The sequence below is a fragment of the Pseudomonas khavaziana genome (assembly GCF_019145205.1).
Taxonomy (GTDB): domain Bacteria; phylum Pseudomonadota; class Gammaproteobacteria; order Pseudomonadales; family Pseudomonadaceae; genus Aquipseudomonas; species Aquipseudomonas khavaziana.
The window spans coordinates 57,672-115,342 of record NZ_JAHSTT010000015.1 but is presented as its reverse complement, the minus strand read 5'-3'; the positions used below and the strand labels follow the sequence as shown (position 1 = coordinate 115,342).

47 protein-coding genes, 2 tRNA genes and 1 other RNA gene (2 of these 50 cut by a window edge) are annotated in these 57,671 nt (G+C 57.6%); 20 read left to right on the top strand and 30 right to left on the bottom strand.

Translation table 11 applies throughout. The features are described from left to right. From KVH01_RS25790 to KVH01_RS25750, 9 genes are all read left to right on the top strand, one after another. Window positions 1-1,324 carry the 3' portion of a polynucleotide adenylyltransferase PcnB gene (locus KVH01_RS25790; protein ID WP_124379464.1) on the top strand. 80 nt of this gene lie to the left of the window's left edge, so 1,324 of the gene's 1,404 nt are visible here — the last part of the coding sequence; its start codon lies off the left edge, out of view; its stop codon occupies window positions 1,322-1,324. A gap of 2 nt (window positions 1,325-1,326) precedes the next feature. Then, window positions 1,327-1,809 carry a 2-amino-4-hydroxy-6-hydroxymethyldihydropteridine diphosphokinase gene (folK, locus tag KVH01_RS25785; RefSeq protein ID WP_217883366.1) on the top strand — a complete coding sequence of 161 codons (483 nt, stop codon included), beginning with the start codon at window positions 1,327-1,329 and terminating at the stop codon, window positions 1,807-1,809. Between the two features lie 322 nt (window positions 1,810-2,131). Then, complete coding sequence (gene panB, locus KVH01_RS25780) at window positions 2,132-2,932, top strand: 3-methyl-2-oxobutanoate hydroxymethyltransferase (RefSeq protein WP_043050611.1); 801 nt, start codon at window positions 2,132-2,134, stop codon at window positions 2,930-2,932. Further along, window positions 2,929-3,780, top strand: a complete 852-nt coding sequence (gene panC, locus KVH01_RS25775) for a pantoate--beta-alanine ligase (RefSeq protein WP_043050612.1) — start codon at window positions 2,929-2,931, stop codon at window positions 3,778-3,780. Before panB ends, panC begins: the two co-directional genes overlap by 4 nt. Window positions 3,781-4,005: 225 nt before the next feature. After that, complete coding sequence (gene pgi, locus KVH01_RS25770; protein ID WP_217883365.1) at window positions 4,006-5,670, top strand: glucose-6-phosphate isomerase; 1,665 nt, start codon at window positions 4,006-4,008, stop codon at window positions 5,668-5,670. Between the two features lie 103 nt (window positions 5,671-5,773). Continuing rightward, on the top strand, window positions 5,774-7,711 hold the full coding sequence (acs, locus tag KVH01_RS25765) for an acetate--CoA ligase (protein WP_217883364.1): 1,938 nt from the start codon (window positions 5,774-5,776) through the stop codon (window positions 7,709-7,711). 16 nt (window positions 7,712-7,727) lie between these two features. Next, a complete protein-coding gene (locus KVH01_RS25760) occupies window positions 7,728-8,597 on the top strand; it encodes an oxygenase MpaB family protein (RefSeq protein ID WP_217883363.1) in 870 nt (289 codons plus the stop codon). Between the two features lie 68 nt (window positions 8,598-8,665). Beyond that, window positions 8,666-9,682: a class I SAM-dependent rRNA methyltransferase gene (locus tag KVH01_RS25755; protein ID WP_217883362.1), complete on the top strand. Its 1,017-nt coding sequence runs from the start codon at window positions 8,666-8,668 to the stop codon at window positions 9,680-9,682. Between the two features lie 87 nt (window positions 9,683-9,769). Further along, complete coding sequence (locus KVH01_RS25750) at window positions 9,770-12,703, top strand: DUF748 domain-containing protein (protein WP_217883361.1); 2,934 nt, start codon at window positions 9,770-9,772, stop codon at window positions 12,701-12,703. A 387-nt stretch (window positions 12,704-13,090) separates the two neighbouring features. Here the strand turns inward: KVH01_RS25750 and KVH01_RS25745 are convergent, their stop codons facing one another. The 16 genes from KVH01_RS25745 to rlmE all read right to left on the bottom strand — a co-directional run bounded on the left by KVH01_RS25745 (window position 13,091) and on the right by rlmE (window position 29,308). Beyond that, complete coding sequence (locus tag KVH01_RS25745; RefSeq protein WP_043051762.1) at window positions 13,091-13,711, bottom strand: BON domain-containing protein; 621 nt, start codon at window positions 13,709-13,711, stop codon at window positions 13,091-13,093. A 295-nt stretch (window positions 13,712-14,006) separates the two neighbouring features. Beyond that, window positions 14,007-16,112: a polyribonucleotide nucleotidyltransferase gene (gene pnp / locus KVH01_RS25740; RefSeq protein ID WP_005791474.1), complete on the bottom strand. Its 2,106-nt coding sequence runs from the start codon at window positions 16,110-16,112 to the stop codon at window positions 14,007-14,009. A gap of 196 nt (window positions 16,113-16,308) precedes the next feature. Then, the gene (gene rpsO / locus KVH01_RS25735; RefSeq protein WP_003176135.1) at window positions 16,309-16,578 is read right to left on the bottom strand and encodes a 30S ribosomal protein S15; all 270 of its coding nucleotides are present in this window, start codon (window positions 16,576-16,578) and stop codon (window positions 16,309-16,311) included. Window positions 16,579-16,694: 116 nt separating this feature from the next. Further along, complete coding sequence (gene truB, locus KVH01_RS25730; protein ID WP_217883360.1) at window positions 16,695-17,612, bottom strand: tRNA pseudouridine(55) synthase TruB; 918 nt, start codon at window positions 17,610-17,612, stop codon at window positions 16,695-16,697. A 3-nt stretch (window positions 17,613-17,615) separates the two neighbouring features. After that, on the bottom strand, window positions 17,616-18,011 hold the full coding sequence (gene rbfA, locus KVH01_RS25725) for a 30S ribosome-binding factor RbfA (RefSeq protein ID WP_003176137.1): 396 nt from the start codon (window positions 18,009-18,011) through the stop codon (window positions 17,616-17,618). 159 nt (window positions 18,012-18,170) lie between these two features. Beyond that, window positions 18,171-20,687, bottom strand: a complete 2,517-nt coding sequence (infB, locus tag KVH01_RS25720) for a translation initiation factor IF-2 (RefSeq protein WP_217883359.1) — start codon at window positions 20,685-20,687, stop codon at window positions 18,171-18,173. Window positions 20,688-20,714: 27 nt separating this feature from the next. Continuing rightward, a complete protein-coding gene (gene nusA, locus KVH01_RS25715) occupies window positions 20,715-22,196 on the bottom strand; it encodes a transcription termination factor NusA (protein WP_043051766.1) in 1,482 nt (493 codons plus the stop codon). Window positions 22,197-22,243: 47 nt separating this feature from the next. Next, entirely contained in the window at window positions 22,244-22,702 is a 459-nt protein-coding gene (gene rimP / locus KVH01_RS25710) for a ribosome maturation factor RimP (RefSeq protein ID WP_197626733.1), read from the bottom strand. Between the two features lie 140 nt (window positions 22,703-22,842). Further along, window positions 22,843-22,919, bottom strand: a tRNA-Met gene (locus tag KVH01_RS25705). A gap of 96 nt (window positions 22,920-23,015) precedes the next feature. Further along, a tRNA-Leu gene (locus KVH01_RS25700) sits at window positions 23,016-23,101 on the bottom strand. Window positions 23,102-23,122: 21 nt separating this feature from the next. Beyond that, a complete protein-coding gene (gene secG, locus KVH01_RS25695) occupies window positions 23,123-23,506 on the bottom strand; it encodes a preprotein translocase subunit SecG (protein WP_003194191.1) in 384 nt (127 codons plus the stop codon). A 4-nt stretch (window positions 23,507-23,510) separates the two neighbouring features. Continuing rightward, the gene (gene tpiA, locus KVH01_RS25690; RefSeq protein WP_043051841.1) at window positions 23,511-24,266 is read right to left on the bottom strand and encodes a triose-phosphate isomerase; all 756 of its coding nucleotides are present in this window, start codon (window positions 24,264-24,266) and stop codon (window positions 23,511-23,513) included. Window positions 24,267-24,332: 66 nt separating this feature from the next. After that, window positions 24,333-25,670 carry a phosphoglucosamine mutase gene (gene glmM / locus KVH01_RS25685; RefSeq protein WP_043051840.1) on the bottom strand — a complete coding sequence of 446 codons (1,338 nt, stop codon included), beginning with the start codon at window positions 25,668-25,670 and terminating at the stop codon, window positions 24,333-24,335. A 16-nt stretch (window positions 25,671-25,686) separates the two neighbouring features. After that, window positions 25,687-26,538: a dihydropteroate synthase gene (gene folP, locus KVH01_RS25680; RefSeq protein WP_217883358.1), complete on the bottom strand. Its 852-nt coding sequence runs from the start codon at window positions 26,536-26,538 to the stop codon at window positions 25,687-25,689. An 8-nt stretch (window positions 26,539-26,546) separates the two neighbouring features. Further along, on the bottom strand, window positions 26,547-28,457 hold the full coding sequence (gene ftsH / locus KVH01_RS25675; RefSeq protein WP_046069552.1) for an ATP-dependent zinc metalloprotease FtsH: 1,911 nt from the start codon (window positions 28,455-28,457) through the stop codon (window positions 26,547-26,549). Between the two features lie 200 nt (window positions 28,458-28,657). After that, a complete protein-coding gene (gene rlmE / locus KVH01_RS25670) occupies window positions 28,658-29,308 on the bottom strand; it encodes a 23S rRNA (uridine(2552)-2'-O)-methyltransferase RlmE (RefSeq protein WP_034117848.1) in 651 nt (216 codons plus the stop codon). 106 nt (window positions 29,309-29,414) lie between these two features. On the opposite strand from rlmE, the gene yhbY reads away from it, so the two are divergent. Continuing rightward, window positions 29,415-29,723, top strand: coding sequence for a ribosome assembly RNA-binding protein YhbY (gene yhbY, locus KVH01_RS25665; RefSeq protein ID WP_043048386.1), 309 nt, complete (start codon window positions 29,415-29,417; stop codon window positions 29,721-29,723). 9 nt (window positions 29,724-29,732) lie between these two features. Here yhbY and KVH01_RS25660 read toward each other — a convergent pair whose 3' ends face one another. The 8 genes from KVH01_RS25660 to grpE all read right to left on the bottom strand — a co-directional run bounded on the left by KVH01_RS25660 (window position 29,733) and on the right by grpE (window position 40,206). Next, window positions 29,733-30,137, bottom strand: coding sequence for a hypothetical protein (locus KVH01_RS25660; RefSeq protein ID WP_043048387.1), 405 nt, complete (start codon window positions 30,135-30,137; stop codon window positions 29,733-29,735). 28 nt (window positions 30,138-30,165) lie between these two features. Further along, on the bottom strand, window positions 30,166-30,642 hold the full coding sequence (greA, locus tag KVH01_RS25655) for a transcription elongation factor GreA (RefSeq protein ID WP_043048492.1): 477 nt from the start codon (window positions 30,640-30,642) through the stop codon (window positions 30,166-30,168). A gap of 2 nt (window positions 30,643-30,644) precedes the next feature. Continuing rightward, window positions 30,645-33,866, bottom strand: a complete 3,222-nt coding sequence (carB, locus tag KVH01_RS25650; RefSeq protein ID WP_043048389.1) for a carbamoyl-phosphate synthase large subunit — start codon at window positions 33,864-33,866, stop codon at window positions 30,645-30,647. Between the two features lie 105 nt (window positions 33,867-33,971). Next, a complete protein-coding gene (gene carA / locus KVH01_RS25645; RefSeq protein ID WP_217883357.1) occupies window positions 33,972-35,108 on the bottom strand; it encodes a glutamine-hydrolyzing carbamoyl-phosphate synthase small subunit in 1,137 nt (378 codons plus the stop codon). Between the two features lie 259 nt (window positions 35,109-35,367). Continuing rightward, the gene (dapB, locus tag KVH01_RS25640; protein ID WP_217883356.1) at window positions 35,368-36,174 is read right to left on the bottom strand and encodes a 4-hydroxy-tetrahydrodipicolinate reductase; all 807 of its coding nucleotides are present in this window, start codon (window positions 36,172-36,174) and stop codon (window positions 35,368-35,370) included. A gap of 10 nt (window positions 36,175-36,184) precedes the next feature. Then, on the bottom strand, window positions 36,185-37,309 hold the full coding sequence (gene dnaJ / locus KVH01_RS25635; RefSeq protein ID WP_217883355.1) for a molecular chaperone DnaJ: 1,125 nt from the start codon (window positions 37,307-37,309) through the stop codon (window positions 36,185-36,187). A gap of 317 nt (window positions 37,310-37,626) precedes the next feature. Beyond that, entirely contained in the window at window positions 37,627-39,543 is a 1,917-nt protein-coding gene (dnaK, locus tag KVH01_RS25630) for a molecular chaperone DnaK (protein WP_043048392.1), read from the bottom strand. Window positions 39,544-39,645: 102 nt separating this feature from the next. Further along, complete coding sequence (gene grpE, locus KVH01_RS25625; RefSeq protein ID WP_043048393.1) at window positions 39,646-40,206, bottom strand: nucleotide exchange factor GrpE; 561 nt, start codon at window positions 40,204-40,206, stop codon at window positions 39,646-39,648. 254 nt (window positions 40,207-40,460) lie between these two features. Here grpE and recN point away from each other — a divergent pair, with 254 nt between their 5' ends. After that, window positions 40,461-42,134: a DNA repair protein RecN gene (recN, locus tag KVH01_RS25620; RefSeq protein WP_217883354.1), complete on the top strand. Its 1,674-nt coding sequence runs from the start codon at window positions 40,461-40,463 to the stop codon at window positions 42,132-42,134. 84 nt (window positions 42,135-42,218) lie between these two features. On the opposite strand, the gene fur is transcribed toward recN, so the two are convergent. After that, a complete protein-coding gene (gene fur / locus KVH01_RS25615; protein ID WP_003194220.1) occupies window positions 42,219-42,623 on the bottom strand; it encodes a ferric iron uptake transcriptional regulator in 405 nt (134 codons plus the stop codon). 98 nt (window positions 42,624-42,721) lie between these two features. Between fur and KVH01_RS25610 the strand changes: the two genes are divergently transcribed. Next, the gene (locus KVH01_RS25610; RefSeq protein WP_043048396.1) at window positions 42,722-43,249 is read left to right on the top strand and encodes an outer membrane protein assembly factor BamE; all 528 of its coding nucleotides are present in this window, start codon (window positions 42,722-42,724) and stop codon (window positions 43,247-43,249) included. Window positions 43,250-43,312: 63 nt separating this feature from the next. Here KVH01_RS25610 and KVH01_RS25605 read toward each other — a convergent pair whose 3' ends face one another. Both KVH01_RS25605 and KVH01_RS25600 read right to left on the bottom strand, forming a co-directional pair. Further along, on the bottom strand, window positions 43,313-43,615 hold the full coding sequence (locus tag KVH01_RS25605; RefSeq protein ID WP_217883353.1) for an RnfH family protein: 303 nt from the start codon (window positions 43,613-43,615) through the stop codon (window positions 43,313-43,315). Then, on the bottom strand, window positions 43,608-44,042 hold the full coding sequence (locus tag KVH01_RS25600) for a type II toxin-antitoxin system RatA family toxin (RefSeq protein ID WP_005791512.1): 435 nt from the start codon (window positions 44,040-44,042) through the stop codon (window positions 43,608-43,610). Before KVH01_RS25600 ends, KVH01_RS25605 begins: the two co-directional genes overlap by 8 nt. 168 nt (window positions 44,043-44,210) lie before the next feature. Between KVH01_RS25600 and smpB the strand changes: the two genes are divergently transcribed. Then, the gene (gene smpB / locus KVH01_RS25595; RefSeq protein ID WP_014719962.1) at window positions 44,211-44,693 is read left to right on the top strand and encodes an SsrA-binding protein SmpB; all 483 of its coding nucleotides are present in this window, start codon (window positions 44,211-44,213) and stop codon (window positions 44,691-44,693) included. Window positions 44,694-44,731: 38 nt separating this feature from the next. Here the strand turns inward: smpB and KVH01_RS25590 are convergent, their stop codons facing one another. Next, window positions 44,732-45,499: a GntR family transcriptional regulator gene (locus KVH01_RS25590; protein WP_034117836.1), complete on the bottom strand. Its 768-nt coding sequence runs from the start codon at window positions 45,497-45,499 to the stop codon at window positions 44,732-44,734. A 252-nt stretch (window positions 45,500-45,751) separates the two neighbouring features. Here KVH01_RS25590 and KVH01_RS25585 point away from each other — a divergent pair, with 252 nt between their 5' ends. The 5 genes from KVH01_RS25585 to KVH01_RS25565 all read left to right on the top strand — a co-directional run bounded on the left by KVH01_RS25585 (window position 45,752) and on the right by KVH01_RS25565 (window position 52,677). Beyond that, window positions 45,752-47,446, top strand: coding sequence for a lactate permease LctP family transporter (locus tag KVH01_RS25585; protein WP_217883352.1), 1,695 nt, complete (start codon window positions 45,752-45,754; stop codon window positions 47,444-47,446). A 70-nt stretch (window positions 47,447-47,516) separates the two neighbouring features. Continuing rightward, the gene (locus tag KVH01_RS25580; protein ID WP_217883351.1) at window positions 47,517-50,327 is read left to right on the top strand and encodes an FAD-binding and (Fe-S)-binding domain-containing protein; all 2,811 of its coding nucleotides are present in this window, start codon (window positions 47,517-47,519) and stop codon (window positions 50,325-50,327) included. A gap of 136 nt (window positions 50,328-50,463) precedes the next feature. Further along, window positions 50,464-50,745 carry a hypothetical protein gene (locus tag KVH01_RS25575; RefSeq protein WP_043048402.1) on the top strand — a complete coding sequence of 94 codons (282 nt, stop codon included), beginning with the start codon at window positions 50,464-50,466 and terminating at the stop codon, window positions 50,743-50,745. A 94-nt stretch (window positions 50,746-50,839) separates the two neighbouring features. Continuing rightward, window positions 50,840-51,237, top strand: a transfer-messenger RNA (tmRNA) gene (ssrA, locus tag KVH01_RS25570). Window positions 51,238-51,420: 183 nt separating this feature from the next. After that, entirely contained in the window at window positions 51,421-52,677 is a 1,257-nt protein-coding gene (locus tag KVH01_RS25565; protein ID WP_217883350.1) for an integrase domain-containing protein, read from the top strand. Between the two features lie 143 nt (window positions 52,678-52,820). Here KVH01_RS25565 and KVH01_RS25560 read toward each other — a convergent pair whose 3' ends face one another. Continuing rightward, window positions 52,821-53,672, bottom strand: coding sequence for an HNH endonuclease (locus KVH01_RS25560; protein ID WP_217883349.1), 852 nt, complete (start codon window positions 53,670-53,672; stop codon window positions 52,821-52,823). Window positions 53,673-53,675: 3 nt separating this feature from the next. Continuing rightward, complete coding sequence (locus KVH01_RS25555; protein ID WP_217883348.1) at window positions 53,676-55,238, bottom strand: AAA family ATPase; 1,563 nt, start codon at window positions 55,236-55,238, stop codon at window positions 53,676-53,678. Window positions 55,239-55,754: 516 nt separating this feature from the next. On the opposite strand from KVH01_RS25555, the gene KVH01_RS30500 reads away from it, so the two are divergent. Further along, complete coding sequence (locus KVH01_RS30500) at window positions 55,755-56,633, top strand: DUF2971 domain-containing protein (protein WP_217883347.1); 879 nt, start codon at window positions 55,755-55,757, stop codon at window positions 56,631-56,633. 387 nt (window positions 56,634-57,020) lie between these two features. Further along, window positions 57,021-57,671 carry the 5' portion of a hypothetical protein gene (locus KVH01_RS25545; RefSeq protein WP_217883346.1) on the top strand. It continues 288 nt past the right edge of the window, so the window shows 651 of its 939 coding nt (coding positions 1-651); it begins with the start codon at window positions 57,021-57,023; the stop codon falls past the right edge of the window.

Below are 57,671 nucleotides of genomic sequence, written 5' to 3'. Positions count from 1 at the left end.
TAGCAGCCAGCATTCACTGCAACGGGCTCAATTCAGCCGTTATGCGGTGAACATCGTCGAACGTTTGCAGAACGCCGGCTACCAGGCTTACCTGGTGGGTGGTTGCGTACGCGACATGCTGCTCAACATCACGCCCAAGGATTTCGACGTCGCCACCAGCGCCACGCCCGAACAAGTGCGTGCCGAGTTCCGTAATGCGCGGATTATCGGCCGGCGCTTCAAGTTGGTGCATATCCACTTTGGACGCGAAATCATTGAGGTGGCCACCTTCCGCGCCGGGCACCCGCAAAACGACGAAGAGGAAGACACCAACCAGTCTTCCCGCAACGAAAGCGGGCGCATCCTGCGCGACAATGTCTACGGCACCCTGGAGGAAGACGCGCAACGTCGCGACTTCACCATCAATGCCTTGTATTACGACCCGGTCAGCGAGCGCATCCTCGATTACGCCAATGGCGTACATGACATCCGCAATAACCTGATCCGTCTGATCGGCGACCCGACGCAGCGCTACCAGGAAGACCCGGTGCGCATGCTGCGTGCCGTGCGCTTCGCGGCCAAGCTCAACTTCGGCATCGAGAAACACACCGCTGCGCCGATTCGCGAGCTGGCGCCAATGCTGCGAGAGATCCCCTCGGCGCGCCTGTTCGAAGAAGTGCTCAAGCTGTTTCTCTCGGGCTATGCCGCCGACACCTTCGAAATGCTTGTCGACCTGCAGTTGTTCGATCCATTGTTCCCGGCCAGCGCCGAGGCCTTGGAATACAACCCGACGTACACCCACACATTGATCAGCGAAGCGTTGGTCAACACTGACCTGCGCATCAAGCAGAACAAACCGGTCACTCCGGCGTTCCTGTTTGCCGCCCTGTTGTGGCCAGCCCTGCCCAAGCGCGTTCTGCGCCTGCAGGACCGTGGTATGCCGCCGATCCCGGCCATGCAGGAAGCGGCACACGAGTTGATCGCCGAACAGTGCCAACGCATCGCCATCCCAAAACGCTTCACTATGCCGATCCGCGAGATCTGGGACATGCAGGAGCGCCTGCCGCGCCGCAGCGGCAAACGCGCCGACCTGTTGCTGGACAACCCGCGTTTCCGTGCCGGCTACGACTTCCTGCTGCTGCGCGAAAGCGCCGGCGAGCAGACCGATGGCCTGGGCGAATGGTGGACCGACTATCAGGACGCCAATGACAGCCAGCGCCGGGAAATGATCCGCGAGCTGGGTAGTAAAGGCGACAGTACCGGTGAAGGGCCGAAAAAGCGGCGCCGCAGCGGTAGCAAGCGTAAACGCAGCAGTGCCGATGCCTCGGGCGCCGCGGGCGAATAAAGGTGGAACGTATCTATATTGGCATGGGCAGCAACCTGGCTGCCCCGCAACAGCAATTGCGCAGCGCGATCAAAGCCCTGGCGCAGTTGCCAGACACCACCCTCTCCGGTGTTTCCGCGTTTTATCAAAGTGACTCCCTGCTCCCGGGCCAACCGCGCTACACCAACGCGGTTGCGGCCCTGGACAGCAGCCTGATGCCGTTGGACCTGCTCGATGCACTGCAAGCCATCGAGAATGATCAGGGCCGCGAACGTCTTGAACGCTGGGGCCCGCGCACACTGGATCTGGATATCCTGCTGTTCGGTGATCGCCTGATCGACGAGCCACGCCTCAAGGTGCCGCACTACCAGATGCATCTGCGGGCGTTTGTGCTTTACCCGCTGGCTGAGCTGGCGCCAGCCGACCTGCAGTTGCCTGACGGGCAAAGCCTCAGCGGCCTGCTTGAAGCCTGCCCATTTGTCGGCCTGGAACGCTTACCTTCGTAGGAGCGAGCTTGCTCGCGAAAATCGCCAACGTTAACGTGCACAACCTGCTTAAACGCGGTGCCCACGCGCTCTTCGCGAGCAAGCGCGCTCCTGCAATCGCGTCAGTAACAGCGGTAACACCGCCTTCGTAACAATGCGGTAACACATCCAATTGACTTCCCGTGTCCTCCTCACGACTATAGGCGTCCCGCTGCCGCCAACCCGGCGCTACAGGGCGCAATCCAGGCCTTATAAGCACTGCTTTCAAGACAGTGCGCCTGTATAAACGAAGACTCACGCGCGTTACTCGCTGTTTCCAAGCGCCTGAACGAGGACCCTTTTCATGCCAGACATTACCCTGACCACCTTGCAGAGCCTCAAACTCAAAGGTGAAAAAATCACCATGCTGACGTGCTATGACGCCACCTTCGCCAACGCCTGTTGCCAGGCCGGGGTTGAAGTGTTGTTGGTGGGCGACTCCCTGGGCATGGTTCTTCAAGGGAATGACAGCACCCTGCCCGTGACCACCGATGAACTTGCCTACCACACCGCCAGCGTCAAGCGTGGCAACGACGGCGCCTTGATCATCGCCGACCTGCCGTTCATGGGGTACGCCACGCTGGAGCAAACCTTCCAGAACGCCGGCAAGCTCATGCAGGCCGGCGCCCACATGATCAAGGTCGAGGGTGCAGTGTGGTTGGCCGAGTCGATCCGGCTGCTGGCTGAACGCGGCGTACCGGTATGCGCACACATGGGCCTGACACCACAGTCAGTGAACATCCTCGGCGGCTACAAGGTGCAGGGCCGCAATGAAGCCCAGGCGCGCCAGATGCGCGCCGACGCAATCGCCCTGGAACAAGCCGGTGCTGCGATGATTGTGCTGGAGTGCGTGCCCAGCGAATTGGCCGCAGAAATCACCCAGGCCGTCAAAGTGCCGGTGATCGGCATTGGCGCCGGTTCCGCCACTGATGGCCAGGTGCTGGTGCTGCATGACATGCTCGGCCTGTCGATGACCGGCCACGTGCCGAAGTTCGTGAAGAACTTCATGGCCGGCCAGGACAGTATCCATGCAGCCCTGAGCGCTTACGTTAGCGAGGTCAAAGCCGTCACCTTCCCGGGCATCGAACACGGGTTCTCGGCATGAACACCGTTAAAACCCTACGTGAACTGCGCGCCGCGGTTACCCACGCCCGCAGTGCCGGCAAACGCATCGGCTTTGTGCCCACCATGGGCAATCTGCACAGCGGCCACGCAACCCTGGTGACCAAAGCCGCGCAGCAAGCGGATTTCGTGGTGGCGAGCATCTTCGTCAACCCACTGCAATTCGGTGCCGGTGAAGACCTGGACAAATACCCGCGCACGCTGGCCGCCGATCAGGAAAAGCTCCTGCAAGCCGGCTGCAACCTGCTGTTCGCGCCCACCGTCGAGGAAATGTACCCAGGTGGCATGACCGGCCAGACCCGCGTCAGCGTTCCACAGCTGTCCGAAGGATTGTGTGGTGCCAGCCGCCCAGGGCATTTCGAAGGCGTGGCCACGGTGGTCAGCAAGTTGTTCAACATGGTCCAGCCGGACATCGCCGTATTTGGTCAGAAGGATTACCAACAACTGGCGGTGATCCGCGCCATGGTCCATGACCTGAACATGCCGATCCAGATCATCGGCGAGCCCACCGTACGCGCAGAGGACGGTCTCGCGCTGTCATCGCGCAATGGTTACCTCACCGCGGAGCAACGCGCCGTCGCGCCAGTGCTGTATCGCGCCCTCAACCAGATAGCTACGGCCATCAAAAGCGGTGAGCGTGATTTCGCCAAGCTGCGCGCCGAACAGATCCAGTACATTGAGAACGCCGGGTTGCGCATGGATTACCTGGAAGTACGCCAAGGTGTGCACCTGCGTCCGGCCACCGCGCAGGACCGTGATGTGGTGATTCTGGTCGCTGCTTATCTAGGCACGACACGCCTCATTGATAACTTGCACCTGAACCTCGCCTGACCCCTCTTTAATCCACTACCTGTTGCCCCGACCGCCGTGCCGGTATAAAAAAGTACCGGCCACAGCGCAGACAAAGCCAAGACATATCGACACGCTAGGTTTAATGTAATCGCCCTGCGCTACGGTTAGCGCTGTCTGGAACCCAGTGCTTGATATAAGACGGGATGTTCCGGGCTTTGAAGTGTCCTAAAGGCAGTCCCCGTAATAAAAAGGAAACCCGCAGCGATGGCGTACTACCGCACCCCTCATGACGTTACCGCGCTGCCCGCCTGGCAAGCGCTTACCCAACATCGCCAAGCCATGCAGGATTTCAGCATGCGCGACGCGTTCAATGCCGATCCCCAGCGTTTTTCCCAGTTCACCCTGAGCAGCTGCGGACTTTTCCTCGATTACTCGAAAAACCTGATCACCAGCGAAACCCGCGACCTGCTGGTGGGCCTGGCCAAGGAAGTGAACCTCAAAGGCGCGATCGACGCGTTGTACGCCGGTGAGCCGGTCAACTCCTCCGAAGGCCGCCCTGCCCTGCACACTGCCCTGCGCCGCCCGGTGGGCGACAAGCTGTCGGTCAACGGCGTGAACATCATGCCGGACGTGCACAAGGTGCTGAACCAGATCACCGACCTGGTCGGCCGCATACACGATGGCCTGTGGCGTGGCTACACCGAGAAGCCGATCACCGACGTGGTGAACATCGGTATCGGTGGCTCGTTCCTCGGCCCGGAGCTGGTCTCCGAGGCCCTGCTGTCCTACGCCCATAAAGGCGTGCGTTGCCACTACCTGGCGAACATCGACGGCAGCGAGTTTCATGAGCTGACCATGAAGCTGCGCGCCGAGACCACGCTGTTCATCGTTTCGTCGAAATCCTTCAACACCCTCGAAACCCTGAAAAACGCCCAGGCCGCTCGGGCCTGGTACCTGGCCCAGGGCGGCTCGGAAGCCGAGCTGTATCGCCACTTCATCGCCGTTTCCAGCAACAACGCTGCGGCCGTGGCCTTCGGGATTCGCGAAGAAAACATCTTCCCGATGTGGGACTGGGTCGGCGGGCGTTACTCGCTATGGTCCGCCATCGGCTTGCCAATTGCCCTGGCCATCGGCATGTCCAACTTCAAGGAATTGCTGTCCGGTGCCTACACCATGGACCAGCATTTCCAGAACGCCCCGTTCGAAGCCAACATGCCGGTACTACTGGGCTTGCTCGGCGTGTGGTACGGCAACTTCTGGGGTGCGCAGAGCCATGCGATCCTGCCGTACGACCATTACCTGCGTAACATCACCAAGCATTTGCAACAGCTGGACATGGAATCCAATGGCAAGAGCGTGCGCCAGGATGGCACGCCGGTGTCCACCGATACCGGCCCGGTGATCTGGGGCGGCGTAGGCTGCAACGGGCAGCACGCTTACCACCAGTTGCTGCACCAAGGGACCCAACTGATCCCGGCCGACTTCATCGTGCCGATCGTCAGCTTCAACCCGGTGTCAGACCACCATCAGTGGCTGTACGCCAACTGCCTGTCCCAGAGCCAGGCCCTGATGCTCGGTAAGACCCGCAGCGAAGCCGAAGCCGAGCTGCGCGAGAAGGGCCTGCCGGAAGCCGAGGTACAGAAGCTGGCACCGCACAAGGTGATCCCGGGCAACCGTCCGAGCAACACCATCGTGGTCGAACGCATCAGCCCTCGTCGCCTCGGCGCGCTGGTGGCGATGTATGAGCACAAGGTGTTCGTGCAGAGCGTTGTCTGGGGCATCAACGCCTTCGACCAATGGGGCGTGGAACTTGGCAAGGAGCTGGGCAAAGGCGTTTACAACCGTCTGACCGGCGCCGAAGAAACCTTGGCAGATGATGCCTCGACCCAGGGCCTGATCAACTACTTCCGCGGTCGCCACCGCGGCTGAAGCTGGCCTCAAGGCCAACGTGCGTTTGGACGTTGGCCTTGAACCCACCTGCCACAGGGTGCATCTTTATTACTTGTCGCAAAAACAAGAATAAGGATCACTCATGTTCGATATCAGCACGTTCCCCACCGCCGATGCCGTCCGCCGGGCTGCGCAGCTCAGTCAAGAGGACTACCAGCGCCTCTATCGCCAATCCATCGAACAGCCGGACACCTTCTGGGCCGAACAGGCCAAGGGCTTTCTCGACTGGATAACGCCTTGGCACAGCGTCCAGCAGTCAGACATCAAGACCGGCGCCGCCCAATGGTTTGCCGGCGGCCAACTGAATGTCAGCTACAACTGCATCGACCGTCACCTGGCAAAGCGCGCCGATCAGCCGGCCTTTATCTGGGAAGGCGATGATCCGACAAAGTCCTGCAAAATCACCTATCACCAACTTCATCAAAACGTCAGTCGCCTGGCCAATGTATTGAAAAGCCGTGGCGTGAAAAAAGGCGACCGCGTGTGCATCTACATGCCAATGATTCCGGAAGCGGCCTACGCCATGCTGGCCTGTACACGAATTGGCGCGGTGCACTCGGTGGTGTTTGGCGGCTTTTCACCTGACGCCCTGCGTGACCGTATTCTCGACGCCGATTGCCGTACCGTGATTACCGCCGACGAAGGCGTACGCGGCGGCAAGCCCGTGGCGTTGAAGCAGAACGTCGATAAAGCCCTGGCCAGTTGTCCGGATGTCAGTACCGTAGTGGTGGTGGAGCGCACCGGGGCGAGCGTGAACTGGAACGAGGGCCGCGACCTCAAGTATCAGGCCGCCCTGGAAGCCGCCAGCGACAACTGCCCGCCCGAGCCGATGGATGCCGAAGATCCGCTGTTCATCCTCTACACCTCCGGCAGCACCGGCAAACCCAAGGGCGTGCTGCACACCACCGGCGGCTACCTGCTACAAGCGGCGATGACCTTCAAGTACGTGCTCGATTACCAAGAGGGCGAAGTGTTCTGGTGCACCGCCGATGTCGGCTGGGTCACCGGCCACAGCTACATTGTCTATGGCCCGCTGGCCAATGGCGCGACCTCGCTGATGTTCGAAGGCGTGCCAAGTTACCCGGACAGCTCGCGGTTCTGGCAGGTGATCGACAAGCACAAAGTGAATATTTTCTACACCGCGCCCACCGCATTGCGCGCCCTGATGCGTGAGGGCCACGGCCCGTTGGAGAGTACTTCCCGAGCCAGCCTGCGCCTGCTCGGCAGCGTCGGTGAGCCCATCAACCCGGAAGCCTGGGACTGGTATTTCAACGCGGTCGGCGAACAACGCTGCCCGATTGTCGATACCTGGTGGCAGACCGAAACCGGCGGCATCATGCTCAGCCCGCTGGTCAGCGCCCAGCGCATCAAGCCGGGCTGCGCCACCCAGCCAATGTTCGGCGTACAGCCGGTGCTGCTGGATGAGCAGGGCAAGGAAATCAGCGGCGCCGGCAGTGGCGTGCTGGCGATCAAGGCCAGCTGGCCGGGGCAGATTCGCAGCGTCTACGGCGACCCGCAACGCATGATCGACACCTACTTCAAACCCTATCCCGGCTACTACTTCACCGGCGACGGCGCGCGGCGCGATGAGGACGGTGACTACTGGATCACCGGGCGGATCGACGATGTTATCAACGTATCGGGCCATCGCATCGGCACCGCCGAGGTGGAGAGCGCCTTGGTGCTGCATGACCAAATCGCCGAAGCCGCTGTGGTCGGCTACCCCCACGACGTCAAAGGTCAGGGCATCTATGCCTTTGTGACCCCAATGAACGGGGTCGAGCCCAGCGATGCGTTGAAAAAGCACCTGCTGGACCTGGTCAGCAAGGAAATCGGCAGCTTTGCCAAGCCAGAACTGATCCAATGGGCGCCTGCCCTGCCGAAAACCCGCTCCGGCAAGATCATGCGGCGCATCTTGCGCAAGATCGCCTGCAACGAACTGGACAGCTTGGGAGATACCTCGACCCTGGCCGACCCGAGCGTCGTAGACGGTTTGATCGACAAGCGCCTGAACCGATAGGAACCCCCGAGTCGCCATGGAATTTATCCGCAGCCGTATCGAAACCCAGTTGATGAGCCTGACCGGTTTGTCACTGGGCCAACTGGACCTGGAGAACCCCAAGGGCGATCCCGGACTGTTCGGGCCGGACTCGGTCAGTTGGCAAGTGCATGGCGACTTCAGCAGCATGCTGATCGGCGGCATCAGTGCGTTGATGCTGCAGGCCTTGCACCCACTGGCCCTGGCCGGCGTATGGGACCATTCGAACTTCCGCCAGGATATGCTCGGGCGTTTGCGACGAACCTCGCAGTTCATTTCCGGCACCACCTTCGGCTCACGCAAGGATGCAGAGTGGCTGATCGAAAAAGTGCGCACCATTCACCTGCAGGTGGTCGGCCACGCGCCGGATGGGCGACCTTATGCGGCCAGCGATCCAGAGCTGCTGACCTGGGTGCATGTGGCCGAGGTAAGCAACTTTCTCGCCGCTCACCTGCGTTATCGCAACCCCCGGCTTTCGGGTCGCGACCAGGATCGCTACTACAGCGAAATTGCCCTGGTCGCTGAACGCCTGGGCGCGCGGCATGTGCCGCGTTCACGCCAGGAAATTTCGGATTATCTGGTGCGTATCCGCCCGCAACTGCTGTGCGACGAGCGCAGCCGTGAGGTGCTGCGCCTGCTGCTCGAGGCCCCTGCCCCGAGCACTTTGGCCAAACCCTTCGGCAGCCTGATGATGCAGGCCGGGATCGACCTGCTGCCCGACTGGGCAAGCGCGATGCTCGACCAACAGCAGAGCCCGCTGCAACGCCAGATGATCCGCGCCGGGGCCAAGCGCAGTGCGCCACTGCTGCGCTGGGCGATGCGCAACGGTTCGGTGCAGCGCGCCCATCGGCGGATGGGGCTGATGTAGGTAGCGGCCCATAGCTGTTAAACTCCGCGCCCACAATGCCCTCATTTACCGCAAGCAAGGCCCGCTTCATGACTCCCTTGAATCAGGCGCTGCGCGCCGCCCTCGATTATCGCCAAGACCTGATCAACCAACTGCACGCCCAGGGTACGGACTGCTATCGGTTGTTTCACGGCAGCCAGGAAGGTGCCGGTGGCCTGACCATCGACCGCTACGGCCCGCAATTGCTGGTGCAGAGCTTCCACCAGTCCCTGGAAAGCGCAGACCTGCTGGACCTGCACCAGATGATCAACCAGCACATGGGCCTGGAATTGCTGCTGGTATACAACGACCGCGCCCGCGGTAACTCACGGATCGACCGCGAAGACACGGTGTACCGCGCAGAGCCTGCGGCATTGGAAGACCTGGTCGGCCACGAATGGGGCCTCAACTATCGTGTGCGTGGACGCCATGCCGGGCAAGACCCGCTACTGTTCCTCGACTTGCGTAACACCCGTGGCTGGGTCAAGGACCACAGTGCCGGTAAAAGCGTGCTGAACCTGTTCGCCTACACCTGTGGCGTAGGCTTAAGCGCGGCGGCAGGCGGGGCACGCGAGGTGTGCAACCTGGACTTTGCCGAAGGCAACCTGGCGGTTGGGCGTGAAAACGGCCTGCTCAACCCGCAGTTGCCAGCAATGGATTTTGTGCAGTCTGATTACTTCCCGGCGATTCGCCAACTGGCGGGCCTGCCGATCACCCAGCGTCGCGGCCAGAAACTGCCGAGTTATCCACGCTTGGAACAGCGCCAATATGACTTGGTACTCCTCGACCCTCCCGCCTGGGCCAAGAGCGCCTTCGGCACCGTCGACTTACTGCGCGACTATCAGAGCCTGCTCAAGCCCGCGCTGCTGGCCACCGCCGACAATGGCGTGCTGATTTGCTGCAACAACCTGGCGAAGGTCAGCATGGATGACTGGCGTGAGCAGGTGCTGCGTTGCGCAGAAAAAGCCGGCCGCCCTGTGCGTGACTGGCAAATCATGACACCGGGAGCCGACTTTCCATCCAGAGACCAGCAACCGCCATTGAAGACCTTGATCCTGCATCTGTAGGAACTTTCCCAGCACCCACGGTTCTTCGGAACCGAATTCCCGTGCCATACTCCAAGGCACTCTCGTTTGACATAGATGGCGTCACCCATGCCCAAAGGATTGATTCGCGCCGCAGGCGCCTTGTTGACCGCCCTTGCTTTGTACAGCTTGCTGGGCTTTCTGATCTTACCGGGCATTGCCCTTCGCATTGCCAACCAACAGTTGGCCAACTACGCCACGGTGCCAGCGCGAATCGAGCGCATCGAGCTCAACCCATTTAGCCTCGAACTGACATTGTGGGGCCTGAAGATCGGTGAGCCGGGCAAAGAACAAGTGGGTTTCGAGCGCTTCTACGCCAACCTGCAAGTGGACAGTCTCTGGACCCGCGCCCTGCACCTGGCCGATGTGCAATTGGACAAGCCCAAGACCGAACTGCTGTTCGACAAATCCGGCCAACTTAACCTGGCGCAGTTGTTCAAGCTGCCACCGAGCGAGCCGACCCCAGCCGATCCCGATGCCAAGCCGTTCCCACTGCGTATCGACAGCATCAAGCTGGCGGGCGGCAACCTGCACTTCCAGGACCTGCGCCCCAGCGAACCCATCGAATTCCTCTACGACAAACTCGACTTCGAGCTGAAAAATCTCAGCACCTTGCCCGAAGACAACGCCGATATGACCCTGGTCGCCGCGGGCCCTGACGGTGGGCAGATCGACTGGAAAGGTAATTTCAGCCTGGTACCGATCACATCCGAAGGCACCTTGAAAGTCACCGACGGCAAGATGAAAGCCTGGTGGCCCTATGTACGTGACGCCTTGCCCCTGGTGCTGGAAGACGGTGTGCTCAACTTCAGCACCGACTATAAATTCAGCCTGGCCAAAGAAACCGAACTGAACCTGACCAACACCGCCGCCAGCATCGCGCCCTTTGCAATCAAGGCGCCGGATGGCCGGCCATTGGCCCGCCTGGAGCGCCTGGACGTCAGCGAAACCACGGTAGACCTGGCCAAGCAGCAGGTGGTTGTCGGCAAGATTCGCAGCAACAAGCTGGAAACCTGGGCGGCCCGTGAAGCCGATGGGCAGTTGGATTGGCAGAAACAGTTTGCCAGCCAGCCGAGTAAACCAGCCACGGCACCGCAACCGGCCACTGCGCCGGCCACTGCCGATGCCCCTCAAGCGCAACCGGCAGCCCCGAGTAAACCCTGGCAAGTGCTGCTCAAGGACGTGCAACTGCGTAACTACCAGGTGCACCTGGCCGATCGCCAGGCCAAACCTGCGGTCGCGCTGGAGCTTGGCCCATTGAATGTCGATGTGCAGAACTTCGACAGCCTCAACCAGAGCCCCTTTACCTTGAAGGTCGACACCGGCCTGGGCAAGCAAGGCAAGATCCAGGCGACTGGCGAGGTTAACCTCAACCCCGTCAGCGCCAAACTGAAAGTGAATACCCAGGATATCGACCTGCGAGTTGCCCAGTCCTATATCAGCCCGTTTATTCGCCTGGAACTGCGCAGCGGCATGCTGGGCAGCAACCTGGACGTGAACCTCAAAAGCACCGAGCCGCTGGCCCTACAAGTCACCGGCCGCGCCCAGGTTGATCAGTTGCATACCCTGGACACCCTCAAGACCCGCGACTTCCTAAAGTGGCAGCGCCTGGTACTGGAGGGCGTGAACTACCAGCACGGCCAAAGCCTGTCGATCGACAAGGTCAACCTGCTGCAGCCATATGCGCGCTTCATGATCAACGACGATCGCACCACCAACATTGATGACCTGCTGGTTCCACAGCCGGCAGACAGTGGCAATAAGTCGGCCGCCAAACCCGCAGCCAGCAACGAGAAGCCCCTGGGCATTCATATCGGCCAGATCGCAATCAACGATGGTTCGGCCAACTTTGCCGACTTCAGCCTAACCCCCAACTTTGCTACCGCGATTCAACAGCTCAACGGCCAGATCGGTACCATCGACAGCCGCCAGGCCAAACCGGCCAGCGTCGACATAAAGGGCAAGGTGGACCGCTACGCGCCGGTGACCATCAAAGGCAGCGTGAACCCGTTTGATCCGATGGCGTCGCTGGATATCGCTACCAGCTTCAAGCGTGTCGAGTTGACCAACCTGACGCCTTACTCAGGCAAGTTCGCTGGTTTCCGTATCCGCAAGGGCCGCTTGAATCTCGACTTGCACTACGTGATCACCAAGGGCCAGTTGAAGGCTGAAAACAAAGTGGTGGTCGAACAACTGCAACTGGGTGAAAAAGTCGACAGCTCCGACGCGGTGGACTTGCCGATTCGCCTGGCGGTTGCCCTGCTCAAGGACTCCGATGGCAAGATCTCCATCGAACTGCCGGTGAGTGGCGACTTGAACAACCCACAATTCAGCGTAATGCCGATTGTGTGGCAGACCCTGCGTAACCTCGTAGTACGGGCAGCAACAGCGCCGTTCAAGTTTATCGGCGGGTTGGTGACCGGTGGCGGCTCGGAAGACCTGGGCAATGTGTCGTTCGACGCCGGCTCCAGTGAGCTGAACAAAGATGCCGAAGGCGCTTTGAACACCTTGGCCAAGGCGTTGAAAGAGCGCCCTACCCTGCGCCTGGAAATTGAAGGCACGGCTGCCGCAAGCAGCGACGGGCCGTTCCTGGCCGCAGAACGGCTGGAACGTGAATACCAATACAACTACTACAAGATCCTCCAGCGCCGTGGCGACAAAGTCCCGGCCCAGGCCTCATTGCTGGTGGTGCCAGAGAAGGAAAAGGCCCCACTGCTGGAAGGCATCTATCGCACCCGCTTGAAGCAGCAGCCACCGGCCGAATGGAAAGACTTGGGCAGCGATGAGCGCACGGCGAAGCTCAAGGACGGCGTGATCAAGTTCTGGAGCGCCAGTGATGTACTGTTACGCAAACTGGGCCAGGACCGCGCCAGCACGATCAAGGATTACCTGGTGGACAAGGGACAGCTGGAAGACGACCGGGTGTACTTCATTGATGCGCAGCTGGGGCAGGCCGAGAAAGATGGCCGTGTCATCACCCCAATGCATCTGGATGCTGAGTAACCTGAAGCTCGCGCAATTCTAAATGTGGGAAGGGTGAGCCCTCATGCCAGTCAGTTAAGGCTTTTTGTAGGAGCGAGCTTGCTCGCGAAAAGCTCAAAGGCACCGCGCTCATTCAGGATGCAGCGTTATCGTTGACGTTTTTCACGAGCAAGCTCGTTCCTACAGAGGGCGAAGTACGTTTAAATAATTGGGCCAGGCCTCCTCCCATATTCCTATGCTTCGCTTGACCAACAATTACCCCCCGGAAATAGAACAGGCCCCGACACAAGTGTCGGGGCCTGTAATGACCACATCCGTGTGGTCGGTCGCATGAACTCCAGAGGTGCATCGGGTGGATATCTGACTCACCCTAAGCCGCCGCCATCTAGTTCAGACGAAAAGGGCGCGTTACTCAGCTTTCAGGCCATCGGCCGATACAGCTTTAACGCCTTTGATTTTCTTGGCAATTGCGACTGCAGTTTCTTTCTGCGATGCAGTTACAGCAGTCGCGGAAGACAGGGAAACCACACCTTTGTTGGTCTCTACCTTGATATCGGTACCAGGAATACCTTTTTCGGTCACCAGGTCAGCCTTCACTTTAGTAGTGATCCAAGTGTCGCTGGTTGCGCCTTTGGCATCAGCAGCCGCACCTTTGGTTTTATCAATACCGTCAGCTTTAGTAGCGCCGCCAGCCAGCAGGCCGTCAGCAGAAACAGCAGTTACGCCTTTGATTTTCTTGGTAATGGCTACAGCGGTCGCTTTCTGCGAGTCGGAGATAGCTACGTCGGAGGAAAGGGAAACCACGCCTTTGTTGGTTTCTACCTTGATGTCCGAACCAGGAATGCCTTTCTCAGTCAGCAGATCAGCTTTTACTTTGGTAGTGATCCAGGTATCCGAGGTGGACTCTTTGGCCTTGGTCATTTCACCAGCCGCCAGAGTCATAGGGGCCTGGGAAGTCTGAGCAAAGGCCACGCTAGCACCCATGGCCAGTGTCAGAGCGGTAGCAGTAGCGAGAGCGAACTTCTTCATACGAGTAACTCCTGTTTTATTAAAAGTCTGCGGCGTGTGGACCTTGATGCTGCAGCGTTAACAGAGATATTGCAGACGGCGTGCCAAGTCAAAAACGCAGAATAAACTCTTATAAATCAATTAGTTAAAAAAATACCCAATTTTCGAAATCGTGCAACTTGCATGAAACTCGCTGCACCTGCATGCAAGTTGCGGTTTTTGGCGATGGGTTAAATGGCTGATTTTGCTTAATTTTCCAGCACCCATAAAAAAAGGACTCCGAAGAGTCCCTTTTTCCAGCCTGAACTACGGGTGATTAAACGCCCGAAGCCTTGGCTGCTGCTACGTCCTTGATGGACAGCTTGATACGGCCGCGGTTGTCCACGTCCAGTACCAGCACTTCGACTTCCTGGCCTTCTTTCAGAATGTCGGTCACTTTCTCAACGCGAGCGTCGCTCAACATGGAGATGTGAACCAGGCCGTCCTTGCCCGGCAGGATGTTGACGAATGCGCCGAAGTCGACGATGCGCTCAACCTTGCCGACGTAGATCTTGCCGATCTCGGCCTCAGCGGTGATACCCAAGACGCGCTGGCGTGCAGCTTCAGCCGCTTCCTTGGTTTCGCCGAAGATTTTGATCGAGCCGTCGTCTTCGATGTCGATCGAAGCCTTGGTCTCTTCACAGATCGCACGAATGGTCGCGCCGCCTTTACCGATAACATCACGGATTTTGTCGGTGTCGATTTTCATCGCGATCATGGTCGGAGCATTTTCCGACAGTTCGGTACGGGACTGACCAATGATCTGGTTCATCTGGCCGAGGATGTTCAGGCGCGCTTCCAGGGCTTGGCCCAGGGCGATTTCCATGATCTCTTCGGTGATGCCCTTGATCTTGATGTCCATCTGCAGCGCGGTAACACCTTTAGCGGTACCGGCTACTTTGAAGTCCATGTCGCCCAGGTGGTCTTCGTCACCCAGGATGTCGGTCAGGATGGCGAACTTCTCGCCTTCTTTAACCAGGCCCATGGCGATACCGGCAACCGGCGCCTTCATCGGCACGCCAGCGTCCATCAGTGCCAGGGAAGCACCGCAGACCGAAGCCATGGAGCTGGAACCGTTGGACTCGGTGATTTCCGATACCACACGAATGGTGTACGGGAACACATCGGCAGCAGGCAGCATCGCAGCAATCGAACGACGAGCCAGACGGCCGTGACCGATTTCACGACGACCGGCACCACCCATGCGACCACACTCGCCCACCGAGAATGGAGGGAAGTTGTAGTGCAGCATGAAGGGGTCTTTTTTCTCGCCTTCCAAGGTGTCCAGCAGCTGTGCGTCACGGGCAGTGCCCAGGGTTGCTACAACCAGTGCCTGGGTTTCACCACGGGTAAACAGCGCTGAACCATGAGTCTTCGGCAGAACGCCGACTTCGATGTTCAGCGGACGCACAGTGCGAGTGTCGCGACCGTCGATACGCGGCTTGCCGTTAACGATGTTTTCGCGAACGGTGCGGTATTCGATTTCACCGAATGCAGCTTTGACGTCGCTGGCGGAAGGCTGGCCTTCTTCACCGGACAGCTTGGCTACGACCTGATCCTTCAACTCACCCAGGCGAGCGTAACGGTCAGCTTTGACGGTGATGGTGTAGGCGTCGGAAATCGCAGCACCGAACTCGGAGCGGATAGCGCCCAGCAGGTCGGTGGCTTCCGGGGCAGCAGCCCAGGTCCAGGTCGGCTTGGCAGCTTCGGCAGCCAATTCCTTAACTGCGTTGATCACAACCTGGAACTCGTCGTGGGCAAACAGTACGGCGCCCAGCATCTGGTCTTCGGTCAGCTCTTTGGCTTCCGATTCAACCATCAGTACGGCTTCGGAAGTACCGGCAACGACCATGTCCAGGCTCGAAGCTTTCTGCTGTTCGTAAGACGGGTTCAACAGGTAACCAGTGCTCTCGTGGAAAGCAACGCGAGCGGCACCAATAGGACCATCGAACGGAATGCCCGAGATAGCCAGGGCTGCCGAGGTACCGATCATCGCAGCGATGTCCGGATCGGTTTTCTTGCTGGTGGAAACCACGGTGCAGACGACCTGCACTTCGTTCATGAAGCCTTCTGGGAACAGCGGACGGATCGGACGGTCGATCAGTCGGGAAGTCAGGGTTTCTTTCTCGGAAGGACGGCCTTCGCGCTTGAAGAAACCGCCAGGGATCTTACCGGCAGCGTAAGTCTTTTCCTGGTAGTGAACGGACAGAGGGAAGAAGCCTTTGCTCGGGTCAGCGGTCTTGGCGCCAACCACGGTCACCAGTACGGTAACGTCGTCGTCAACGGTAACCAGCACTGCGCCGGAGGCTTGACGGGCGATACGGCCTGTCTCGAGGGTAACGGTCGACTGACCGAACTGGAATTTTTTGATAACCGGGTTCACGGTGTCCTACCTTCTTTGTGGCTCTTGGGGGAACTTGTCTTCTTGCGAAATTCTTGGGCAATGTCGGGAATCGGCCCAACCCTTGTCCAGGGGTAAAACGTGTATCCAGATAAAACTTGAGGCTGGGAGCCTACCATGGGCCAGCGGGAATCCCACTGACACACGGCAGACAACCAACCTCTAGCGCAATCGCTGATTAGCGACGCAGACCCAGGCGACCGATCAGAGCCTGATAGCGACCCAGATCCTTGCCTTTCAGGTAGTCCAGCAGCTTACGGCGCTGGTTTACCATGCGGATCAGACCACGACGGGAGTGGTGATCTTTACCGTTGGCCTTGAAGTGACCTTGCAGCTTGTTGATGTTGTGGGTCAGCAGTGCAACTTGCACTTCTGGCGAACCAGTGTCACCAACAGCTTGCTGATAGTCAGCTACGATTTGTGCTTTTTCTTGAACGTCGAGAGCCATGAGGCAATCCTTTTTTTCAGGAAACCACCCAAAGGGTGATCTCAATAGGCCGAGGGCATACCCCCGTATCTATAAATGAGAAGTGACCATGCCTATTAACAGCCACCCTCGTTCGGTCATTCTGACCGAATCAGTCGACGTGGCGCGATGCGCCCGTCTTCGCTCACTTCACCGATACCGATAAAGCGACCGTTATGATCCTGTACCCGCACCATGCCGAACTTCGGGGCATCCGGGGCGCGTACCGGCTGGCCGTTGAGCCAGTAGAACGCGCTGTGCTCCGAGAAGTGCAGCAATGGCCAATCGAGCAAACCGCTGTCCGCTGGCATCAGGAAGCGATCAACTGCTTCGTTGCCGCCTTCGGCATGCACGGCTTCCAACTCTTCCAGCGTCACCGTCTGGGCCAGGCTGAAAGGGCCGGCTTGGGTGCGTCGCAGTTCTGCAACGTACGCACCGCAGCCGAGCTTTTCACCAATATCTTCCACCAGGGTACGGATATAGGTGCCCTTGCTGCAGTCCACGGCCAAGCGGGCAGTGTCGCCTTCACAGGCGAGCAATTCCAAGCGCGCAATAGTAACAGAACGCGGTTCGCGCTCCACTACTTCGCCCGCACGTGCCAGCTTATAAAGTGGTTGTCCGTCGCGCTTGAGCGCCGAGTACATCGGCGGTATCTGACTGATTTCCCCGCGAAAAGCCGGTAAAGCAGCTTCGATATCAGCACGACCAACGGTCACCTCGCGAACCTGCAGAACATCACCTTCGGCGTCGGCCGTGGTGGTGGTCTTGCCCAATTGCATCAGGGTTTCATAACCCTTGTCGGAATCGAGCAGGTATTGCGAGAACTTGGTGGCCTCGCCAAAGCACAACGGCAACACGCCGGTGGCCAGTGGATCAAGGCTGCCGGTGTGCCCTGCCTTCTCGGCATTGAGCAACCAGCGGACCTTCTGCAGTGCGGCATTGGAGGTAAAGCCAATGGGCTTGTCGAGCAGAATGATGCCGCTGACATTGCGACGGATACGTTTGACCTGAGCCACCGATTACTCCTTGGCGTCTTCAGGTGTGGACGGATGCTGGCTGTCTTCAGCCACGGCGCGTTCGATCAGGGCCGACAGGTGCGCGCCACGCACGACGCTTTCGTCGTAGTGGAAGTGCAACTGTGGAACGCTGCGCAGCTTCATTTCACGGGCCAACTGCATGCGCAGGAAACCCGCGGCCGAGTTGAGCACCTTGATGCTTTGTGCGATTTCTTCGCTGTTGTCCTGCCCCATCACGGTGATGAAGATCTTGGCGTGACCTACGTCACGGCTCACCTCGACAGCGGTGATGGTGACCAGGCCAACGCGGGGGTCTTTGACTTCGCGACGGATCAGTTGGGCCAGCTCACGCTGCATCTGATCGCCGATACGCTGGGTACGGCTGTATTCTTTTGCCATGTCTTGTTACCTGTTACTGCCACACGGTGAAACCCGTGGGGTCTGAAAGCGGCAAACGCCCGGCCTGACAAAAGCCAGACCGGGCGTTGCGTTTAGAGTCCTGACACTGCGCGGGGCATTTGCATGCCCACACGCTGCGTGGCTCCTGAAGTGCGCGAGTTAGAGGCTGCGAGCAACCTGAACCTTCTCGAAGACTTCGATCTTGTCGCCAACCTTGACGTCGTTGTAGCTCTTGACGCCGATACCGCACTCCATGCCGGCACGCACTTCGGCAGCGTCATCCTTGAAGCGGCGCAGGGATTCCAGCTCGCCTTCGAAGATAACGATGTCTTCACGCAGTACACGGATTGGACGGTTACGGTACACGGTGCCTTCGACAACCATGCAACCGGCAATCGCGCCGAACTTCGGCGAGCGGAACACGTCACGCACCTCGGCGATACCCAGGATGTTCTCCCGGACGTCGCTGCCAAGCATACCGGTAAGGGCTTTCTTGACGTCTTCGATGATGTCGTAGATGACGTTGTAGTAACGCATGTCCAGGCCTTCCTGCTCGACGATCTTGCGAGCGCCAGCATCGGCACGCACGTTGAAGCCGAACAGTACAGCGTTGGAAGCCAGTGCCAGGTTGGCGTCGGATTCGGTGATACCACCGACACCGCCACCGACAACGCGCACTTGCACTTCGTCATTACCCAGGCCATTCAAGGCGCCGTTCAACGCTTCGAGGGAACCACGGACATCAGATTTGAGGACGATGTTAAGCGTCTTCTTCTCTTCCTGACCCATGTTCTCGAAGATGTTTTCCAGCTTGCCGGCGTGAGCACGGGCCAGCTTGACCTCACGGAACTTGCCTTGACGGAACAGAGCCACTTCACGGGCTTTCTTCTCGTCGGCAACTACACTCATCTCGTCGCCAGCGTCCGGGGTACCGTCCAGGCCGAGGATCTCGACCGGGATAGCCGGACCGGCTTCCTTGATTGGCTTGCCGTTCTCGTCGAGCATGGCACGTACACGGCCGTAGTTCGAACCGACCAGTACCATGTCGCCTTGACGCAGGGTACCGTCTTGGACCAGCACGGTTGCAACCGGGCCACGGCCCTTGTCGAGGCGGGATTCAACCACGACACCACGGCCAGGAGCCGATGGAGTAGCAGTCAATTCCAGGACTTCGGCTTGCAACAGAACAGCTTCGAGCAGTTCGTCAACGCCGGTACCCATCTTCGCCGAGACCGATACGAATGGAGTCTCGCCACCCCACTCCTCGGACGTTACGCCGTGTACCGACAGTTCGCTACGAATGCGATCGAGATCAGCGCCCGGCTTGTCGATTTTGTTCACAGCAACGACCAAGGGAACACCGGCAGCCTTCGCGTGCTGGACCGCTTCAATGGTCTGCGGCATTACGCCGTCGTCCGCTGCAACGACCAGGATCACGATGTCGGTCGCCTTGGCACCACGGGCACGCATTGCGGTAAACGCGGCGTGACCTGGGGTGTCGAGGAAGGTGACCATGCCGCGTTCGGTTTCAACGTGGTACGCACCGATGTGCTGGGTGATACCACCGGCTTCGCCAGCGGCTACCTTGGCACGACGGATGTAGTCGAGCAGGGAAGTCTTACCGTGGTCAACGTGGCCCATTACGGTCACGACTGGCGCACGGGAGACTGCCTCACCTTCAAACTTCAGGGACTCGGCCAGGGAATCTTCCAGGGCGGTGTCGCTGACCAGGGTCACTTTGTGGCCCAATTCCTCAGCCACAAGCTGGGCAGTTTCCTGGTCCAGTACCTGGTTGATGGTGGCCGGAGTGCCCAGCTTGAACATGAACTTGATGATTTCAGCTGCCTTGACCGACATCTGCTGGGCCAGATCGCCCACAGTGATGGTCTCGCCGATCTTCACTTCGCGCACGACAGGGCCGGTTGGGCTCTGGAAACCGTGGGCGTTGCGTTTTTTCAGCTTGGCCTTGCCGCGACCACCACGACGGAAGCCATCGCTTTCTTCGTCGGTAGTACGTGGGGCAACGCGTGGAGCAGGCGCCTTCTCTTTAACCGAAGCACGATGCGGAGCGTTTTTGCGCTCGCCATCGCCACCACCACCGCGACGATTGTTATCGTCGGCACGGGGTTTGTCTGGACGACGTGGTTCGTCGCGCTTGCGGGCATCTGCTGCAGGAGCAGGTGCAGCGGCAACCGGGGCGGCCTCACGCACAGCTTCAGCAGGAGCAGCGACTGCTTCAGTGGAAGCAGGTTGCGCAGCAGCAGGCTGGCGACGCGCTTCTTCTTCGGCGCGACGCTTGGCTTCTTCTTCAGCCTTCTGACGAGCAGCATTTTCTACTGCGCGACGTTCTTCCAGTTCGCGTTTGCGCTCGGCTTCAATTTCTTCCGGGCTGCGCTGTACGAAGACTTTCTTCTTGCGCACTTCAACGCTGATGCTCTTGCTACCCGCAACACGCAGGGTGCTGGTGGTTTTGCGCTGCAATGTAATCTTGCGCGGTTCTTCCACTTTCGCCTTGTGGCTGCTCTTCAAGTGAGTCAGCAAAGACTGCTTCTCACTATCGCTCACACCTTCATCGGCGGCGGTGTGCGGCAGACCTGCCTCACGCATCTGCTGCAACAGGCGCTCTACCGGTGTTTTGACCTCATCGGCCAGTTGTTTCACCGTGACTTGCGTCATGCACTTCTCTCCTCAGGCCGCGCCTAATTACTCGAACCAATGGGCTCGGGCGGCCATGATCAACTTGCCGGCACGATCATCGTCAATGCCGTCGATGTCGAGCAGATCGTCAATAGACTGCTCGGCCAGGTCTTCGCGGGTAATTACGCCGCGCACCGCCAGTTCCATCGCCAAATCCTTGTCCATACCCTCAAGCGAGAGCAGGTCTTCGGCCGGATGGGCGTCTGCCAGCTTTTCCTCAGTAGCGATGGCTTTAGTCAACAAACGATCCTTGGCCCGAGCGCGAAGCTCGTTGACGGTGTCTTCGTCAAAGCCGTCGATGTTGAGCATTTCTTCCAACGGTACGTAGGCAATCTCTTCCAGGCTGGTGAAGCCTTCATCTACCAGCACCTGCGCCAGGTCTTCATCGACTTCCAGCTCTTCGATGAAGTTGCGCAGGATGTCACCGGTTTCAGCTTGCTGCTTAGCCTGGATGTCCGATTCGGTCATCACGTTCAGGGTCCAACCGGTCAGTTGGCTGGCCAGACGCACGTTCTGACCACCACGACCAATGGCCTGAGCCAGATTGTCTGCGCCAACGGCGATGTCCATTGCATGGGCATCCTCGTCAACGATAATTGCCGCCACTTCAGCCGGCGACATCGCATTGATCACAAACTGCGCAGGGTTATCGTCCCACAGGACGATGTCGACACGCTCGCCGCCCAATTCGCCCGACACTGCCTGGACGCGCGAACCGCGCATACCGATGCAGGCGCCTTGCGGATCAATGCGCTTGTCCTTGGAGCGGACCGCAATCTTGGCACGCGAACCCGGGTCCCGGGATGCAGCCATGACTTCGATCAGACCTTCGGCGATTTCCGGCACTTCGATACGGAACAGCTCGATCAGCATTTCCGGCGCAGTACGCGACAGGATCAACTGAGGGCCGCGGTTCTCAGTGCGGATTTCCTTGAGCAGCGCACGCAGACGCACGCCAACACGGAAGGTTTCGCGAGAGATGATGTCTTCACGGGCCAGCAACGCTTCCGCATTGTTACCCAGGTCGACGATCACGTTATCGCGGGTGACTTTTTTCACGGTGCCGGAGATGATTTCCCCCAACCGCTCGCGATAGGCGTCAACGACTTGAGCGCGCTCGGCTTCGCGAACCTTTTGCACAATGACCTGCTTGGCGGTCTGTGCAGCAATACGGCCGAACTCGATCGATTCGATCTTTTCTTCGACGACATCACCAACCTGGGCACCAGGGTGCGTTTGCGCAACCTTGCTTGGCCAGGTTTCGATGGCCGGATCATCAAGATCGGCTTCTTCGACAACCGTCCAGCGACGGAAGGTCTCATAGGCACCGGTGTGGCGGTTGATTTCCACACGCAGATCAACTTCATCTTCAAAACGCTTTTTGGTAGCAGTGGCCAGGGCCAGCTCCAGCGCTTCAAAAATCACGTTTGCCGGTACGCCCTTTTCATTGGATACCGACTCAACAACCAGCAGTACTTCTTTGCTCATCGTACGCCTCGCCTTTCGCAAGCCATTGGATCCGCGGGATCCGCGTCTCAGTCAAAACTGGGAATAATGTTGGCCTTGTCGATCATATCGATCGGCAACAGGAACTCATGGTCGTCTACCTGCACCACGACATCCTGTTCTTCTACACCGCGCAGAAGGCCCTGAAAGTTGCGTCGTCCTTCGAAGGGCGAACGCAGCTTGATCTTCACTTGTTCACCGGCAAATTTTGCAAACTGATCAATAGTGAACAGTGGGCGTTCCATGCCTGGCGAGGAAACTTCAAGGGTGTATTCAACGGAAATCGGATCTTCAACATCCAGCACACCGCTGATCTGACGGCTGACAATGGCACAATCGTCCACCAGCACGCCGCCCTCTTTATCGATATAAACGCGCAACATTGAGTGGCGACCTTGAGCCGAAAACTCAATACCCCAGCATTCATAGCCTAGGGCCACGACCACCGGGGCCAGCAAGGCCTGCAACTCTTCTAGCTTGCTCGACACCTGAACCCCCTCGTGCATGTATGTGCATGCTGTGCAAAATAAAAAAATGGGCGAAACGCCCATCCTTGAAACGCCGTCGAACAGCGGCGTCGAAAGTGTCCAGCTAACAAAAAGCCCCTTAAAAGGGGCTCCGCTAAAACTGGTTGCGGGGGCCGGATTTGAACCGACGACCTTCGGGTTATGAGCCCGACGAGCTACCAGACTGCTCCACCCCGCGACAAAGCTGGGGCGGAAGTATACGACCGATCCCTTACAGGGTCAATGTAACCTTCCACCTACAAGAAAGCCCGCAACAGCGGGCTCTCCTGATAATTGGTACCGAGAAGGGGACTCGAACCCCTACACCCTATGGGCACAACCACCTCAAGGTTGCGTGTCTACCAATTCCACCACCTCGGCAATACAGCGTTTACAACCTTCTTACTTCTGCTCTTGAGCTGGAGGCACGTCAGTCGCTGGAGTAGCCGACTTTTGCTCTTGAAGCACCGGGACATCATCAGAAGCCGGTTTTGCTTTTGGTACTTCCAACACTGCTGGGTTTGGGAGACCTACCTGAGTCAGCACATGAGCCTTCTCTTTAGCAAAGTAACCTAACCCCAAGCTGGTTATGAAGAAACCGGCGGCAAGTATAGCAGTAAACTTACTAAGAAAGGTAGAGGAACCTTGGCTTCCGAACACAGTATTTGAAGCACCTGCACCGAAAGACGCACCAGCATCCGCACCTTTACCCTGTTGCAACAAAACCAGAGCAACTACGCTCAGGGCAGCCAACAGATGAAAAACGACTACGACTGTTTCCAGCATTTTTTCAGTTTCCCGCGGCGCGACAGATCGCACCGAACTCATCTGCATTCAGGGAGGCTCCACCAATGAGCCCCCCATCGATATCCGGCATGCCGAACAGTTCGACCGCATTGGCCGCCTTCACGCTGCCGCCGTATAGAAGCCGCACACCTTGTGCGACTTCAGAATTTTCTGCCGCCAACTGCGCGCGAATGGCTGCATGCACATCCTGCGCTTGTTGCGGTGTAGCAGTCAGCCCGGTGCCAATGGCCCAGACCGGCTCGTAAGCAATGACCGCCTTTGCAAACGCACCAACACCCAGCTCCTCGATGATGCTGCCCAGCTGACGCGAGACAACTTCAAGAGTCTTGCCCGATTCGCGCTGCTCCAGGGTCTCCCCTATGCATAGCACCGGAATCAAGCCACAAGCCTGTGCTGCGGCGAACTTGCGATTGAGTGTCCCATCACGCTCGCCCATCATCTGACGACGCTCGGAGTGCCCGACAAGCACATAGGAACAACCCGCATCAACCAACTGACTTGGCGAAATCTCGCCAGTCAATGCACCTTGCATGGGCTCCACCGCAGAGTTCTGCGCGCCGACCTGAATCGACTTGCCTTTCAAGCCATCAACCACTTGGTTGATATGCAAGCAAGGCGGGAACACCGCGACATCAACACCGCCAGGCAAGGCCAAGTGACGAAGGCCGTTGATCAGCTCAGCGACACTGGCGCGGGTACCGTGCATCTTCCAGTTACCAGCTACCATAGTGCGACGCATGCTGTACCTCGTCGGTCAAAGTGGGCGCAGATGTTACCCAACCACATCATCACTGGCAAGCCGAATTCAGGCGCAAACTTCAGTTACCAGTTTCGCCAGGTCTTCGGCATGGCCGCGAACCTGGGTTTCGTCCTCGCCTTCGACCATGACGCGCACCAGAGGCTCTGTGCCGGACTTGCGCAATAACACACGCCCACGCCCCGCCATTGCCTGGGTCACACGCTCGCAAGCCTCTTTGACTGCCGGGTGCTCGATCGGGTTTTCGCCACCGGCGAAGCGCACATTGAGGAGCACTTGCGGGCATTTGCGCAGGGCTTGGCGCGCCTGTGCCAGGCTCTCTTCACGACGACGCAAAGCCAGCAACACCTGCAGCGCGGCGATGATCGCGTCGCCTGTAGTGGTGTGCTGGAAGCAGACGACGTGCCCGGAGTTCTCACCGCCGACCAGCCAGTTACGCTCCAGCAACTCGGCGATCACATAACGGTCACCAACATTGGCACGAATAAAGGGGATACCCAGTTCTGCCAGCGCCAGTTCAAGCCCAAGGTTACTCATCAAGGTACCCACGACGCCACCGTGCAGCTTGTTACGCTCATGCAGGTCACGAGCAATGATGAACAGCAGATCATCACCATCCACGATCATGCCGGTGTGATCCACCATCAGGACCCGGTCCCCATCGCCGTCGAAAGCAATACCCAGGTCTGCGTGCTCGGCCAGGACAGCCGCCTGCAGCTGCTCCATGTGGGTGGAGCCACAATTATCGTTGATGTTCAAGCCATTAGGCTGTGCAGACAGTACTGTGACCTGCGCGCCCAGCTCCTTGAAGACGCTCGGCGCTACCTTATAGGTCGCACCATGGGCGCAATCGACGACGATCTTCAACCCGGCAAAATTGGTGCTGCTTGGAACGCTACTTTTGCAGAATTCGATATAACGGCCGGATGCGTCATTAATACGCGACACCTTGCCTAGCTTGCTGGATTCAACCACCGTCATCGGCGCATCCAGCAGTTCTTCGATCATCAGCTCGATCTCGTCAGGCAATTTGGTGCCCTGCCCGGAAAAGAACTTGATGCCATTGTCATCATGAGGGTTATGGGAGGCACTGATCACAATCCCAGCCTCAGCGTGGAATGTACGTGTCAGGTATGCGATCGCCGGTGTGGGCATAGGCCCCAGCAGCATCACATCGGCGCCGGCGGCCGACAAACCAGCCTCCAACGCTGACTCAAACATGTAACCCGAGATACGGGTATCTTTACCTACCAGGATGCGACAAGCGCCCATGCTGCGGAACGCCATGCCTGCCGCCCAACCCAACTTGAGCATGAAATCAGGAGTAATCGGAAATTCGCCGACCCGACCACGAATGCCGTCGGTGCCAAAATATTTTTTAGTCATAAGTGCTCCATCATTCTTATTCGGCTGATTCTACAGCCGCGAGCATGCGCACCACGTCGACTGTTTCGGCGACATCATGTACACGCAAAATACGTGCGCCCTTGGTTAGGGCAAGCGCCGCAAGCGCCAGGCCGCCATACAAACGCTCACCCACCGGGCGATTCAAGGCGAGCCCGATCATGCTCTTGCGCGAGACGCCGACCAACAGCGGGCGACCAAGGGCATGTAGAGCATCCATGTGTTTGAACAGGCTCAAATTGTGCTCCAAGGTCTTGGCGAAGCCAAATCCCGGATCAAGGATGATCTTCTCAGGTGCAATTCCCACAGCCACGCACTGGGCCATCCTGTCAGCAAGAAACCCACTTACTTCGCCGACCAGGTCGTTGTAGTGCGGATTATCCTGCATATTGCCGGGCTCACCCAGCATATGCATCAGACAGACAGGCAGGCCGGTCGCTGCGGCGGCATCAAGGGCACCATCACGTCGCAACGAACGTACGTCATTGATAAGTCCAGCCCCCAGACGAGCAGTTTCGCGCATCACCGCCGGAGTGGAAGTGTCCACCGAGATAATCACATCCAGCTCGCGGGCGATGCGCTCGACAACCGGCGCCACTCGCTCCAACTCTTCCAATGGCGAAACAACACGAGCGCCAGGCCGGGTCGATTCACCACCCACATCAATCAAAGTCGCGCCAGCAGCCACCATCGCCTCGGCGTGGCGCAACGCAGCGTCGACCTGGCTGAAACGGCCGCCATCGGAAAAGGAATCAGGGGTTACATTGAGAATGCCCATGACATGTGCATGGGCCAAATCAAGAACCCGGTTGCCGCAAGGCAACCAGGTAGAAGACAACGCAGAAGTCATTTCAAACCTTAATGGTCAGCCGCCGGGCCACCGATTGGGGCTTCAGGGAGTTCATTCTGAACTACGGGCGGCGTGCCCGAGGTACCCGAACCACCTTCCCAATCACGAGGCTCACGCGGCGTACGGCCAGCCATGATGTCGTCGATCTGGTCGGCGTCGATGGTCTCATACTTCATCAGCGCATCAGCCATGGCGTCAAGTTTGTCGCGATTATCAGTCAGGATCTGCTTGGCCGTACCGTAGCACTGGTCAATGATGCTGCGAACCTCGGAGTCGATCAGCTTGGCTGTCTCACCCGAGAAGCTGGCGCTCTGACCGCCACCACCACGCCCCAGGAACACTTCACCCTCTTCCTCGGCATACATCAAAGGACCCAGCTTCTCCGACAAGCCCCACTTGGTCACCATGTTCCGGGCAATCTGACTGGCACGCATGATGTCGTTGGACGCGCCGGTGGTCACACCGTCGAAACCAAGGGTCATTTCTTCCGCAATCCGGCCGCCGTACAGCGAACAGATCTGGCTGATCAGCGCCCGCTTGGAGAGGCTATAGCGATCCTCCTCCGGCAGGAACATGGTCACACCCAGGGCCCGACCGCGTGGGATGATCGACACTTTGTAGACCGGGTCATGCTCAGGCACAACGCGACCGACAATAGCGTGACCCGCCTCGTGATAAGCGGTGTTCTGCTTCTCCTTCTCGGACATGACCATGGATTTGCGCTCGGCGCCCATCATGATCTTGTCTTTGGCCAGCTCAAACTCTTTCATTTCAACAATGCGCTTGCCGGTACGGGCAGCGAACAAGGAAGCCTCGTTGACCAGGTTAGCCAGGTCAGCACCGGAGAAACCAGGCGTACCACGAGCAATCACAGCCGGTGCTACGTCGTCACCCATTGGCACTTTGCGCATGTGTACTTTCAGGATCTGCTCACGACCACGGATATCCGGCAGGCCAACCACGACCTGACGGTCGAAACGGCCTGGACGCAGCAGCGCAGGGTCCAGCACGTCCGGACGGTTGGTCGCAGCGATGACGATAATGCCGTCATTCATCTCGAAACCATCCATCTCGACCAACAACTGGTTGAGGGTCTGCTCACGCTCATCGTGACCACCACCCATGCCGGCACCACGATGGCGACCAACGGCATCGATTTCGTCGATGAAAATGATGCACGGAGCATGTTTCTTTGCCTGTTCGAACATGTCTCGAACACGGCTGGCACCCACGCCGACGAACATCTCGACGAAGTCGGAGCCGGAAATCGTGAAGAAAGGCACCTTGGCCTCCCCGGCAATCGCTTTGGCCAACAAGGTTTTACCGGTACCCGGAGGACCCACCATCAGCACGCCGCGAGGAATACGACCACCCAGACGCTGGAACTTGCCCGGATCGCGCAGAAACTCTACCAGTTCGCCGACTTCTTCCTTGGCTTCATCGCAACCGGCAACGTCAGCCAGGGTCGTCTTTACCTGATCTTCGGAGAGCAGGCGCGCCTTGCTCTTGCCGAAGCTCATCGGCCCGCCCTTGCCTCCCGCACCGCCCTGCATCTGGCGCATGAAGAACATGAACACGGCGATAATCACCAGGATCGGGAAGCTGGCTACCAGGAGCTGTGTCCAGATACTCTGCTGCTCCGGCTGCTTGCCTTCCACGACGACCTTGTTATCCACCAAGTCGCCGATCAGCCCATTATCCTGAATTGCCGGACGAATGGTCTTGAAGCTGTCGCCATCAATGCGCTTACCGGTAATCACGTAGCCATCAACCGCTACGCGCTCGACCTTGCCATCCTTGACTTGCTGGATGAAGTCGGAATAGTTGAGGGTCTGCGGCTCGTTAGGGCTGGAGAAGTTGTTCATCACCGTCACCAGGACAGCCGCAATGATCAACCACAGGATCAGATTCTTTGCCATATCGTTCAATTAACTACCCTCTGAAGCAAGCTCCGCTACTGGCGCGCGCTTCGCATGATATTCACCGGCCTAACTTACTACATTACCTACATCTCTGGCAGGCGCCGTCTGTAACCCTTTGTGAAACTTTGACTACACAATATTCGTAAAGCCTCATGACAAAAGCGATATAAAAAAACCTATCGCCTTCCTCGAAATTCTCAAAAACGCTCCTCGCTCGCCGCGCCTTCGACGCCGCGGAAGCCGCGGCATAACAGGTATTGTTCCCTGGACCTGTCCCGGGAGGAGTCCGGCTTACGCGTCTGTACCTTGTCGAACAACTTGCGGATGTTCTTGTGGTACTCGTCGAAACCTTCGCCCTGGAACACTTTCACCAGGAAATCACCACCCGGACGCAATACGCGACCCGCCAGATCCAGTGCCAATTCGCACAGGAACATGGCTCGCGGCATATCAACAGCCGGTAATCCACTCATATTGGGGGCCATGTCGGAAATCACAAGGTCTACCTGCGAATTTCCTACAGCTTCCAAAATCTCGGCCAACACCGCGTCCTGGGTGAAGTCACCGTGTACGAAGGTGACATCGGGGATGCTGTCCATCTCAAGGATGTCGGAAGCGATCAGTCGACCTTGCCCACCAATCAGACGACTGGTCACCTGGGACCAGCCACCGGGGGCCGCACCAAGGTCGATGACGCTCATGCCTGGACGAATCAACTTGTCCTTGTCCTGGATCTCCAGCAGCTTGTAGCTGGCCCGGGAGCGATACCCATCCTTCTGCGCCTTTTTGACGTAAGGATCGTTGAAATGTTCTTGCAGCCACTTAAGGCTAGTTTTGGAACGGGCCACGGGCCACCTCGAAAAATAAAACGGGTCGTGATTAACTGGGCGGTCCCGGACTCGCTCGGGTAAACTGGCCGCCGCTTTTTACAAGATCAGACGCAGGGGTCAGATTATGCCGCTCACTCAAGAGCAGAAGAAACAGTACAAATCCATTGGCCACCATCTGAAACCAGTTCTGATTGTGGCAGACAACGGGTTGACTGAAGGTGTGTTAGCCGAATTTGAACGCGCACTGAACGATCACGAGTTGATCAAGATCAAGGTCAATATCCTTGATCGCGAAGCGCGCCTGGCTGCCGTTGCAGAACTGTGCAAGGCGGGCAAGGCGGATCTGGTCCAGGTCATCGGCAAGATGGCGCTGCTGTATCGCAAGAACTTCAGCGTCAACAAGCAACTGTCGAACGTACACCGTTTCAAGTAACAAAAAGGGTCACGGGCGTGCTTCGCGCGCCCTGCCACTCCATCCCGGCACCGGCTGCATCACCAGCACCAGGCCGGAGAACCCTAGCACAAGATAGCTGAACAGCCGCCAGCGCAACGCTTCCGGCAGCCACACATGCACCACGCAAAACATCGCGCAGGCATACAGCGCCATCAACAGCAGTTGCCCACGAATATCTCGCCACAAACTCCCCAAGCCTTCAGCCTTGATCAGCACTAACGCCTGAAGCATTACGCACGCCGCCGCAAAACCTACCAGCAGCGCACTCAACAATCCGTCGACTTCGTCGATCAGCAGCGGTGCCAGGCCAATCAAGCCCAGCGCCGGTAACACGCCAATATGTAGCAGCCACAGGCCACCGACCCAAAGCATCTGGGAGAGCTGCCAAAGCATGGCGCCCGCACGAAGCGGGCGCCGTTTCTCAGATGTGACGAACTTCGACAATCTCGTACTCAATCACGCCACTCGGCGTCTTCACAGCGACCACGTCGCCCTCTTCCTTGGCAATCAAGGCACGAGCGATCGGCGAACCGACGGAGATCTTGCCTTTTTTGAAGTCAGCCTCATCTTCTCCCACGATCTGGTAGGTCACGCTCTCATCGGTCTCGACGTTGGCGATTTCCACCGTGGTGCCAAAGATCACCTTGCCAGTATGCGGGATGGTCGTGACATCGATAATCACCGCATTCTGCATGCGGCCCTCGATATCACGAATCCGCGCCTCGACCATACCCTGCTGCTCACGGGCAGCGTGGTATTCGGCGTTTTCCTTCAAGTCACCCAGCTCGCGGGCCGTACCGATGTCCTGGCTCAGCTTTGGACGTACGACCTTGGTCAGATGGGCATGCTCCTCTTCCAGGGCCTTGGCACCCTGAACGGTCATTGGGTATTTGGTTATGCTCATGCCTTCAATCCCGCATGTAAATCCTGCAAGCGACGCACGGTCTTTTCCGGACCGAACTTGAGCGCTTCGCAGATGGCTTCGCCAGCAGCAATAGTGGTGGTGCAGTAGATCTTGTGCTGCAAGGCATTACGACGAATGGAGTAGGAATCCGCGATCGACTGGCGACCTTCGGTGGTGTTGATGATCAGGGTGACTTCGTCATTCTTGATCATGTCGACCACATGCGGACGGCCTTCCGTCACCTTGTTCACGCGACGTACTTTCAGGCCGGCAGCTTCGATCAGCTTGGCGGTCCCGGCGGTAGCCACGACTTCAAAGCCCAAGTTGATCAGATCACGGGCAACCCCTGCAACCAGTGGCTTGTCGTCATCACGCACGCTGATAAACGCAGTACCGCCGGTCGGAAGCACTTCACTGGCCCCCATCTGGGCCTTGGCGAATGCTTCACCGAAGGTATCGCCCACGCCCATCACTTCACCCGTGGACTTCATCTCCGGGCCCAGGATCGGGTCCACACCAGGGAATTTGGCGAACGGGAATACCGCCTCTTTCACGCTGTAGAAGTTTGGAATGATTTCCTTGGTGAAACCGATTTCCTTCAAGGTCTTACCGGCCATCACACGGGCCGCGATCATGGCCAGGGACACACCGATGCACTTGGAAACAAACGGCACGGTACGCGAAGCCCGCGGGTTGACTTCGATGACGTAGATGTCTTCGCCTTGCAGCGCCAACTGTACGTTCATCAGGCCGACCACACCCAGCTCCAGCGCCATTTTCTTGACCTGCTCGCGCATCTCGTCCTGGATGTGCGCCGGCAACGAGTACGGCGGCAGCGAGCATGCGGAGTCACCGGAGTGAACGCCCGCCTGTTCGATATGCTGCATGATTGCGCCGATCACCACGTCAGTACCGTCACAAACCGCATCCACGTCCATTTCGATGGCGCAGTTGAGGAAGTGGTCCAGCAGCACCGGGCTGTCGTTGGACACTTTCACTGCATCACGCAGGTAACGCTTGAGTTCGTCTTCTTCATAGACAATTTCCATCGCGCGGCCGCCCAGCACGTAGGATGGACGTACCACCAACGGGTAGCCGATCTTGCTGGCTGCACGGATGGCTTCGTCTTCGCTGCGCACGGTAGCGTTTGGCGGCTGACGCAGGTTAAGGCGCTCAACCATCTGCTGGAAGCGCTCACGATCTTCGGCACGGTCGATAGCGTCCGGGCTGGTGCCGATGATCGGCACACCGGCGGCTTCGAGGGCACGCGCCAGCTTCAGCGGAGTCTGGCCGCCGTACTGGACGATTACACCTTTGGGCTTCTCGACGCGACAGATTTCCAGTACGTCTTCCAGGGTTACCGGCTCGAAGTACAGACGATCGGACGTGTCGTAGTCAGTGGAAACAGTTTCCGGGTTGCAGTTGACCATGATGGTCTCGTACCCGTCTTCGCGCAGCGCAAGGGCGGCGTGTACACAGCAATAGTCGAACTCGATGCCCTGGCCGATACGGTTCGGACCACCACCCAGGATGATGATCTTGTCGCGATCCGACGGCGCAGCTTCGCACTCTTCCTCGTAGGTGGAGTACATGTAGGCAGTGTCGGTGGCGAACTCGGCTGCGCAGGTGTCAACGCGCTTGTAGACCGGGAAGATCTCCAGTTTGTGGCGATGGGTGCGCAGGTTCTTCTCGGTTACACCCAGCAGCTTGGCCAGGCGCTGGTCGGAGAAGCCTTTGCGCTTGAGACGGAACATCAAGTCGCGGTCGATAGACGACAGACCGAGGGTCTTGACCTTCTCTTCTTCCTTGATCAGATCTTCGATCTGTACAAGGAACCACGGGTCGATCATGTTCATGCCGAAGATATCTTCGACGCTCAGGCCGGCGCGGAAGGCGTCAGCCACATACCAGATACGCTCGGCGCCCGGCACGGTCAGCTCGCGCTTGAGGATGCTCATGCTTTCCGGGTTGCTCAGGTCGAGCTTCTCGTCCAGGCCGCAAACACCGACTTCCAGGCCACGCAGGGCTTTCTGCAGGGACTCCTGGAAAGTGCGACCGATCGCCATGACTTCACCGACAGACTTCATCTGGGTGGTCAGGCGCGCATCAGCCTTGGCGAATTTCTCGAAGGCAAAGCGTGGCAGCTTGGTCACAACGTAGTCGATAGACGGCTCGAAAGACGCAGGCATGGCACCGCCCGTGATTTCGTTTTGCAGCTCGTCCAGGGTGTAACCGATCGCCAGCTTGGCAGCGATACGTGCAATCGGGAAGCCGGTAGCTTTCGAAGCCAGCGCCGAAGAACGCGATACACGCGGGTTCATCTCGATCACGACCATGCGGCCAGTGTCCGGGCAGATGCCGAACTGAACGTTGGAACCACCGGTTTCAACGCCGATCTCGCGCAACACCGCCAACGAGGCGTTACGCATGATCTGGTATTCCTTGTCCGTCAGGGTCTGCGCCGGAGCAACGGTGATCGAGTCACCGGTGTGCACGCCCATCGGGTCGAAGTTTTCGATGGAGCAGACGATGATGCAGTTGTCCTTCTTATCGCGGACAACCTCCATCTCATACTCTTTCCAGCCGATCAGGGATTCGTCGATCAGCAGCTCTTTGGTCGGAGACAGGTCCAGGCCACGGGCGCAGATTTCTTCGAACTCTTCACGATTGTAAGCAATGCCACCACCGGTGCCGCCCATGGTGAAGGACGGGCGGATGATGCATGGGAAGCCCAGCTTTTCGAGAACCGCGTTGGCCTCTTCCATGCTGTGGGCAATACCCGAGCGCGGGCAGTCAAGGCCAATGGACTTCATGGCCTTGTCGAAGCGCGAACGGTCTTCAGCCTTGTCGATGGTGTCGGCATTGGCACCGATCATCTCTACGCCGAACTTTTCCAGGACGCCTTCGCGCTCCAGGTCCAGGGCGCAATTCAAAGCGGTCTGGCCGCCCATGGTCGGCAGCAGCGCGTCCGGACGCTCTTTCTCGATGATCTTGGCCACGGTCTGCCACTTGATCGGCTCGATGTAGGTGGCGTCGGCCATGGCCGGATCAGTCATGATCGTGGCTGGGTTGGAGTTCACCAGGATGACGCGGTAGCCCTCCTCGCGCAGGGCTTTACAGGCCTGGGCGCCGGAGTAGTCGAATTCGCAGGCCTGGCCGATTACGATCGGGCCAGCGCCGAGAATCAGGATGCTTTTTATGTCTGTACGTTTTGGCATGGGTTTGTCACTCAAATCCGCAGGTCAGTCGGCAAGCCGTCTTGAACAATCTTTGAAGAGCCTGCGGGGGCCGCCGAAGCTCGGGGCCACCCGCAGGCCAGTCAGTCAGCGTCGCTTGGCCATCTCATTGATGAAACGGTCGAACAGCGGCGCTACGTCGTTCGGGCCCGGGCTGGCTTCAGGGTGGCCCTGGAAGCTGAACGCGCTCTTGTCGGTGCGCTCGATGCCCTGCAGGGAACCGTCGAACAGCGACTTGTGAATGGCGCGCACGTTGCTTGGCAAGGAGGCTTCATCTACCGCAAAACCGTGGTTCTGGCTGGTGATCATCACAATGCCGGTATCCAGGTCTTGTACCGGGTGGTTTGCACCATGGTGGCCGTGCCCCATTTTCAGGGTCTTGGCGCCGGAGGCCAGGGCCAGCAACTGGTGGCCCAGGCAGATGCCGAATACCGGGATCTCGGTCTCCAGCACGTCCTTGATGGCCTGGATGGCGTAGTCGCATGGCTCGGGGTCACCCGGGCCGTTGGACAGGAACACACCATCCGGTTGCAGGGCGAGCACGTCGCTGGCAGGGGTTTGCGCCGGCACCACGGTCACGCGGCAGCCGCGCTCGACCAGCATGCGCAGGATGTTGTACTTGACGCCGTAGTCGTAGGCGACCACGTGGTAAGGCAACTCGGCAGCATCAATGGTCGCATGGCTGTCAGTCTTCAAATCCCAGACCGTGGAACGCCACTCGTACTTTTCTTTGACGCTGACGACTTTCGCCAGGTCCATGCCCTTCAGGCCAGGGAAACCTTGTGCTGCGGCAATCGCCGCCTCTTCGGAAATATTGTCACCGACCATGACGCAGCCATTCTGCGAGCCTTTCTCACGCAGGATGCGCGTCAGGCGGCGCGTGTCGATACCGGCGATCGCCACAACATTGTTGGCTTTCAGGTAATCGGACAGCGACATCGTGTTACGCCAGTTGCTCGCAACCAGTGGCAGGTCACGAATTACCAGACCTGCCGACCAGACACGATCAGACTCGACGTCTTCCGGCGTAGTACCGGTGTTGCCGATGTGCGGATAGGTCAGGGTAACGATCTGTTGGGCGTAGGAAGGATCGGTAAGGATTTCCTGATAGCCGGTCATGGCAGTGTTAAACACTACCTCTCCAACGGTTTGACCGTCGGCTCCAATGGCTTCGCCGCGAAAAATGCTGCCATCAGCAAGGGCGAGTATGGCTGGCTTAGTCAAGAAGACCTCCCGTAAATAAAGCCTGAAAGGGCGATCGCAGGTTGTAAAAAAGCGGAGTGACGTATGGACACGTCACCCCGCTTCTTCACTGAATTATTCTGCGCGCTTTTAGTGGACACACTAAAGCTGTAGCTTACAGAAAAAGGCTTTTTTGGTCCACCGCTAATGAGCCTTAAAGGCAGGAGAATGCGACAGGACGTCGCTTAGCGGTTAAAAACGGGGCCTCAGGATAATCCTGGAGCCCCGTTTTAGCTACTGGTTAGTGCAGATCCAGCACATCGCGCATGTCATACAGACCCGGCTCACGCCCTTCCAACCAGAGCGCAGCACGTACCGCACCCTTGGCGAACGTCATGCGGCTTGAGGCCTTGTGCGTGATCTCCAAGCGCTCGCCTTCGGTAGCGAACAATACGGTGTGATCACCCACCACATCGCCACCGCGCACAGTCGCGAAGCCAATGGTGTCTCGCGCACGCTCGCCGGTATGACCTTCACGCCCGTAGACAGCCACTTTCGACAGATCGCGACCCAGCGCATCAGCAATAGCTTCCCCCATACGCAGAGCAGTGCCTGAAGGCGCATCGATCTTGTGCCGGTGATGGGTCTCGATAATCTCGATATCCGCTTCATCGCCTAGCACGCGCGCCGCCAGATCCAGCAACTTGAGCGACAGGTTCACGCCGACGCTGAAATTGGCGGCGAAGACGATGGGGATGTCCTTGCCCGCCTCCACCAGCAATTGCTTCTGCTCAGCACTCAAGCCCGTTGTGCCAATCACCATGGCCTTGCCTGCCCTGCGGCAGAACGCCAGGTTTTTCAGCATCACATCCGGCAGGGTGAAGTCGATCAATACGTCGAACTCCTCAGCCACCTGCTCAAGACTGCCCGACAACGAAACACCGATGCGCCCCAACGAGGCCAATTCACCTGCATCTGCGCCAATCAAGGTGCTGCCCGGGCGAACGATCGCCGCGGTCAGCCCAGAGGCCGGCGAACGCTGCTGCACCGCCTCGACCAGCGTTTTGCCCATGCGCCCAGCAGCGCCCATTACGGCTATACGTCGCATATCCACTTCCTTACAGGTCGCCGAAGAAGCGCTTCACGCCATCGAAAAAGCCTGTGGTCTTCGGCGAATGGGAATCGTCACCCTCCAACGAACTACGGAACTCTTCGAGCAATTCGCGCTGGCGCCGTCCCAGGTTCACCGGGGTTTCTACCGCTACACGGCACATCAGGTCACCCGCACCACCTCCGCGAACCGGCGCAACGCCTTTGCCGCGAATGCGGAACTGCTTGCCGGTTTGAGTGCCTTCGGGAATTTTGAGCTTGACCCGGCCATCAAGGGTCGGAATCTCCAGCTCGCCACCCAAGGCTGCATCGACAAAGCTGATCGGCACCTCACAGAACAGATGCTTGCCATCGCGCTGGAAGATCGAGTGCTCGCGCACATTGATCACCACGTACAAGTCGCCCGTCGGGCCGCCCTGCGTCCCCGCCTCGCCTTCGCCCGACAGGCGAATACGATCACCGGTATCCACACCTGCCGGCACTTTCACCGAGAGGGTCTTGTACTCTTCAACGCGGCCTTCGCCGTGGCAGGAGTCGCATGGATCAGAAATGATCTTGCCCTGGCCATGGCAACGCGGGCAGGTTTGCTGCACCGAGAAGAACCCCTGCTGCATGCGTACCTGACCGATACCACCACAGGTCGGGCACGTAATCGGCGAAGAGCCTTTTTTCGCCCCCGAACCGTCGCACGGCTTGCAGTTAACCAGCGTCGGCACACGGATGTTGACGCTGGTGCCGCGCACGGCCTCTTCCAGATTCAGCTCCAGGGTGTAGCGCAGGTCACTGCCACGCTGGGCACCGCCACGCTGACCACCGCGGCCACCGCCAAAGAAGTCGCTGAACACGTCGCCAAAAATATCGGAGAAGTTCTGGCCACCAAAACCGGCACCGCCGCCACCCATGCCCGGGTCGACGCCGGCATGCCCATACTGGTCGTAGGCCGCACGCTTGTTGGGATCACAAAGGCATTCGTAGGCCTCATTGGCCTCCTTGAACATCTCTTCGGATTCTTTGTTATCCGGATTACGGTCCGGGTGGTGCTTCATTGCCAGGCGGCGGTAGGCCTTTTTCAGGTCCGCTTCGCTGGCCCCGCGCTCCACACCCAACACTTCGTAATAGTCACGCTTTGCCATAAGTCTTTGCACTCTTAAGGACGTCCGGCCTGGCCCTCCTGAACCCTGCCAAACTCGTTGAGCCCCAATACAGGCCCGGACCCAACTCACGTCAATTCAACGATCCTGGTCATTACTGCTTTCAGCCAGGGACCCGGCCAAAAACGCGGTGACTGTCATTCGGAAAGCAGGAGCATTCCCGGTCACACCGCCAGCATCCGAGCGTTGTCGCATGCTGTAAAAATTCGCATACCCCAGACACGCCAACGCGGGAGCTAGCTCCCGCGCGGCGACATCCTACCAGCCACCGCTTGTCAGCGGTCAACCGGGCAACCAACTTACTTGTTGTCTTTAACTTCTTCGAACTCGGCATCGACAACATCGTCGTGCTTGGCTTCAGGCTCTGCTTGTTGCGCAGCACCGTCAGCCGGCTGAGCTTGTTCGGCGTACATTTTCTGAGCGACCGGCGCGGAAACTTTCGACAGCTCCTCAACCTTGGCTTCGATGGCGGCCTTGTCGTCGCCCTTGATGGCGGCTTCCAGGGCAACCACTGCGGCTTCGATTGCGGTTTTCTCGTCTTCCGTCACCTTATCGCCAGCATCAGCGATCATCTTGCGAGTCGAGTGAACCAGCGCGTCACCCTGGTTACGGGCACCGGCCAACTCTTCGAACTTCTTGTCCGCTTCAGCATTGGTTTCGGCATCACGGATCATCTGTTGAATTTCTTCGTCAGACAGGCCGGAGTTAGCCTTGATGGTGATCTTTTGCTCTTTGCCGGTAGCCTTGTCCTTCGCACCAACGTGCAGGATGCCGTTGGCGTCGATGTCGAAGGTCACTTCGATCTGTGGCACGCCACGTGGTGCTGGTGGAATCTCAGCCAGGTCGAACTTGCCCAGGGACTTGTTCTGGGCGGCTTGCTTGCGCTCACCTTGCAGCACGTGAATGGTCACGGCGCCCTGGTTGTCGTCGGCAGTCGAGAACACTTGGGATTTCTTGGTAGGAATCGTGGTGTTTTTCTCGATCAGCGCAGTCATTACGCCGCCCATGGTTTCGATACCCAGGGTCAGCGGGCTTACGTCCAGCAGCAGCACGTCTTTCACGTCACCGGCCAATACCGCACCCTGGATCGCAGCACCCATGGCAACGGCTTCGTCAGGGTTGACGTCTTTACGTGCTTCTTTGCCGAAGAACTCGGTTACCAGCTTTTGCACCAATGGCATACGGGTCTGGCCGCCGACCAGGATCACGTCGTTGATCGAACCAACGTCGATGCCGGAGTCTTTCAGCGCGATACGGCAAGGCTCGATAGTGCGCTGAACCAGGTCTTCAACCAGCGCCTCAAGCTTGGAGCGCGAGATCTTCACGTTCAAGTGCTTAGGACCGGTAGCGTCTGCAGTGATGTATGGCAGGTTGACGTCGGTCGACTGAGCGGAAGACAGCTCGATCTTGGCTTTCTCGGCGGCTTCTTTCAGGCGCTGCATGGCCAGCGGGTCACCCTTGAGGTTCATGCCGCTTTCTTTCTTGAATTCGTCAACAAGGTAGTCGATCAGACGAATGTCAAAGTCTTCACCACCCAGGAAGGTGTCGCCGTTGGTGGCCAACACTTCGAACTGGTGCTCGCCGTCAACTTCGGCGATCTCGATCACGGAGACGTCGAAGGTACCGCCGCCCAGGTCGTAAACGATCACGGTATGATCGCCCTTGGCCTTGTCCATGCCGTAAGCCAGCGCAGCTGCGGTGGGTTCGTTGATGATGCGTTTTACGTCGAGGCCCGCGATGCGGCCGGCGTCTTTGGTTGCCTGACGCTGACTGTCGTTGAAGTAGGCCGGAACGGTGATCACCGCTTCAGTCACTGCTTCACCGAGGTAGTCTTCGGCGGTCTTCTTCATCTTTTTCAAGATTTCAGCCGAGATTTGCGGCGGCGACATTTTCTGGCCGTTTACTTCAACCCAGGCGTCGCCGTTGTCGGCCTTGGCGATTTTGTAAGGCACCATCTTGATGTCTTTCTGAACGACTTCTTCGTCGAACTTACGACCGATCAGACGCTTTACCGCGTACAGGGTGTTATGCGGGTTGGTCACAGCCTGGCGCTTGGCCGACTGACCGACGAGGATCTCGCCGTCATTTGCGTAAGCAATGATCGACGGCGTGGTACGCGCGCCTTCGGCGTTTTCGATAACTTTTGCAACGCCGTTTTCCAGCACGGAGACGCAGGAGTTGGTGGTCCCCAGGTCAATACCGATAATTTTGCCCATGATTTACTCTCCCGAAACTTGAATTTTTTTGCCGCAGCAGTGGTGGCTAACTGCGGTAGCACTTAAACGCTTGACTTATAGATGGGGGCCTTGCGGCGGATTTCAAGCCTGCTCATCAATAGAAGGTGCAGCGGGTGCAGGAGCCTTGCTCACCACCACCATTGCCGGGCGCATCAAGCGGCCGTTGAGCTGGTAACCCTTCTGGAACACCTTCATTACGCTGTTGGGCTCCAGGTCATGGCTTTCCTGCATGGCCATGGCTTGGTGATGCTCAGCGTTGAACGGCTCACCGCCTTGCGGATCGATAGCTTCCAGCTGATAACGCTTCAGGGTGTCCTGGAACATTTTCAGGGTCAGCTCGATGCCTTCGCGCATGGGACGGATGTTTTCGTCGTCCGGATTGGACAACTCAAGACCACGCTCCAGGCTGTCGATGATCGGCAGCAGATCACCGGCGAATTTTTCCAGCGCGAATTTGTGAGCCTTTTCTACGTCCTGCTCGGCACGGCGGCGGACGTTCTGCAGATCGGCGGCAACACGCAAAGATTGATCCTGCGCAGCGGACAATTGCTCTTCGAGCACTTGCACGCGTGTTGCCAGCTCATCACCGGCAGCCGCGTTGGCGTCTGGAGTTTGCGTATCCTGCGTCTGTTCGTCAGCCATAGATTTCTCCTTTCAAAATCATGCGCGAACTCAACTCGCGCTTCTGTTCCGGTATATGGGGCCACAATTTCCAGGTTCAAGGGCGCAGGCGTTACCAAAAGTCTTTCGCATGCGCTGGATCATTTCCTGCGCCCTCATTCCGCATCGCGCTAAGAAAATGCATTAATCAAGCAAATCGAGCTAAGCGTCAGGATTGTCAGCCTTAAACAAAACACTGTATAAATAACCAGACCTAAAGCCTGGGAGCGGCCGTCATGCTGGTGCACCTGTCTGTACACAACTACGCCATTGTTGAACACCTGGACCTTGAACTGGATCGCGGGATGAGCGTAATCACAGGCGAGACCGGCGCCGGCAAGTCGATCATGCTCGACGCTCTCGGTCTGACCCTCGGCGACCGCGCCGACAGTGGCGTGGTACGCCCTGGCTCCGACAAAGCCGATATCCTGGCCACCTTCGACCTTGCGGATATTCCTGAAGCCGAGGCATGGCTTGCCGAGCGCGATCTGAATAATGAAGGGCCTTGCATCCTGCGCCGGGTGATCACTGCCGAAGGGCGCTCCCGCGGCTATATCAACGGCACGCCTTGCCCCCTTGGCGACTTGAAAGCCCTGGGTGAGCTGCTCATCGATATCCACAGCCAGCACGAACACCAATCCCTGCTGAAAACCGATACCCACCGCCGTCTGCTCGATGAATACGCCGGCGCCACCGATCTTGCCCGTCAAGTTCAACTGGCTGCCCAACGTTGGCGCCAGACGCGCCAGGAGCTGGAACGCCTCTCCAACTCCGGCGATGAACAACGTGCCCGCCACCAGTTGCTCAGCTATCAGCTGGAAGAACTCGAAAGCCTGGGCCTGGGTGAGAACGAGCTGGAGCAGCTTGAACAGGAACACAAGAACCTGACCAATGCCGAGACCCTGCTAGGTATATGCCGCCAGGTGGTCGAGCAATGCAGTGAGAGCGATTCCGGCAATGTGCTCAACGCACTGACCGCCAGCCTCAATCGCCTGTCCAGCGTGAACAACGCTTCCGGCTCGCTGAATGAAGCCACCACCCTGCTGACCAGCGCACAGATCCAGGTTGAGGAAGCGGTCGGCGAACTGAATCGCTTTCTGGACCATTTCGATGCCGATCCAGCGCGCCTGCAGGAAATAGAAGAGCGCCTGGATACCATCTATACCCTGGCACGCAAGCATCGAATCCAGCCCACAGAAGTCGCCGCCATGCAGCAGAAATTGCTGGATGAAATCGAGACGCTGAACGCGAACGACGAATCCATCGAGCGGCTGGGCGAGGAACTCGCTTCGTTTGCCCGCCATTATCAAGAAAAGGCCCGGGAGTTGAGCGACCTGCGCCAGCAAGCAGCCACCAGCCTGGCCAGTGCTGTTGAGCAAGAAATCCAGCGCCTGGGCATGCCGGGCGGACGCTTTACCATCGAACTACGCGCAAATGCCAGCCATGAACTGCAACCCCATGGGCTGGAGCAAGTAGAACTGCTGGTCAGCGCCAACCCCGGACAACCTCTCAAGGCCTTGGCCAAAGTGGCGTCCGGTGGCGAGCTGTCGCGAATCAGCCTGGCGATCCAAGTGATTACCGCCCAAACCTCACGAGTTCCGACGCTGGTATTCGACGAGGTAGACGTTGGCATTGGCGGGCCGACCGCAGAGATTGTCGGCCAGTTGTTGCGCCGCCTGGGGGATCGTGGGCAGGTGCTTACGGTAACTCACTTGCCGCAAGTGGCCGCCCAGGGTCATCAGCATTTATTTGTGCACAAGGTGCGAGGCAATGACGCGACGCATACGGCCGTCTCCAAGCTGAACAAATCGGAGCGGGTAGAAGAGGTGGCGCGGATGCTCGGCGGTATCGACTTGACCAAGGAGTCCTTGGCTCACGCGAAAAAAATGGTCGTGGCCGCCAAGGCCTGAACTGGTATTTCCGTCTTATAGAAAGCACGAAGGCGACCCTGGGGTCGCCTTCAATCGTTTCACAGAGCACATCTGCGTCGATTTTTACTTTTTCTTACGGATGTACAAGACCAGATTATGGTCGACCAAATCGAACCCATGCTCCTCAGCGATCTTATGCTGCAGCGCCTCGATTTCAGGACTGGTGAACTCGATAACCTCATTGGTATCCAGGTCAACCATGTGGTCATGGTGACCACCGTCGGCCAATTCGAACACCGCATGACCGCCGTCGAAATTATGACGAACCACCAGCCCTGCGGCTTCAAACTGGGTCAGCACACGGTAAACCGTGGCCAAGCCGACGTCCTCGTTAGACTCCATCAGCGCCTTGTAGACATCCTCGGCACTCATGTGGCGCTGCTCAGCAGAATCGAGCATTTGTAGAATCTTGACTCGTGGCAGAGTCACTTTGAGACCGGCTTTGCGTAGTTCGCTATTTTCAACCATGGTTAGCTTTCTCGCGGATGCTGCTTCGCAGCTTCTCTTAATACGGGTATGATCGGCGTTTACGTTGTCCCAGCCAAGATAGTGGAAGTCGCCCACCGATGCAAAACACCAAGCTCTTGCTAACCAGTTTCACCTTTGTGGGACTGCTCGCACTCGCCGGTTGTTCATTCCCCGGGGTTTACAAAATCGACATCCAGCAGGGCAATGTCGTCACGCAGGACATGATAGACCAGTTACGCCCGGGAATGACCCGACGGCAAGTACGGTTTATTATGGGCAACCCCCTGCTGACCGACACTTTCCATGCCGATCGCTGGGATTATCTCTATAGCCTCCAGCCAGGTGGCGGTGAACGCCAACAGGAGCGCGTCAGTGTCGTCTTCAACGGCAATGACCAGCTTGTCAGCCTGTCCGGTGACTTCATGCCCGGCGTGAGCCGCGATGAAGCGCTGCTGGGCAAGGACAGCGGCACCAACGTGACCGCACCTGTGCAGGAAGCTGAAAAGCCGAAATCCGAGGTGCCGGCCAAGCCAGGCTCGCTGCTGGACCAGATCCAAAAAGACGTCGACGGCGTGGAAACTGTTCCCGTCCCGACGCCGCAGCCTCTGGACACCGACCCGCAGTAATTTTGCCGCGCTCGATAAAAAGCCCGGCATGCCGGGCTTTTTGTTGCCTGCCATTTGGCCGGCTTATGAATTTTGCTGCCTGCTCATCGCAGCTTTAGCCGCACGCAGCCTGCGCACTTCCTTGGGGTCCGCAAGCAGCGGCCGGTAGATTTCAATTCGATCACCGGGTTGCACAGCACGCACATCAGCATCCGCCACCACCTTACCGAAGATTCCCAACGGGCAGTAGGCCAACACCAGGTCCGGAAATTGCCGTGCGATTCCCGACGCCAGGACCGCCGCTCTCAGGCTGGTGCCCTCGGGCATTGTCACCGCCAACAAAACCTGGCGATCCACCGCGGCATACACCACTTCAATCTCAACCATGCAATTGCTTGGCCCGCTGGCAGAACGCGTCCACCAGCGTATTAGCGGCCTGATTGAACAAAGGCCCCAGCGTGGCACGCACAATGGGGCCGGCATAATCAAATGACAGATCCAGGCTGATCTTGCAGGCCTTATCGGTCAGCGCTTTGAATACCCATACCCCATGCAACTGAGTGAACGGCCCTTCCTGCAAATTCATTTCAATGGATTTGCCAGGCACCAGCACATTGCGCGTCACAAAATGCTGGCTAAGACCGCCCTTGGCGACCCCGACACTGGCAACCATGTGCTCGTCACTGCTCTCCAAGACCTCGGCAGTCGAGCACCAAGGCAGGAACTCCGGGTAACGCGCCACGTCGTTGACCAGGTCATAGAGCGCCTGCGCTGGATAGGGCAACAGGGCCGAACGTTGAATATGCGTCGTCATGTGAGCGTTACTTCCACTGCTGAGCGGCAAACATCGCGAAAGTACAGCCCGATCCGCGAGAGAAAAAAACCTAAGAACTGCCCGTATTGTCCGGGATTCATCCAACACGCTCAAGCACGCAGGTTGACCGTAGCCGACAAGCTCGCAACTCCCTATAATGCCGCCCCTATGGCTAAACAAAAGAAACACCCCACAGGGACCATCGCGCAAAATAAAAAGGCGCGACACGATTACTTCATCGAGCATCGGTTCGAGGCTGGTCTGGTCCTGGCCGGCTGGGAAGTAAAGAGTCTGCGTGCCAGCAAACTGCAGCTGGTCGACAGCTATGTGCTGCTCAAGGATGGCGAGGCATGGCTGCTCGGCAGTCATATCACCCCGCTGACCACCGCGAGCACCCACGTGATTGCCGACCCGGTGCGCACGCGCAAGCTATTGCTCAATGCCCGCGAGCTCGAAAAACTCGCCGCGGCCGTGCAGCAAAAAGGTTACGCCTGCGTTTGCTTGTCGTGGTACTGGAGCAAGCACTTGGTCAAGTGCGAAATCGCACTGGGCAAGGGCAAGAAGGAATACGACAAGCGCGATACCGAACGCGAGCGCGATTCCAATCGTGAACTGCATCGCGCCGTGCGTAACAAGGGCAAGGAAGAATAACCCTTGCGACGATATAGCCTCGGGCACCTTGCCCGTGGCTACATGCCCTTACGTCGTTCCGCTCGCGCTACACGCTGAACCTCCTGACGCACCTCCTCCAGCACTTCCTGCACATACAACAGGTGACGTGTCGAGACTTCGCGCGCTTGCTCGGCTCGCCCCTCAATGATTGCCAGGTACAAATCCCGGTGCTGGCTGATCAACATGTCGCGAGTCTCTGTGCGTTGCTGGTACATACCGCCGATATTGGTCACCACGTTCCGCTTGAGCAGGTCGAACAAGCCGCGAATGGTGTGCAGCAACACGGCGTTATGACTGGCCTCGGCAATCGCCAAGTGAAACCTCGCATCTGCGGCGCCCTCCTCGACTCGGCTCACCTCATCGGCTCGCGCATAACAATCCTGCAGCGCCTCAAAAGCTGCCGTTAGCCGTTCACGGTCGACCTCCGTGGCGCGCAACGCCGCGTAGTAGGCACAGGAAGCCTCAAGCGTCTGGCGAAACTCTAAAAGATCCCGCTGCGCCTCGGGATTGTTTTCCAATAAATGCAGCAGCGGATCGCTGAAGGTCGAACCCAGGGAATCCACCACATAGTTGCCACCGCCCTGGCGACTGACCAGCAACCCCTTGGCCGCCAGTTTCTGGATCGCCTCACGCAATGAAGGGCGCGACACACCAAACTGTTCAGCCAAAGCGCGCTCGGCCGGCAAGCGCTCGCCTGACTTCAACGTGCCCTCAAGGATCATGCCCTCAAGCTGCTCGACAATGTCATCAGACAAACGGCGCTGACGCACCTGATCAAACCCCATAACTCACTCTCCACGATCCCGACCACTCGCCGGGCCCCCTATTCTGGCCTATCGCTGCGCTTGCAGCACCTATCAGAACGCCTTCGATTCATCCGATCAGATCGCCGTCCATCACACCCTCAGACCAAAGTTTCGCGAGCGGCAAATTGACACACCCCGGCAATGCCTCTTAATCTAGCCAACAGCGAGTGTAAATTGGTATTACCAATTACCCAAGCACACAAACAACAACAAAATCAGGGGCCACCCCATATGCAAACCTGGCAACAGCTCTACAGCCCTCTCGGCAGCCTCGGCTTGTCCGCAATGGCAGCGGTTATTCCCATCGTGTTTTTCTTCCTGGCCCTTGCCGTCTTTCGCCTTAAAGGCCATGTGGCTGGCAGCATCACCCTGGCGCTGTCGATCCTGGTCGCCATATTCGCCTTCCAGATGCCGGTAGACATGGCCCTGGCCGCTGCTGGATATGGCTTTGCCTACGGCTTGTGGCCCATCGCCTGGATCATCGTGGCAGCGGTATTCCTCTACAAATTAACGGTCAAGAGCGGTCAGTTCGAGATCATCCGCAGCTCCGTCTTGTCGATCACCGACGACCAGCGCCTGCAGGTACTGTTGATCGGCTTCTGCTTCGGTGCTTTCCTGGAAGGCGCCGCCGGTTTTGGTGCACCTGTGGCGATTACCGCCGCGCTGCTGGTCGGCCTGGGTTTCAACCCGCTGTACGCCGCCGGCCTGTGCCTGATTGCCAACACCGCGCCAGTGGCCTTCGGTGCATTGGGCATTCCGATCATCGTCGCAGGCCAGGTCACCGGCATTGATGCGTTCAAGATCGGCGCCATGACCGGCCGGCAATTGCCGCTGCTGTCACTGTTCGTGCCCTTCTGGCTGGTGTTCATGATGGACGGCCTGCGTGGCGTTCGCGAAACCTGGCCAGCTGCACTGGTCGCGGGCTTGAGCTTTGCCATCACCCAGTATTTCACCTCCAACTTCATTGGCCCGGAACTGCCGGACATTACCTCGGCGCTCGCCAGCCTGATCGCCCTGACGCTGTTCCTCAAAGTCTGGCAGCCCAAGCGCACCGCAGGCGCACAAATTGCCGGCGCCACCTCCAGCGTAGCGGTCACTTCCAGCGTCGGCGGCTTCGGATTGCCACGCAGCACCGCGGTTTCGCCCTACAGCCTGGGGCAGATTTTCAAGGCCTGGTCACCGTTCCTGATCCTGACCGTGCTGGTCACCATCTGGACCCTCAAGCCCTTCAAGGCCATGTTCGCCGCGGGCGGTTCGATGTACAGCTGGGTCTTCAACTTTGCGATCCCTCATCTGGATCAACTGGTGATCAAAGTCGCCCCCATCGTGACCAACCCGACCGCCATCCCGGCCGTATTCAAGCTCGACCCGATTTCAGCCACCGGCACCGCGATTTTCTTCTCCGCTCTGATATCCATGCTGGTGTTGAAAATTGACGTCAAAACTGGTCTTACCACTTTAAAGGAAACCTTCTTTGAGCTGCGTTGGCCGATCCTGTCCATCGGCATGGTGTTGGCGTTTGCTTTCGTCACCAACTATTCGGGCATGTCCTCGACCATGGCCTTGGTTCTGGCTGGTACCGGCGCAGCTTTCCCGTTCTTTTCGCCATTCCTTGGCTGGCTGGGGGTTTTCCTGACAGGCTCCGATACCTCATCCAACGCTCTGTTCAGCTCATTGCAAGCCACCACCGCCCACCAGATCGGTGTCAACGACACCTTGTTGGTGGCGGCGAACACCAGCGGCGGCGTGACCGGCAAAATGATCTCGCCGCAATCGATCGCCGTGGCCTGCGCCGCCACCGGCCTGGTAGGCAAGGAATCCGACCTGTTCCGCTTTACCCTCAAACACAGCCTGTTTTTTGCCACCATCGTCGGGCTGATCACCTTGGCGCAGGCGTATTGGTTCACCGGTATGCTGGTGCACTGAGACCTGCGCGTAATAGGGTAAGAATCGACGCCGGATAACGATTCCGGCGTCTGCTATTTCTGGAGGACCGATGAGCCTGCCTGCTGCTTTTCTCAGCGACGTCGCACGACTGATCCCGAAAGACCGTCGTTTCGACGACGCACTTTCCACCCTGGCCTTCGGCACCGACGCCAGCTTTTACCGCCTGGTCCCACAGCTGGTGATCCGCGTGGAGTCAGAAGACGAAGTGGTCACACTGCTGCAACTGGCCCAGCGTGATCGCGTGCCAGTGACCTTTCGTGCCGCCGGCACCAGCCTGTCCGGGCAGGCCATCAGCGACTCGGTGCTGATTGTGCTGGGAGACAATTGGAACCATCGCGAAATCCGCGGGCAAGGCACTCAGATACGCCTGCAACCCGGCGTCATAGGCGCCCAGGCCAACGCCTGGCTCGCGCCATTCGGGCGCAAGATCGGGCCGGACCCGGCGTCGATCAATGCCTGCAAGATTGGCGGTATCGTTGCCAACAACGCCAGTGGCATGTGCTGCGGCACGGCGCAAAATACCTACCACACCCTGGCGGGCATCCGCCTGGTACTGGCCGATGGCAACCGCCTGGATACGGAAGACGCCGCCAGCGTGCAGGCCTTCCGCCAGACACACGGCGAGTTGCTTGAACGCCTGGCCACATTGGGCCGTGAAACGAGGGAAAATACTGAACTGGCGGCAAAGATTCGCCACAAATACCGTCTGAAAAATACCACCGGCCTTTCACTCAACGCCCTGGTGGATTTCGATGACCCGCTGGATATTCTCAGCCACCTGCTGGTGGGCTCCGAGGGCACCCTGGGATTTATCAGTGCCGTCACCTACGACACGGTGGTCGATCACCCGAACAAAGCCTCGGCGCTGATCGTATTCCCGGATGTCGAGACGTGCTGCAACGCGGTAACGGTGTTGAAAACCCAGCCGGTCTCAGCGGTCGAGCTGCTGGATCGACGCAGCATGCGCTCGGTGCAGAACAAGCCGGGCATGCCCGCATTCGTACAACACTTATCGGAAAATGCCTGCGCACTGCTGATCGAATCCCGGGCCGCCTCGCCCTCATTACTCCACGAACAACTGACGCTGATCATGGCTTCCCTGGCGGCGTTTCCCGTAGAGAAACAGGTCGACTTCACCGAAGACCCCGTGGAAAACGCTCGCCTGTGGGCGATCCGCAAAGACACCTTCCCCGCCGTAGGCGCGGTGCGCAAAACCGGCACCACCGTGATCATCGAAGACGTCACCTTCCCCGTAGAGCAACTGGCGATTGGCGTGAACCGTTTGGTCGAATTGTTCGATAAACATCACTACGACGAAGCCATCCTTTTCGGACACGCCCTGGAAGGCAATCTGCACTTTGTGTTCACCCAGGGCTTCAACAGCCGCGAAGAAGTCACACGTTATCAAGCGTTCATGGATGACGTCGCGCAGCTGGTGGCGGTTGAATTCGGTGGCTCGCTGAAAGCCGAACATGGCACCGGCCGCAATATGGCGCCGTTCGTCGAGCTGGAGTGGGGCAGCGACGCTTATCAGCTGATGTGGCAACTCAAGCGCCTGCTCGACCCCAACGGCATTCTCAACCCGGATGTAGTGCTCAGCGACGACCCGCAGATCCACCTCAAACACCTCAAGCCCTTGCCCGCCGCCGATGAGCTTGTGGATAAGTGCATTGAGTGCGGGTTCTGCGAGCCAGTGTGCCCGTCAAAGGGCCTGACGTTGAGCCCACGTCAACGCATCGTGATCTGGCGCGATATTCAGGCCAAGCAACGCGCGGGGGTCGACACCACCGAGCTGGAAGCGGCCTACCATTATCAAGGCATCGAGACCTGCGCCGCGACCGGGCTCTGCGCCCAACGCTGCCCGGTCGGTATCAACACCGGTGACCTGGTGAAAAAGCTGCGCAGCCACGAGGCCGACCGTACGAAAACCGCCGAATGGCTTGCCAGTCATTTCTCCACGGCGCTGCAAGGCGCACGCTTTACGCTGCATGTCGCCAATGGTGCACGCATGCTGCTGGGGGCACCGCGCCTGGCGAAGTGGTCAGCCACGCTGACCAAATTGTCCAAAGGCCAGGTTCCGCAGTGGACCAACGCCATACCTCAACCGGAAAAAGCCATTCGCTTCAGCCCTGCGGTATCGGACGAGCGCCCGCGAGTGGTGTATCTGGCCGCCTGCGTCTCACGCGCCATGGGCCCGGCAGCCGGGGATAAAGAGCAGATGTCGCTGTACGATAAAACCCGCCAACTGCTGGAAAAAGCTGGCTACCAGGTGGTCTTCCCCGACAACCAGGACAGCCTCTGCTGCGGCCAACCCTTCGCATCCAAAGGCTACGCCGAGCAGGCCGAACACAAGCGCCAGGAGCTGATCGGCGCCCTGCTCCACGCCAGCCGTGGCGGCCTCGATCCGATCTATTGCGACACCAGCCCATGCACCCTGCGCTTGGTGCAAGAGTTGGGCGACACGCGCCTGGACCTCTACGACCCGGTGCGTTTCATCCGCACCCACCTGATGGAGCGCCTGGACTTCACCCCCCAGGAAGCGCCCATCGCCGTACACGTCACCTGCAGCACCCAGCACCTGGGCGAAAGCCAGGCGCTGATAGAACTGGCCCGGCGCTGCGCAAAAACCGTGGTAATCCCCGAAGGCATTCATTGCTGCGGGTTTGCCGGCGACAAAGGCTTCACCACGCCGGAACTCAACGCCCACTCCCTGCGATCGCTCAGAGATGCCGTGCAACATTGCAGCGAAGGCATCTCCACCAGCCGCACCTGCGAGATCGGCCTGAGCCAGCATGGCGGCATCGACTACCACGGTTTGGTCTACCTGGTGGACCGGGTCACCCGCGCACGCGCTCACTAACCCGGCAAAAAAACAGAACCCTGGCGCGCTGGCGCAGTCATCTGCATAGGCCTCGACGAACGAGGCTCATCAGTGATGTCGCTGGCAGCGGTTAAACGCCAGCAGCGTCGAGCCCTTTTGCGCAAGGAGATACCCTATGAAGCGTTCCGCTCTTGCTGGCTTGTTTATTACCGCTGCGATGCTGGCCTCCCCTGTGTTTGCAGCCGGCAGTGACAAAGACCTGTGCCAGATCAATCTGGATAAAATCAACAACGGCAAGGCCCTGCTGGCCACCGACACCAGCGGCAAAAGCGGCGAAATAGACACCGCCGTTTCCCAGGCCAAGGCCGCCCTCGCGGCAGGTGATGAGAAGAAGTGCATCGAAATCACCTCCAAGGCCCTGCAGGACCTGCAAAACAGCGACAAAGGCGGCCAGTAAGCGATAGGGCCAACCTTCGGGTTGGCCTTCGCTGACCTTTTGGCGTACACTGCACAGGCTTGTCACTCACTAAGAAACAACGAGTTACAAGCACGGGGCCGTTTAGGATTCGACGCCGGTTGCGAAACTTTAGGTGCATGCCGAGTTGGTAACAGAACTCGTAAATCCACTGTTGCAACTTCTTATAGTTGCCAATGACGAAAACTACGGCCAGGAATTCTCTATCGCTGCGTAAGCAGCCTTAGATCCTGAGCTTCTGGTACCTTCGGGTCCAGCAATCACCAGGGGATGTCTGTAAACCCAAAGTGATTGTCATATAGAACAGAATCGCCGTGCAGTACGTTGTGGACGAAGCGGCTAAAACTTACACAACTCGCCCAAAGCACCCTGCCCTTCGGGTCGCTGAGGGTTAACTTAATAGAAACGGCTACGCATGTAGTACCGACAGCGGAGTACTGGCGGACGGGGGTTCAAATCCCCCCGGCTCCACCACTTAAACATCTAAAGACGTCCGCGGACGTCTTTTTTTGTGCCTAGAATCCAGTAAATACGGGGATTTCAGCGCCATCAGCGTCCACGGACGTCCGAGAACAGCCACGCTTCATGGCATTCCAAATGGCATTCCAAGCCCAACAGTGTTAATTTTTGGAATGCCAACCCCATCCTGGAATGCCAATGTGCGCACAAGCGGTTCGCCTCTCTGAGCTCAAAATCAAATCTGCCAAGCCTGCTGAAAAGGACTACGTCCTGTTCGACGGTGGAGGACTTCAGATGCGAGTGAGAAGTAATGGCTCCAAGCTATGGAACTTCAACTATCGACACCCCGTGACGAAGAAGCGGATCAACATGGGCCTCGGTACCTTCCCTGAAGTCTCGCTAGCGCAGGCACGAAAGGGCTCCATTGCAGCGAGGGAAATACTTGCCCAAGGCATCGATCCCAAAGAACAACGAGATGCAGTGCTGCAAGCAAAGCAAGCTGAAACCGAGCACACATTCCAGAATGTCGCGACGGAATGGTTTGAACTGAAAAGGGATGCGGTCACACCAGCTTATGCCGAGGACATCTGGCGCTCATTGACGCTGCATGTATTTCCGGATTTAGCCACCACACAGATTTCAGCCATCAGCGCCCCACAAGTCATCAACCTTCTTCGACCACTCGAAACCAAAGGTAGCCTTGAAACCGTTAAACGGCTGTCACAGCGACTAAACGAGATCATGACTTATGGGGTCAACTCAGGACTGATACACGCAAACCCACTCAGCGGGATTCGCTCCGTCTTCAAGAAGCCGAAAAAGAAAAACATGGCGGCGCTTGCTCCCGATGAACTGAAAGAGCTCATGGTGGCAATTGCGAATGCCAGCATAAAAAGAACTACGCGTTGCCTTATCGAATGGCAGCTCAACACCATGACCCGCCCAGCCGAAGCTGCAACCACGTGCTGGGCCGACATCGACTTCGAGAAGCGTATCTGGACGATCCCTGCCGAGCGGATGAAGAAACGACGCATACATATCGTGCCGCTCACAGATCAAGCACTGGCATTGCTGGAGGCAATCAAACCCTACAGCGGACACCGGGAGTACGTATTCCCTGCGGACAGGGACCCTCGAACCCATTGCAATAGCCAGACCGCCAACATGGCGCTAAAGCGCATGGGCTTCGAAGGCCGACTGGTAAGCCACGGCATGCGCTCAATGGCTAGTACTATCCTCAACGAACATGGCTGGGAGCCTGAGCTAATAGAAGTAGCACTAGCTCACGTCGATAAGGATGAGGTACGCAACGCCTACAACCGAGCAGAGTACATCGAACGCAGACGCCCGATGATGGCTTGGTGGAGTGAGCACATTCAGGAAGCCGCTACTGGCAACCTGTCTCTGTCTGCTATCAGAGAGAATCGAGACAAAAAAGTCGTTTCGATACGATGATTCCAGGCGACTTCCGACATAGAGCTGCCGTTGGCCAGAGGCAACAGTCGGCCAAAAGCTGACATCAAGCGCTAGTATGCCCGGACTGGACCTATGCAATATGCTGGCAAGCGGCTGCTAAGGCTTCTTGCTCGTGGAGGAGACTACGGCTGGTCTTGGACTCGAATTACATCGAAGCCGCCGTCGCAGAAACCGATATTACTGGCCAGTGCTCGATAGAGCTTGGCGAGCCAGTAGTTTGGACCTGACACTTCTTCAAAGTCCTGAGCTCCCTCAATCAGCTTCACTGCAACCCGCCCGGCATCTTCACCCAATCCGTAGGCGCGGCGGAGGGCGGGATATAGTCCCCCCAAATGCTCGAGGCCCATCCGTCTATAACGATCGGCGAGTTTGAGCTCCCTGAAATGCGCCCGTAAATGCTGGAAGGTGAGGAGCGCCATCCCGGCCGGCTGTGTCAGTCGATAAGATAAGATCAGTGCATCCGCTTCCATGCGAGTGTGCACCGTCAGAAACTCTAGGTTTGGGATTAAGTCGTAACAGGGATGCAGGAACATCCGCACTTTTGTCCCTTCCTCCAGGATGCGGTCTCGCTTGCGCGTGTTGCAGACTGCGCAGCTCGGAACGAGATTGCTCGGAAATATCGAGTACTCGGGGTATTGTTCCTTCGGCAGATAGTGATCAAGCGTCGAGGACTCACTGATCCCGCAGAACGGGCACCGTGCGACTAATATCCTGTTCAAGAGATCACCGCGGAGTGTAGTCATCGGCTCGGTCTCCACGTTGTACGCGTGCCGCATCGCTTCCTTCTGCTGATTGGTTAGCGGGGCCTTGTCCAGCTCGCCAACGTCCGGCGCCACATCGTCGTAACCCTGATAGGCGGTGAGGACCTCCGCGCGAGCCGTCTGCATACTTCCTCGCCTTGGTTGGTGCTTGGCCGCGGCAATCTCATCGAATACGTCCGTCGCATCGACGGCGAGCAGTGGAATCGAGCGCATCCGCTACCCCTCCATCTCGTCGCGAATGCTCAGGACATAGGAGCGTGCAGCAAAGCCCAGCTTGCGACCGAACGCCTCCTCGATCTCCTCAAGTGTGTTTCGACGCGCCAGCGCGCTCAGTGTTTCGTGCCAATCGGTGGAGCCGTCGCCAAGATTGAAAACCTCCTGCGTTATTACGCCAATACTCTCCGCGAACGTCTCCACGCTTGGCGTCACTACTCGTGTCTGGTCGGCGACTCGGCGCAGCACCTGGACATATTTCGCCGGAGTTTCCTGCAGGACCACCGGCGAGTGGGTGGCGATGATCGCGTAGCCATCGAAGGTTTCTAGACACGCGCGCACACTCTTGAGAAACGCGGCCAGCAACGGTGGATGGAGGTGGGTTTCGGGCTCGTCGATGAGTACTAGCGTTGGCTCCGAACCCGAGATGTGCGCTGTGAGTTCGGTGACGATTTTAAGGACCACCTTGTGACCACTGCTCAGGCTGCGAAAAAGCTCGCCGAGCTCGTCATCATCGCGATTGGTGTAGATCTGGGTCAGTCCGATTCGCTGGAAAGATGGATCGCGCAGGAGCGGTTTCAGAACCTCCAGCAGGCTCTCCAAGCGATCAGCTTCACGGACGCGCGCTAGTGCCGACAAGAACTCCGACTCGATTTCCGTTGGCGTGCGCAACCGGTAGGCCTGTTCACCGTTCGGCGCGCCATCGTCCGATCTCTCGCGCAGACCACAATAAACGTACCCAAAAATCTCTCCGCGCTCCTGGAGCCTCTCCTTCTCCACCTCTGTGCGCCCCGGAATGACGAAGGTGTCGAACGCGCTGTAGGACACTACGACCACGGTCTTGAACGGCGGCGCGTTCCCGAGAAACCGTCCAGCCGCATTATCCAGCACGTCTTCTTTGCTGCCGTAGCCGTATCCGCTCGCCACAATTGCGAGGTTCGAGAGCAGCCGGGTCTTGCCCGTGCCGTTGTAGCCAATCAGAGCGTTGATACGGTTCGGCAGACGGCCGCGCCGCCGAAAATCGAAGTCGATCGTGAAGGTGTTCGAGCGACGCGCCACCCGCGTCTTAAACTTGACTTTAAAACCTGCACTTCTCCGTTTCGTCGGTAAGGTAGGCCCACGCAGTAATCGTGCGGCGTCACCGAGGGTCCGTTCGGCACCGCCAAAACGCAACAGTGAGACTCGATAGGCTTCGCTGTCTTCGATACTGGCCTTAATCTCGTCGTCGAACGCGACATCTCGAAGGCCTCTGAAATATGGCTCGAAGACGTCGCGTCCGAGTTTGAAGATCGTCTCGTAATAATCGAGGTCTGCACCTAGCGATGCATGACCAGTAGGCAATTCCTTGAAAGGGCGCCTGGGCATCACGGTGTAGCCGCTTGTTTGACCGGTCTCGATTATCTTAATGTTGCCGAGATCAAAGCGTTCATCCGCCGACATATGCAGCGTGACGTGGAACGTTGTCTTATAGCCATAGTCGTCCCAATTATCCTGGACAAGCACTGCATGCGGGTAGTGATTGGTCGTTGGCGAATCGCCAGACCTAAATTGTACTACGAACCTCATGCCAACATTTCCCCAGGATTTAAGCACTTCACTTGCGGATTGGCTGACGGCCTCATCGCTCGAGCCTTACGTGCGCCTTCGAGCACGCCCGGCGCGTGTACATATGACTCCCGTCTCTGCCACTCCGATCCTCGGCTTAACATCCTTTCCCTTGCTCCGCTCAAAGTCCTGAGAGCCCCCATAGACTCTGGCCGAAGTTTATCCTTGCCAAGACTGGCTAACAACCAGACATATTCCCTGATGGAAGAAATGGGCAGGGAGTGTCCGCGTTTGGTTTTCAGTCCTTCACGACAGGCAGAAAGCAGCCCGGAAGCGGACCATGGACATGCTGCTGCTCCACCAGTAATGTGCTGATATGTCATGTCGCTTTTTTCCTCGTTTCAGCATGTCGCGTTTCTGGCACGATACTCGAGTCAAACTAGGAATTACGTATGGACGGGGGCTTTATCAGGCACAAACGGCGGAAACATTACGTCACCTATGTCGTCTATTTATAGTTAGTCATCAGGAGAGGAAGTGAAAGCTCCAGATATTCTTTACAAATATACAACTGCTAGCACTACAGAAATAGTATTAAAAACGGGGCGCTTGAGGTGGCAAAGTCCTTGCCAATTTAATGATGTTAGTGAGCTTCAACGAATGCCAATATTATCTCCAGGCTTCGATGAGTCAAGACCTATTTACGCAAAAAAACTCGTTGAAATTGCTTATTCAGGTATGAATGTCGACCTATCTCTTTATTCCCAGTGGACACAAGAGATTATTGGGTTGCTACGGCAATTAAAAAAGCAAGGGGCACCCCAAAAGTCAGTATTAAAACAACTCGAATCAGTTGTTCCGAAAAGTACAGAAAGCTTAGAAGAGCTCTTTAGAAAAAGTACAGAGCTGAATAACGATGGAACCCTTCGCTGCTTCTGCCTAACTGAAAACGAATTTAACACCTTAATGTGGGCGCACTATGGGGATAGTTATAAAGGTTGCATGCTAGGATTTCAGCATATTAATGAGCTTTCAACTCCATTCGGTGCAGCCGAAAAAGTAAGGTACACCAATGAAGCTCCAATTATTGGCAGCGCTGTTGATTTCTATCTGTATGGCCCTAGCCCAAAGCAAAATAAAGAAACAAGACTGGCTATATATCATACAAAAACAAAAGACTGGGAATACGAAAAAGAGTGGCGGGTCATTCACAAAATAAACCCTGTCAAAGATACTCTCTATACGGATTTTAAATTCTACCCCAATGAATTAAAATCAATTACGTTTGGTTTAAAACTGAGCCCTGAAATCAAAGCTGAAATATTGAAACTAGTCTCTTCTCGGTATGCTCATTGTGAGCTCTATCAGCTAGAAATGATTGGCGGAGTAATACGTCGCATGGAGTATACCAGCTAACAAGGCGCTTAAGACGTTCGCTCCAATCTGGTGAAACCAACCCTTAGCTTAAATGGTTCGGTAATCAACACATCACCAAGGAGGCCTTAATGGCTGACTGAACGAGCCCCATGAAAGATAGAACACCGTTTCCTCCTTATGATAAGGGTTAGGCAAACTGTTAAGCTTATGGCCGATACTGTTAAAAAAGTCGGCCATGGTATCCACGACAGAAAAGTACGCGCTTGAGATCGAACCTCCTGCGGGTGAACGTAGACGTTCGCCGCCGAGCAGCGTAACGTGATGCCACAAAGCCAGCCCTAGTCGTTGAGCTTGCAAGCTGTTGGCTTTCAATATCGGAATACGAAATCACCAATTCAACATTATTTTTAGAAAATGGAGTTAATAGTGGATTTTAAGGCAGCTCGATTAAATGCTTATCATCAATGGCCTCAAGGCACAAAGTTTAAAGCTGAAGAAAAGTTTGATTCGTGCTTAGAACGAAATGACAACAGCATCCCTTTCAAAACTGCGAAGCTAGGCAAACCTTTGGATAATAACCAAAGTATTTATATTGGCCACTATCTAGACGGTCTAGAAGCGCTACCGCGTCGTCCAGATTACATGTTTGACCATTGTTTCAGGGTTATTGATAGCTCCTCCCAGATACGCTATCCAAAAAAAGGTTTAAAAGGCGTAGCGCAAGGTCTGGGTAAAGAGTTAATTAAATCGGCCCCTGCGCAGTGGAAGGTTATTACGGATAGTCTTTGCCGCAACTTGCCCTCCCCAACATTAATGTACATTGTTAAACGAATGTGTGAATCGTATGTGCCACAAAACGATGCAAACAAGCAGTTTTATGGAAGGGTGGTTGACTGCACTGGAAAACAATTTTACGACGAATTTATAAAAAAGTTCAGTATCGATAAGTCGAAAAAAATTACGCCAATCCCATCTGGCGAGCTACTTCAATCAGCTTCCAGTTTCATGCGGCTTTATCTGTCGGGCGTAGTAGGTACGCAGAAAAGACGTAATATTTCTCCAGTTCTTGACCTCACA

Bases quoted from the DNA above. Each gene is read 5' to 3' on its own strand.
- glmM (WP_043051840.1), bottom strand. From the start codon at position 25,670: ATGACTAAAAAATATTTTGGCACCGACGGCATTCGTGGTCGGGTCGGC.
- KVH01_RS25610 (WP_043048396.1), top strand. From the start codon at position 42,722: ATGCAAAACACCAAGCTCTTGCTAACCAGTTTCACCTTTGTGGGACTG.
- KVH01_RS25555 (WP_217883348.1), bottom strand. From the start codon at position 55,238: ATGAGGTTCGTAGTACAATTTAGGTCTGGCGATTCGCCAACGACCAAT.
- KVH01_RS25605 (WP_217883353.1), bottom strand. From the start codon at position 43,615: ATGGTTGAGATTGAAGTGGTGTATGCCGCGGTGGATCGCCAGGTTTTG.
- carB (WP_043048389.1), bottom strand. From the start codon at position 33,866: ATGCCAAAACGTACAGACATAAAAAGCATCCTGATTCTCGGCGCTGGC.
- KVH01_RS25660 (WP_043048387.1), bottom strand. From the start codon at position 30,137: ATGCTTTGGCAGCTCTCCCAGATGCTTTGGGTCGGTGGCCTGTGGCTG.
- smpB (WP_014719962.1), top strand. From the start codon at position 44,211: ATGGCTAAACAAAAGAAACACCCCACAGGGACCATCGCGCAAAATAAA.
- rbfA (WP_003176137.1), bottom strand. From the start codon at position 18,011: ATGGCAAAAGAATACAGCCGTACCCAGCGTATCGGCGATCAGATGCAG.
- KVH01_RS25580 (WP_217883351.1), top strand. From the start codon at position 47,517: ATGAGCCTGCCTGCTGCTTTTCTCAGCGACGTCGCACGACTGATCCCG.
- KVH01_RS25745 (WP_043051762.1), bottom strand. From the start codon at position 13,711: ATGAAGAAGTTCGCTCTCGCTACTGCTACCGCTCTGACACTGGCCATG.
- KVH01_RS25575 (WP_043048402.1), top strand. From the start codon at position 50,464: ATGAAGCGTTCCGCTCTTGCTGGCTTGTTTATTACCGCTGCGATGCTG.
- acs (WP_217883364.1), top strand. From the start codon at position 5,774: ATGTTCGATATCAGCACGTTCCCCACCGCCGATGCCGTCCGCCGGGCT.
- KVH01_RS25565 (WP_217883350.1), top strand. From the start codon at position 51,421: ATGTGCGCACAAGCGGTTCGCCTCTCTGAGCTCAAAATCAAATCTGCC.
- folP (WP_217883358.1), bottom strand. From the start codon at position 26,538: ATGACTTCTGCGTTGTCTTCTACCTGGTTGCCTTGCGGCAACCGGGTT.
- KVH01_RS25560 (WP_217883349.1), bottom strand. From the start codon at position 53,672: ATGCGCTCGATTCCACTGCTCGCCGTCGATGCGACGGACGTATTCGAT.
- grpE (WP_043048393.1), bottom strand. From the start codon at position 40,206: ATGGCTGACGAACAGACGCAGGATACGCAAACTCCAGACGCCAACGCG.
- KVH01_RS25600 (WP_005791512.1), bottom strand. From the start codon at position 44,042: ATGACGACGCATATTCAACGTTCGGCCCTGTTGCCCTATCCAGCGCAG.
- dapB (WP_217883356.1), bottom strand. From the start codon at position 36,174: ATGCGACGTATAGCCGTAATGGGCGCTGCTGGGCGCATGGGCAAAACG.
- nusA (WP_043051766.1), bottom strand. From the start codon at position 22,196: ATGAGCAAAGAAGTACTGCTGGTTGTTGAGTCGGTATCCAATGAAAAG.
- secG (WP_003194191.1), bottom strand. From the start codon at position 23,506: ATGCTGGAAACAGTCGTAGTCGTTTTTCATCTGTTGGCTGCCCTGAGC.
- yhbY (WP_043048386.1), top strand. From the start codon at position 29,415: ATGCCGCTCACTCAAGAGCAGAAGAAACAGTACAAATCCATTGGCCAC.
- infB (WP_217883359.1), bottom strand. From the start codon at position 20,687: ATGACGCAAGTCACGGTGAAACAACTGGCCGATGAGGTCAAAACACCG.
- KVH01_RS25760 (WP_217883363.1), top strand. From the start codon at position 7,728: ATGGAATTTATCCGCAGCCGTATCGAAACCCAGTTGATGAGCCTGACC.
- tpiA (WP_043051841.1), bottom strand. From the start codon at position 24,266: ATGCGTCGCACTATGGTAGCTGGTAACTGGAAGATGCACGGTACCCGC.
- rpsO (WP_003176135.1), bottom strand. From the start codon at position 16,578: ATGGCTCTCGACGTTCAAGAAAAAGCACAAATCGTAGCTGACTATCAG.
- panC (WP_043050612.1), top strand. From the start codon at position 2,929: ATGAACACCGTTAAAACCCTACGTGAACTGCGCGCCGCGGTTACCCAC.
- panB (WP_043050611.1), top strand. From the start codon at position 2,132: ATGCCAGACATTACCCTGACCACCTTGCAGAGCCTCAAACTCAAAGGT.
- recN (WP_217883354.1), top strand. From the start codon at position 40,461: ATGCTGGTGCACCTGTCTGTACACAACTACGCCATTGTTGAACACCTG.
- KVH01_RS25750 (WP_217883361.1), top strand. From the start codon at position 9,770: ATGCCCAAAGGATTGATTCGCGCCGCAGGCGCCTTGTTGACCGCCCTT.
- dnaK (WP_043048392.1), bottom strand. From the start codon at position 39,543: ATGGGCAAAATTATCGGTATTGACCTGGGGACCACCAACTCCTGCGTC.
- KVH01_RS25590 (WP_034117836.1), bottom strand. From the start codon at position 45,499: ATGGGGTTTGATCAGGTGCGTCAGCGCCGTTTGTCTGATGACATTGTC.
- KVH01_RS25755 (WP_217883362.1), top strand. From the start codon at position 8,666: ATGACTCCCTTGAATCAGGCGCTGCGCGCCGCCCTCGATTATCGCCAA.
- fur (WP_003194220.1), bottom strand. From the start codon at position 42,623: ATGGTTGAAAATAGCGAACTACGCAAAGCCGGTCTCAAAGTGACTCTG.
- dnaJ (WP_217883355.1), bottom strand. From the start codon at position 37,309: ATGGCAAAGCGTGACTATTACGAAGTGTTGGGTGTGGAGCGCGGGGCC.
- pgi (WP_217883365.1), top strand. From the start codon at position 4,006: ATGGCGTACTACCGCACCCCTCATGACGTTACCGCGCTGCCCGCCTGG.
- KVH01_RS25585 (WP_217883352.1), top strand. From the start codon at position 45,752: ATGCAAACCTGGCAACAGCTCTACAGCCCTCTCGGCAGCCTCGGCTTG.
- ftsH (WP_046069552.1), bottom strand. From the start codon at position 28,457: ATGGCAAAGAATCTGATCCTGTGGTTGATCATTGCGGCTGTCCTGGTG.